The 56834-nt window shown below is 67.7% G+C and carries 51 protein-coding genes and 3 tRNA genes (2 of these 54 only partly in view); 20 read left to right on the top strand and 34 right to left on the bottom strand.

Translation table 11 applies throughout. The features are described 5' to 3' along the window. From AC1MED_RS01075 to AC1MED_RS01060, 4 genes are all read right to left on the bottom strand, one after another. Positions 1-1342, bottom strand: partial view of an acetyl/propionyl/methylcrotonyl-CoA carboxylase subunit alpha gene (locus tag AC1MED_RS01075; protein WP_479784981.1) — the 5' portion only. The gene continues 443 nt to the left of window position 1, outside the view; 1342 of the gene's 1785 nt are visible here — the first part of the coding sequence; its start codon is at positions 1340-1342; the stop codon falls past the left edge of the window. Continuing rightward, positions 1342-3021: a 5-oxoprolinase subunit B/C family protein gene (locus AC1MED_RS01070; RefSeq protein ID WP_479786732.1), complete on the bottom strand. Its 1680-nt coding sequence runs from the start codon at positions 3019-3021 to the stop codon at positions 1342-1344. Before AC1MED_RS01070 ends, AC1MED_RS01075 begins: the two co-directional genes overlap by 1 nt. 30 nt (positions 3022-3051) lie before the next feature. Then, the gene (locus tag AC1MED_RS01065; protein ID WP_479784979.1) at positions 3052-4401 is read right to left on the bottom strand and encodes an MFS transporter; all 1350 of its coding nucleotides are present in this window, start codon (positions 4399-4401) and stop codon (positions 3052-3054) included. 99 nt (positions 4402-4500) lie between these two features. Next, positions 4501-5259, bottom strand: coding sequence for a LamB/YcsF family protein (locus AC1MED_RS01060; protein WP_346958921.1), 759 nt, complete (start codon positions 5257-5259; stop codon positions 4501-4503). Positions 5260-5382: 123 nt separating this feature from the next. On the opposite strand from AC1MED_RS01060, the gene AC1MED_RS01055 reads away from it, so the two are divergent. Further along, on the top strand, positions 5383-6069 hold the full coding sequence (locus AC1MED_RS01055; protein WP_479784977.1) for a GntR family transcriptional regulator: 687 nt from the start codon (positions 5383-5385) through the stop codon (positions 6067-6069). A 43-nt stretch (positions 6070-6112) separates the two neighbouring features. On the opposite strand, the gene galK is transcribed toward AC1MED_RS01055, so the two are convergent. The 7 genes from galK to AC1MED_RS01020 form a co-directional block, all read right to left on the bottom strand. Next, on the bottom strand, positions 6113-7300 hold the full coding sequence (gene galK, locus AC1MED_RS01050) for a galactokinase (protein ID WP_479784975.1): 1188 nt from the start codon (positions 7298-7300) through the stop codon (positions 6113-6115). After that, the gene (galT, locus tag AC1MED_RS01045; protein WP_479784973.1) at positions 7297-8439 is read right to left on the bottom strand and encodes a galactose-1-phosphate uridylyltransferase; all 1143 of its coding nucleotides are present in this window, start codon (positions 8437-8439) and stop codon (positions 7297-7299) included. Before galT ends, galK begins: the two co-directional genes overlap by 4 nt. Positions 8440-8538: 99 nt before the next feature. After that, entirely contained in the window at positions 8539-9441 is a 903-nt protein-coding gene (locus AC1MED_RS01040) for an aldose 1-epimerase family protein (protein WP_479784971.1), read from the bottom strand. After that, positions 9438-10958 (bottom strand): L-arabinose isomerase, encoded by a 1521-nt coding sequence (gene araA / locus AC1MED_RS01035; protein WP_479777770.1) that lies wholly within the window; start codon positions 10956-10958, stop codon positions 9438-9440. Before araA ends, AC1MED_RS01040 begins: the two co-directional genes overlap by 4 nt. A gap of 36 nt (positions 10959-10994) precedes the next feature. Then, the gene (locus AC1MED_RS01030; protein WP_479784970.1) at positions 10995-11726 is read right to left on the bottom strand and encodes an L-ribulose-5-phosphate 4-epimerase; all 732 of its coding nucleotides are present in this window, start codon (positions 11724-11726) and stop codon (positions 10995-10997) included. After that, positions 11723-13438: a ribulokinase gene (araB, locus tag AC1MED_RS01025; protein ID WP_479784968.1), complete on the bottom strand. Its 1716-nt coding sequence runs from the start codon at positions 13436-13438 to the stop codon at positions 11723-11725. The genes AC1MED_RS01030 and araB overlap by 4 nt, the downstream gene beginning before the upstream one ends. A 133-nt stretch (positions 13439-13571) precedes the next feature. Continuing rightward, positions 13572-14594 carry a LacI family DNA-binding transcriptional regulator gene (locus AC1MED_RS01020; RefSeq protein ID WP_346958705.1) on the bottom strand — a complete coding sequence of 341 codons (1023 nt, stop codon included), beginning with the start codon at positions 14592-14594 and terminating at the stop codon, positions 13572-13574. Between the two features lie 267 nt (positions 14595-14861). Here AC1MED_RS01020 and chvE point away from each other — a divergent pair, with 267 nt between their 5' ends. The 4 genes from chvE (at position 14862) to AC1MED_RS01000 (ending at position 19465) form a co-directional block, all read left to right on the top strand. Next, on the top strand, positions 14862-15992 hold the full coding sequence (gene chvE, locus AC1MED_RS01015) for a multiple monosaccharide ABC transporter substrate-binding protein (protein ID WP_346958706.1): 1131 nt from the start codon (positions 14862-14864) through the stop codon (positions 15990-15992). Positions 15993-16094: 102 nt separating this feature from the next. Then, positions 16095-17624, top strand: a complete 1530-nt coding sequence (mmsA, locus tag AC1MED_RS01010) for a multiple monosaccharide ABC transporter ATP-binding protein (protein ID WP_479784965.1) — start codon at positions 16095-16097, stop codon at positions 17622-17624. 5 nt (positions 17625-17629) lie between these two features. Continuing rightward, positions 17630-18937: a multiple monosaccharide ABC transporter permease gene (mmsB, locus tag AC1MED_RS01005; RefSeq protein WP_479784964.1), complete on the top strand. Its 1308-nt coding sequence runs from the start codon at positions 17630-17632 to the stop codon at positions 18935-18937. 192 nt (positions 18938-19129) lie between these two features. Next, complete coding sequence (locus AC1MED_RS01000; protein WP_479784963.1) at positions 19130-19465, top strand: hypothetical protein; 336 nt, start codon at positions 19130-19132, stop codon at positions 19463-19465. 65 nt (positions 19466-19530) lie between these two features. Here AC1MED_RS01000 and AC1MED_RS00995 read toward each other — a convergent pair whose 3' ends face one another. Then, positions 19531-20268 carry a LysR family substrate-binding domain-containing protein gene (locus AC1MED_RS00995; protein ID WP_479784961.1) on the bottom strand — a complete coding sequence of 246 codons (738 nt, stop codon included), beginning with the start codon at positions 20266-20268 and terminating at the stop codon, positions 19531-19533. A gap of 123 nt (positions 20269-20391) precedes the next feature. Here AC1MED_RS00995 and AC1MED_RS00990 point away from each other — a divergent pair, with 123 nt between their 5' ends. After that, entirely contained in the window at positions 20392-20796 is a 405-nt protein-coding gene (locus AC1MED_RS00990; protein ID WP_138767873.1) for a DUF5997 family protein, read from the top strand. A gap of 25 nt (positions 20797-20821) precedes the next feature. Here AC1MED_RS00990 and AC1MED_RS00985 read toward each other — a convergent pair whose 3' ends face one another. After that, a complete protein-coding gene (locus tag AC1MED_RS00985) occupies positions 20822-21199 on the bottom strand; it encodes a VOC family protein (RefSeq protein ID WP_479784959.1) in 378 nt (125 codons plus the stop codon). Between the two features lie 132 nt (positions 21200-21331). On the opposite strand from AC1MED_RS00985, the gene AC1MED_RS00980 reads away from it, so the two are divergent. Beyond that, positions 21332-21949: a hypothetical protein gene (locus AC1MED_RS00980; protein ID WP_479784957.1), complete on the top strand. Its 618-nt coding sequence runs from the start codon at positions 21332-21334 to the stop codon at positions 21947-21949. Continuing rightward, a complete protein-coding gene (locus tag AC1MED_RS00975; RefSeq protein ID WP_479784956.1) occupies positions 21946-22584 on the top strand; it encodes an NADPH-dependent F420 reductase in 639 nt (212 codons plus the stop codon). The genes AC1MED_RS00980 and AC1MED_RS00975 overlap by 4 nt, the downstream gene beginning before the upstream one ends. A 35-nt stretch (positions 22585-22619) precedes the next feature. Here the strand turns inward: AC1MED_RS00975 and AC1MED_RS00970 are convergent, their stop codons facing one another. The 4 genes from AC1MED_RS00970 to AC1MED_RS00955 all read right to left on the bottom strand — a co-directional run bounded on the left by AC1MED_RS00970 (position 22620) and on the right by AC1MED_RS00955 (position 27160). Continuing rightward, on the bottom strand, positions 22620-23102 hold the full coding sequence (locus tag AC1MED_RS00970) for a pyridoxamine 5'-phosphate oxidase family protein (RefSeq protein ID WP_346958720.1): 483 nt from the start codon (positions 23100-23102) through the stop codon (positions 22620-22622). A gap of 129 nt (positions 23103-23231) precedes the next feature. Beyond that, positions 23232-24758: an APC family permease gene (locus AC1MED_RS00965; protein ID WP_479784954.1), complete on the bottom strand. Its 1527-nt coding sequence runs from the start codon at positions 24756-24758 to the stop codon at positions 23232-23234. Further along, positions 24755-25669 (bottom strand): universal stress protein, encoded by a 915-nt coding sequence (locus tag AC1MED_RS00960; RefSeq protein WP_479784952.1) that lies wholly within the window; start codon positions 25667-25669, stop codon positions 24755-24757. The genes AC1MED_RS00965 and AC1MED_RS00960 overlap by 4 nt, the downstream gene beginning before the upstream one ends. Before the next feature lie 75 nt (positions 25670-25744). Continuing rightward, entirely contained in the window at positions 25745-27160 is a 1416-nt protein-coding gene (locus AC1MED_RS00955; RefSeq protein ID WP_479784950.1) for a flavin monoamine oxidase family protein, read from the bottom strand. A 157-nt stretch (positions 27161-27317) separates the two neighbouring features. Between AC1MED_RS00955 and AC1MED_RS00950 the strand changes: the two genes are divergently transcribed. Continuing rightward, positions 27318-28007, top strand: a complete 690-nt coding sequence (locus AC1MED_RS00950) for a TetR/AcrR family transcriptional regulator (protein WP_479777738.1) — start codon at positions 27318-27320, stop codon at positions 28005-28007. A 115-nt stretch (positions 28008-28122) separates the two neighbouring features. Here the strand turns inward: AC1MED_RS00950 and AC1MED_RS00945 are convergent. Beyond that, positions 28123-28205: transfer RNA gene (locus tag AC1MED_RS00945), tRNA-Leu, on the bottom strand. A 386-nt stretch (positions 28206-28591) separates the two neighbouring features. Here AC1MED_RS00945 and AC1MED_RS00940 point away from each other — a divergent pair. From AC1MED_RS00940 to pknB, 7 genes are read left to right on the top strand one after another with little or no spacing between them, the layout of a single operon-like run. Next, positions 28592-29335 carry a DUF3662 and FHA domain-containing protein gene (locus AC1MED_RS00940; RefSeq protein WP_346958725.1) on the top strand — a complete coding sequence of 248 codons (744 nt, stop codon included), beginning with the start codon at positions 28592-28594 and terminating at the stop codon, positions 29333-29335. Then, entirely contained in the window at positions 29332-29814 is a 483-nt protein-coding gene (locus tag AC1MED_RS00935; protein WP_479784948.1) for an FHA domain-containing protein FhaB/FipA, read from the top strand. Before AC1MED_RS00940 ends, AC1MED_RS00935 begins: the two co-directional genes overlap by 4 nt. Before the next feature lie 2 nt (positions 29815-29816). Further along, positions 29817-31517, top strand: a complete 1701-nt coding sequence (locus tag AC1MED_RS00930; protein WP_479784947.1) for a PP2C family protein-serine/threonine phosphatase — start codon at positions 29817-29819, stop codon at positions 31515-31517. Further along, a complete protein-coding gene (locus tag AC1MED_RS00925) occupies positions 31514-32971 on the top strand; it encodes an FtsW/RodA/SpoVE family cell cycle protein (RefSeq protein ID WP_479784946.1) in 1458 nt (485 codons plus the stop codon). Before AC1MED_RS00930 ends, AC1MED_RS00925 begins: the two co-directional genes overlap by 4 nt. Continuing rightward, on the top strand, positions 32968-34425 hold the full coding sequence (locus tag AC1MED_RS00920) for a peptidoglycan D,D-transpeptidase FtsI family protein (protein ID WP_346958728.1): 1458 nt from the start codon (positions 32968-32970) through the stop codon (positions 34423-34425). Before AC1MED_RS00925 ends, AC1MED_RS00920 begins: the two co-directional genes overlap by 4 nt. Next, positions 34422-36248: a protein kinase domain-containing protein gene (locus AC1MED_RS00915; RefSeq protein ID WP_346958729.1), complete on the top strand. Its 1827-nt coding sequence runs from the start codon at positions 34422-34424 to the stop codon at positions 36246-36248. Before AC1MED_RS00920 ends, AC1MED_RS00915 begins: the two co-directional genes overlap by 4 nt. Before the next feature lie 6 nt (positions 36249-36254). Further along, entirely contained in the window at positions 36255-38246 is a 1992-nt protein-coding gene (pknB, locus tag AC1MED_RS00910; protein WP_479784944.1) for a Stk1 family PASTA domain-containing Ser/Thr kinase, read from the top strand. Between the two features lie 24 nt (positions 38247-38270). Here pknB and AC1MED_RS00905 read toward each other — a convergent pair whose 3' ends face one another. From AC1MED_RS00905 to AC1MED_RS00895, 3 genes are read right to left on the bottom strand one after another with little or no spacing between them, the layout of a single operon-like run. Continuing rightward, positions 38271-38912: an anthranilate synthase component II gene (locus tag AC1MED_RS00905; protein WP_346958731.1), complete on the bottom strand. Its 642-nt coding sequence runs from the start codon at positions 38910-38912 to the stop codon at positions 38271-38273. Further along, the gene (locus tag AC1MED_RS00900; protein WP_479786755.1) at positions 38909-39091 is read right to left on the bottom strand and encodes a hypothetical protein; all 183 of its coding nucleotides are present in this window, start codon (positions 39089-39091) and stop codon (positions 38909-38911) included. The genes AC1MED_RS00905 and AC1MED_RS00900 overlap by 4 nt, the downstream gene beginning before the upstream one ends. Beyond that, positions 39084-39893: a class E sortase gene (locus AC1MED_RS00895; protein ID WP_479786731.1), complete on the bottom strand. Its 810-nt coding sequence runs from the start codon at positions 39891-39893 to the stop codon at positions 39084-39086. Before AC1MED_RS00895 ends, AC1MED_RS00900 begins: the two co-directional genes overlap by 8 nt. A gap of 180 nt (positions 39894-40073) precedes the next feature. On the opposite strand from AC1MED_RS00895, the gene AC1MED_RS00890 reads away from it, so the two are divergent. Both AC1MED_RS00890 and AC1MED_RS00885 read left to right on the top strand, forming a co-directional pair. Beyond that, the gene (locus tag AC1MED_RS00890) at positions 40074-40328 is read left to right on the top strand and encodes a cell division protein CrgA (RefSeq protein ID WP_346958732.1); all 255 of its coding nucleotides are present in this window, start codon (positions 40074-40076) and stop codon (positions 40326-40328) included. 123 nt (positions 40329-40451) lie between these two features. Beyond that, positions 40452-41060 (top strand): DNA-3-methyladenine glycosylase I, encoded by a 609-nt coding sequence (locus tag AC1MED_RS00885; RefSeq protein WP_479784943.1) that lies wholly within the window; start codon positions 40452-40454, stop codon positions 41058-41060. A gap of 1279 nt (positions 41061-42339) precedes the next feature. Here the strand turns inward: AC1MED_RS00885 and AC1MED_RS00880 are convergent. Together AC1MED_RS00880 and AC1MED_RS00875 are read right to left on the bottom strand one after the other, a co-directional pair. Beyond that, positions 42340-43233, bottom strand: coding sequence for a rhomboid family intramembrane serine protease (locus AC1MED_RS00880; protein WP_479784941.1), 894 nt, complete (start codon positions 43231-43233; stop codon positions 42340-42342). A 9-nt stretch (positions 43234-43242) separates the two neighbouring features. Further along, complete coding sequence (locus AC1MED_RS00875) at positions 43243-43788, bottom strand: peptidylprolyl isomerase (RefSeq protein WP_346958735.1); 546 nt, start codon at positions 43786-43788, stop codon at positions 43243-43245. A 154-nt stretch (positions 43789-43942) separates the two neighbouring features. Here AC1MED_RS00875 and AC1MED_RS00870 point away from each other — a divergent pair, with 154 nt between their 5' ends. Then, positions 43943-44881, top strand: a complete 939-nt coding sequence (locus AC1MED_RS00870) for a hypothetical protein (RefSeq protein ID WP_346958736.1) — start codon at positions 43943-43945, stop codon at positions 44879-44881. A gap of 155 nt (positions 44882-45036) precedes the next feature. Then, positions 45037-45912: a glycosyltransferase family 2 protein gene (locus tag AC1MED_RS00865; protein ID WP_479784940.1), complete on the top strand. Its 876-nt coding sequence runs from the start codon at positions 45037-45039 to the stop codon at positions 45910-45912. A 44-nt stretch (positions 45913-45956) separates the two neighbouring features. Here AC1MED_RS00865 and AC1MED_RS00860 read toward each other — a convergent pair whose 3' ends face one another. The 11 genes from AC1MED_RS00860 to dnaN form a co-directional block, all read right to left on the bottom strand. Beyond that, positions 45957-46871: a DMT family transporter gene (locus AC1MED_RS00860; RefSeq protein ID WP_479784938.1), complete on the bottom strand. Its 915-nt coding sequence runs from the start codon at positions 46869-46871 to the stop codon at positions 45957-45959. Between the two features lie 114 nt (positions 46872-46985). Then, a tRNA-Ala gene (locus AC1MED_RS00855) sits at positions 46986-47061 on the bottom strand. A gap of 71 nt (positions 47062-47132) precedes the next feature. Next, on the bottom strand, positions 47133-47249 hold the full coding sequence (locus AC1MED_RS00850) for a DLW-39 family protein (RefSeq protein WP_346958923.1): 117 nt from the start codon (positions 47247-47249) through the stop codon (positions 47133-47135). A gap of 59 nt (positions 47250-47308) precedes the next feature. After that, positions 47309-47382: transfer RNA gene (locus AC1MED_RS00845), tRNA-Ile, on the bottom strand. Positions 47383-47480: 98 nt separating this feature from the next. Beyond that, positions 47481-48107, bottom strand: a complete 627-nt coding sequence (locus AC1MED_RS00840) for a DUF3566 domain-containing protein (protein WP_346958739.1) — start codon at positions 48105-48107, stop codon at positions 47481-47483. Next, a complete protein-coding gene (gene gyrA / locus AC1MED_RS00835) occupies positions 48104-50800 on the bottom strand; it encodes a DNA gyrase subunit A (protein WP_479784935.1) in 2697 nt (898 codons plus the stop codon). Before gyrA ends, AC1MED_RS00840 begins: the two co-directional genes overlap by 4 nt. Positions 50801-50858: 58 nt before the next feature. Continuing rightward, positions 50859-52946: a DNA topoisomerase (ATP-hydrolyzing) subunit B gene (gene gyrB, locus AC1MED_RS00830; protein WP_479784933.1), complete on the bottom strand. Its 2088-nt coding sequence runs from the start codon at positions 52944-52946 to the stop codon at positions 50859-50861. Between the two features lie 411 nt (positions 52947-53357). Further along, on the bottom strand, positions 53358-53918 hold the full coding sequence (locus AC1MED_RS00825) for a DciA family protein (protein WP_479784931.1): 561 nt from the start codon (positions 53916-53918) through the stop codon (positions 53358-53360). Beyond that, complete coding sequence (gene recF, locus AC1MED_RS00820) at positions 53915-55129, bottom strand: DNA replication/repair protein RecF (protein ID WP_479784929.1); 1215 nt, start codon at positions 55127-55129, stop codon at positions 53915-53917. The genes AC1MED_RS00825 and recF overlap by 4 nt, the downstream gene beginning before the upstream one ends. A 22-nt stretch (positions 55130-55151) precedes the next feature. After that, positions 55152-56036, bottom strand: a complete 885-nt coding sequence (gene gnd, locus AC1MED_RS00815) for a phosphogluconate dehydrogenase (NAD(+)-dependent, decarboxylating) (RefSeq protein WP_346958744.1) — start codon at positions 56034-56036, stop codon at positions 55152-55154. 136 nt (positions 56037-56172) lie between these two features. Then, positions 56173-56834, bottom strand: the 3' portion of a protein-coding gene (gene dnaN, locus AC1MED_RS00810; protein WP_175323034.1) for a DNA polymerase III subunit beta. It continues 463 nt past the right edge of the window; only the last 662 of its 1125 coding nucleotides appear in the window; its start codon lies off the right edge, out of view; the stop codon is at positions 56173-56175.

Raw genomic sequence — 56834 nt, 5'->3', positions numbered from 1 at the left:
CCGCGAAGTCGGTCTCAATCCAGCGGGTGTGGATTCCCAGGCCGGCCTCGGACGTGAAGTCCGGGGACTCCAGCACGGCCCGGTGGAACGGCAGCACGGTGGCCACCCCGGTGATGCTGAGCTCCGCGAGGGCACGGCGGGCGCGGCGCAAGGCCTGCTGCCGGTCCGCGCCGGTGACGATGAGCTTTGCTAGCAGCGAGTCGAACTGCGGAGGGACGAACGAGCCGGAGCGGACGCCGGAGTCGAGCCGGATCCCCGGGCCGGTGGGGCCGGAGAACTCGGCAACGGTGCCCGGCGAGGGGAGGAAGCCGCGGCCCACGTCCTCGGCGTTGAGCCGGAATTCGAAGGAGTGGCCGCGGGGCGCCGGGTCCCCGGTGAAGCGCAGCGGCTCCCCGGCCGCGATGCGGAACTGCTCCTGGACCAGGTCGATTCCGGTGGTTTCCTCGGTGATGGGGTGCTCCACCTGCAGGCGGGTGTTGACCTCCAGGAACGCGACCGTGCCGTCCGCGGCGACGAGGAATTCCACCGTGCCGGCGCCGGAGTAGCGGGCTTCCCGGCAGACGGCCTTGGACGCCTGATAGATCTGGCCGGTCTGCTCCTTCGTGAGGAAAGGTGCGGGGGCTTCCTCGACGAGTTTCTGGTGCCTGCGCTGCAGCGAGCAGTCGCGGGTTCCGACGACGACGACATTTCCGTGGGTATCCGCCAGGACCTGGGCCTCGACGTGGCGCGGCCGGTCGAGGTAGCGCTCCACGAAGCACTCCCCGCGGCCGAAGGCGGCGACGGCCTCGCGGACGGCGGAGTCGAAGGCCTCCTCGATTTCGTCGAGCGCACGGACCACCTTCATGCCGCGGCCGCCGCCGCCGAATGCCGCCTTGATTGCGATCGGCAGGCCGTGCTGCTCGGCGAAGGCGCGGGCTTCGGCCGCGGAACCGACTGGGCCGTCGCTGCCGGCCACGAGGGGCGCCCCGGCTCGGACGGCGGTTTCGCGGGCGGTGATCTTGTTGCCAAGAAGCCGGATGGCGTCGGGCGCGGGCCCGATCCAGGTCAGTCCGGCGTCGAGGACCGCCTGGGCGAAGTCGGCGTTCTCGGACAGGAAGCCGTAGCCGGGGTGGATGGCGTCGGCGCCGGATTCGGCGGCGGCGGCCAGCAGTTTGGGGATGTTCAGGTAGGTGTCGGCGGGCGAATTGCCGCCCAGGGCGAAGGCCTCGTCCGCCGCGGAGACGTGCAGGGCGTCGGCGTCGATGTCCGCGTAGACGGCGACGGACGCCAGTTGGGCGTCGTCGCAGGCCCGGGCGATCCGGACGGCGATTTCGCCGCGGTTGGCGATCAGGACCTTGCGCATCAGTTACTCACTTCTTCGTCGGGGGCTTGTTCGGCGGGGGTGTGGTCGGTGGTGGCGGCTCCGGTGCTGCCGGACTCAGCCCAGCGGAGGCGGATCCGGCCCCCGATCGGCACCTGCGCTGCAAGGTCCAGCTGCGTGTCGACGACGACGGCGATCACCGGGTAGCCGCCGGTGATCGGGTGATCGGCCAGGAACAGCACCGGCAAACCTTCGGGCGGGACCTGGAGGGCGCCGGCGACGGTGCCTTCGCTGGCCAACTCCCCATCCCGGCTACGTTGCAGCGGCGTTCCGTCGAGCCGCATGCCCACCCGGTTCGACTGCGGCTTGACCTGCCATTCCTGGGCGGTGAGCGACTCCAGCGCCTCGGCGTCGAACCAGTCAGCGCGCGGCCCGGGGACGACCTCGAGCACGGTCACCCCGGTGCCGGGGAACTCGGGCTGCAGTTCCGGGTGGCCGACGACTCCGGACTCGGAGTCGCCGCCGGAGGCCAGGAGCTGCCGCTCTGTCAGCGGCGCCGGGCCGATCCCGGACATCGTGTCGGTGGACCTGCTGCCGAGGACCAGGGCGGCATCCACTCCACCGCGGACCGCGAGGTAGCTGCGGAAACCGCTCTCCGGGGCGCCGATGCTCAGCGTCTCGCCGTCAAGCAGGGCGAAGGGCGTGGCTATCGGCACGGTACGGCGGTCGGGCTCCGCGTCACGACTGCCGGGGGTGGTGATGGCCAGTTCCGACGGCGCCCCGGCGACAGCCAGGACCTGGTCCCCGACGGCCTGGACGGTCAGTCCGCCGGCCACGGTCTCAATGACGGCGGCCGACGGCGCGTTGCCGACGAGGCGGTTGGCGCGGCGCAGCGAGGCGCGGTCCAGGGCTCCGGCGACGGAAACACCCAGTCCGGAGTGGCCGTGGCGTCCGAGGTCCTGGATCAGGCTCTGCAGGCCGGGCGAGACGATCCGGAGTCCGGAAGTCACCTCCGGCGCGGGGGTTTCAGTCCGCGGTTCCGGGGCAAGCGCCACGGTCTCGCGGACCGCGCGGAACTGGATCCGGTGGCCGGGTGCGGCCAGGGCGGGCTGCTCGCGGTCCATGTCCCACATCCGGGCGGCGGTGTGGCCGATCAGCTGCCAGCCGCCGGGTGAGCGGCGCGGGTAGACGGCCGAGTAGGTTCCGGCCAGCGCCACAGCACCTGCGGGCACCGCGGTGCGCGGTGAACTGCGGCGGGGCACGTTGAGGGCCTCGTTCTCCCCGACGAGGTAGCCGAATCCCGGGGCGAAGCCCGCGAAGGCCACGGTCCACTGCTGGCGGCAATGGGCGGCGATCACGCCCTCGATCCCGAGGCCGGTCAGCTCCGCCACTTCGGCGAGGTCCGCGCCGTTGTACACGGTGTCGATGACCACCAGGCCGCCGTCGCGTTGCACCGGGGCGGTGAGGTCGAGCTGCAGCAGCTGCGCGGCGATCCGGCGGGCGGCGACGGGCGAGTCGGCGGTGACCATGACGGTTTCGGCGGCGGCGAGCACGTCCAGCTGCCCGGGCAACGGGTGCTCGAGGAGCAGTGCCTGCAGCGCCAGCACGCCTTCGGTGCCGGTGAGTTCTGCGAGCACCGCGCGGGTGCCCACCGCCCGCACCGCGTTCACTTTGTGGACGGCCGCCTGCCGCGTTGCCACCGTTTCCATTGCTGCCTCCATCATTGCCGCCGTCTCCAGGGTCCGCGCCGCTTAGCCGCGGACTTCCTGCAGCAGCCGCTCTTCCTCGGCTGTCTGCGGGTTCCGGCCGATCGCCAGGCCCACCACCGTCACCACGGCGGAGACCGCGAGGTAGCCGGCGATCAGGAACCAGTTGCCGGTGGCGGCGTAGAGCGCGGTGAAGATCAGCGGGGCGACGGCGCCGCCGATCACGCCCGCCAAGGTGTAGGCCAGCGAGCTGCCGGCGTAGCGCAGCCGGGCCGGGAACTGCTCGGTGATGTAGGCGGCCTGCGGGCCGTACATGAACGCGTGGAAGGCGAGGCCGATCACGACGCCGAGGGTGAGCATCAGCACGGACTTGCCCTGGATCATCAGGAAGAACAGCGGGATGTAGACGGCCGTGCCGACGGCGGCGATCCCGTAGACGAGGCGGCGGTTGAAGCGGTCCGTGAGCGCGCCGGCGGCCGGGATCAGGGCGAGCTGGAAGGCCGAGCCGATCAGGATGGCGCCGAGGACGTTGCCGGTGGTCATGCCCAGCTGCTTGGTGGCGTAGAGGGCGACGAAGACCGTGAAGAGGGAGTAGAGCACGTCGGGGCAGATGCGCGACAGGGCGGCTGCCAGCAGCGCGCGGGGTTCCTTGGTGAAGACCTCCTTGATGGGGGCCTTAGGGGCCTCGCCGTGGGCCTGGATGGCTTTGAAGACGGGGGTTTCCTCAAGCTTGAGGCGGATCAGGAGGCCGAAGACCACCAGCAGGGCGGAGGCGAGGAAGGCCACGCGCCAGCCCCAGGACAGGAACGCCTCGTTACTGAGGGTTGCCGCGAGGAGGGCCAGCACACCGTTGGCCATCAGGTTGCCGGCGGGCGGGCCGATCTGGGCGGCCGAGGACCAGAAACCGCGCTTGCGGGCGTCGCCGAATTCGCTGGAGAGCAGGACGGCCCCGCCCCATTCGCCGCCGACGCCGATGCCCTGCGCCAGGCGCAGCAGCACCAGGATCGCCGGGGCCGCGACGCCGATGGCGGAGTAGTCGGGCAGCACACCGATCAGGACGGTGGCGACGCCGATGAGCATCAGTGTGACCACCAGGACGTGCTTGCGGCCGATCTTGTCGCCGAGCCGGCCGAAGATGACGCCGCCGATCGGGCGGGCCAGGTAGCCGACGGCGAAGGTGGAGAAGGACAGCAGCAGGCCGACCAGCTCATCCCCCACCGGGAAGAAGATCTTGGGGAAGATCAGCGCCGACGCCACGGAGTAGATCGCGAAGTCGTAGTACTCCAGCGAGGTGCCGGTGAGGCTTGCGATGTAGGCCTTGAGGGCGCCCGGGGGCAGGTTCTTTTTGCCGGCCCTCTTGCTGGCGGCCGGAGCGGCCTGGTGCGGTGCGGTCATGATGTTCCTCCAGATGCGGGTGCTGCCTGTGCTGGGTGGGTGTGCTGAAGTCGCACCGGGCTTAAAACGCAGCGCCGGTGAGGCTGTTTGGGGGTGTTGCTAGATGAATGAGGCGGTTCCGATGCCGGCAGCGCTAAGCGCCTCGCGAACCGCGGCCGCCATGGCTACGGCTCCCGGGGAGTCGCCGTGGACGCAGATGCTTTCGGCCCGGATTTTCAGGATGGAGCCGTCGATGGTGCGGACGGCGGAGTCGGTGGCCATCCGGAGGACATGTTCGGTGACCTCGGTGTGGTCATGCAGCACGGCTCCGGGGAGGGTGCGGGAGACCAGGGTGCCGTCGCGGTTGTAGGCGCGGTCCGCGAAGGCTTCGGTGACCGCCCGGAGCCCGGCCGCCTCGGCCAGGCGGAGCACTTCCGAGCCCGGCAGGCCCAGGATGGGCAGGTTCGGATCCACGGACTTCACCGCGTCGACGACGGCCCGAGCCTGCGCGGTGTGCGCGACGATCGCGTTGTACAGGCCGCCGTGCGGCTTGACGTAGGTGACCCGGCCGCCCTCCGCGGCGGCCAGGGCCTGCAGCGCACCGATCTGGTAAACGACGTCGTCCGCCAGTTCGTTGGGGTCGATGTCGAGGAAGCGGCGGCCGAAGCCCGCCAGGTCGCGGTAGCCGACGTGGGCGCCGATCATGACGCCGGCGGCGACCGCCTCGCGGCAGGTCCGGCGGATGACGCTGGGGTCCCCGGCGTGGAATCCGCAGGCCACATTGGCGCTCGACACGGAGCGGAACATCGCGGTGTCATCACCAAGGCTCCAGCGTCCGTAGGACTCGCCGACGTCGCTGTTCAGGTCGATGGTGTTCAGTCCGGTGTGTGCCATTTGTGATCCTCGTCTCAGTGCTTGGCCCCCTCCTAGAATGCACCATTGCGTCGGATTGTTCAACAATCCGACGATTCTTTCCGGAGGCAATCGTGTAGATTCGGCACTATGACGACTTCCGACGCCGGCCCCCGCGCCTTGGCGGCCGCGGCGCGGCTGCGCATCGCCGTCCCCTCGGTGGCGGACCGGGTGGCGGCCGAACTCCGCCAGCAGCTGGCCGACGGGGTGCTGCTGCCGGGCACCCGGCTGACCGAGTCGACGATTGCCGAGGACCTGGGCGTCTCACGCAACACCGTGCGCGAGGCCTTCGCCGAACTGGCCGCGGAGCGCCTGGTGGTCCGGCAGCCCAACCGCGGAGTCTTCGTGGCCAGCCTGGCCCCCGGCGACATCCACGACGTCTATACCGTGCGGCGCGCCATCGAGGTTGCGGCGCTGCGCGGCGGGGGCAGCCCGGAGCAGGTGGCCGAGGTCCGCGCCGCGGTTGAGGAAGGAAAGGCCGCGGCGGCGGCCGACGATGAGGAGGCGCTGGGCACGGCGAACCAGCACTTCCACCGCGCGATTGTGGCGCTGGCCGGAAGCCGGCGGCTGGATACGATCATGTCGCAGGTCCTCGCCGAGATGCGGCTGTTTTTCCACAAGGCCACCGTGGACGCGCACTTCTACCGCAGTTATCTGGACGACAATGAGCAGATCTGCGCCGCGCTGGAAGCCGGCCGCCCGGACCGCGCGGCGGACCTCCTGCTGGCCTACCTCGACCGCTCGGAACAGAGGCAGAGCGCCGTCCACGGCGAGTGAAGGCCTTGCATTTCCAGAGCCTGCGTTTCCAGAGCCTGCGTTTTCAGAGCCGGCGTGCTCCGGCGGCGGCCCGCACCGCAAAGATGTCCGGGGCCCGGAATCCGTGCCCGGCAAAGGCCTGCTGCACGGCCTCTTCCACGCGGCCGATATCGGGCCCGGGAACCAGCGCAATCGCGGAGCCGCCAAAGCCGCCGCCGGTCATCCGGGCCCCGATGGCTCCGGCGGCGCGGGCGGTGTCCACCGCGAGGTCCAGTTCCGGGCAGGAAATCTCGAAATCGTCGCGCATGGAGCGGTGGCTCGCATCCAGCAGCGCGCCGATCGCGGCGGCGCCCCGGCTCTCCAGCAGCCCGGCGGTCCGCGCCACCCGCTCGTTTTCATGGACGATGTGGCGGACCCTCCGGAAGGTTTCCCCGTCGAGAATACTTTCGGCCCGGGGAAGATCGGCGGCGCCGAGGTCCCGCAGGGCGGCCACGCCCATCAGTTCCGCGCCCCGGGCGCAGGAAGCCCGGCGCGCCGCGTAGCCGCCGCTGGCGTGGGCGTGGGAGACCTTGGTGTCGATCACCAGGCACACCAACCCTGCCTCCTCCAGCCACAGCGGGACCCGGGCGAAACTGCCGTCGCGGCAGTCCAGGTACACCGCGCAGTCCTCGGCGCCCAGCATGGAGGCGTACTGGTCCATGATCCCGGTGGGGGCGCCGACGACGTTATTCTCCGCGCGGCGGCCGATGTCCGCCAGATCGGTGGCGGCCAGATCCGCCCCGGCCAGGGCAGCGAGGGCGGATGCGACGGCGCATTCCAGCGCCGCCGAGGAAGACAGTCCCGCGCCGACCGGGACGTCGGAGGAAACGAACAGTTCGAACCCCGGCACGGATACCCCGGCGCGTTCGAGTTCCCAGGCAACGCCGGCGGGGTAGGCGGCCCAGGCCCCCGCGGGCCCCGGCTCGAACGTCTCGGGGTTGAAGGTGTCGAGGTCGAACTCGACCGGCGCCGCGGCGCCGAAGGCGGAGGCCAGCAGCACGCGGCGGTCGCTGCGGGCGGCGACGGCGACCGTCGTCGTCCGGTCGATGGCGAACGGCAGGACCAGGCCCTCGTTGTAGTCGGTGTGCTCGCCGATCAGGTTGACCCGCCCCGGAGCCTGCCACAGCCCGTCCGGGGCGTGCCCGAAGTGCGCGGTGAAGGCGTCGGCAACCGCTGCCGCGCCGGCGGTGCCGGCCGTGTCCGTCGGTGTCATGGCGTTCCTGTCCTGCCTGCCGCGGTGGCCCGCAGCGCGGCGGCGACCTGTTCCGGTGTGGTGTCGTTGATGAAGGCGCCCATCGCGGCCTCGGAGCCGGCGAGGAATTTTAGCTTGTCCGCGGCCCGCCGCGGCGAGGTGATCTGCAGCTGGAGGTAGCCGGAGCGGCGCAGGGCCGGGTCTACCGGCGCCTGGTGCCAGGCGCTGATATACGGCGTCGGGGTGCCGTACAAACCGTCGAGGCGGCCCAGGAGATCCGGGTATATGACGGCGAGTTCGTCGCGTTCGGCGCCGTTCAGCGCCGCGAGGTCGGGCACCTGGCGGTGCGGGACGAGGTGGATTTCGAGGGGCCAGCGCGCCGCGAACGGGACATAGGCGCTGAAGTGCTCGCCTTCGACCAGCATCCGCGAGCCGTCCGCCCGCTCCGCGGCCAGGATGTGTCCGGTGAGGGTCTGTCCCGTGGCCGCGAGGAAGGCCTCCGCGGCCCTGGCCATTACCGCGGCCCGCGGTGTGATGTAGGGGTAGGCGTAGATCTGCCCGTGCGGGTGGTGCAGCGTTACGCCGATGTCCTGGCCGCGGTTCTCGAAGCAGAACACCTGCTGGACCCCGGGCAGCGCGCTGAGGGCCTCGGTGCGGTGCGCCCAGGCGTCGATCACGGTGCGGACCCGCCGGGTGCCCAGCTTGGCGAAGGCGCCGGTGTGGTCGGGGGTGAACGCCACCACTTCGCAGCGGCCGCCGGCAGTGCCGCGGGTGCCCCAGCCGGGCGCGGCCGGCGCGGCGGCGAGGTCCGGCCCCAGCGAGGGGAAGCGGTTTTCGAAGACGGCGACGTCGTAGTCCGGCGCCGGGATCTCCGAGGGCCGGCCCGGCGTGCTCGGGCAGAGCGGACATTCGTCCGCCGGCGGCAGGTGCGTCCGGTGCTGGCGGTGGGCCGCCACGGCCACCCACTCGCCGGTCAGCGCGTCGAAGCGGACCTCCCCCGAGGGGCCCCGCGGGGGCAGCCCGCGGGTGTCTTCCGTGCGGCGCTGCTGCGGGGTGGTGCCGTCGTCGAAGTAGAGCAGTTCCCGCCCGTCCGCGAGGCGGGTGCTGCTGACCGCCGTCCGCGATGCGGGGGCAGCGGCGCGGCTGGTGCTGCTGGTCATGGTGTGGTCCTTAACGCGGATTGGGTGAGGCGGAAATGGGAGAGGTGAAATCGGGGAGGCGGGCGGGTCATCCCGCCGGCCGCCCGGCGGCGTCCGAAGCTACACGGCGAAGATGCTCCACGAGGCCCGGTGCGACTCCCCCGGCTCGAGCCGCACCAGGTCGTCCCCGCTGTTGAAAGCATCCGGCGGGCAGCTCATCGGTTCGACGGCGAGCCCGGCCCTGCCGGGTCTGGGCGGTTCGGTGTCGCCGGTGTAGAGCTGCAGCCAGGGCAGGCTCCGGTCCCAGGACATTCCAACACCGCCGCCGCCGGGATCCCGGACGAGAAGCCGGGCGCGACCGCCGTCGTCGAAGCCCAGCCCGGTGAAGGCGTTGTCGATCATCGTCGCACCGATGGGGCGCGGGGTGTGGAAATCGTAAGCGTGCCCGCGCACCGGCTGCCGCCCGGCGGGCAGGCGCCGTTCCGGATCGGCGGCCAGGAAGGTGTCGGCCCGGAATTCCAGGGTCCATTCATCCAGCGGTGCGGGGCCGGCCACCAGGTAGGGGTGCGGGCAGACGCCGTACGGCGCGGCCCGGTCCCCCGCGTTGCTTGCCGTCACCTCGGAGTGCAGGCCGTCCCCGTCCAGCCGGTAGCCGGCGGTGAGCCGGACCGCGAAAGGGTAGCCCGGGACCGGGCCGAGGGTGCAGGAGAGCACCAGCGAGGACTCTCCGCGGGCTTCGGCAATCCAGTCCTGGCCGAGGGCCAGGCCGTGCAGGGCGCAGCCGCGCCCGGGCTCGTTGACCGGCAACCGGTGGCTTTCGCCGTCGAAACTGTAGCGGCCGTCGGCGATCCGGTTCGGCCAGGGGGCTGCGATGATGCCCCGGAAGTCCGGGATCGGTCCGCCGGCCGGGAACGGAAGCACCAGGTCGCGGTCCCCGTGCCGCAACTGGCGCAGCGCGCCGGCCCGCGCGGTGAAGACGGCGCTGTAGCCGCCGGCCTGGATCCGGTGGTCGGTCCAGGTCACAGGCCGCCGGCCAGCCGGTAGTACGCCGCGTTCCAGTTCAGTTCCTTCTTGAACTGCTTGATCGTGGTGCCCTCGTCGATCGCGAGCAGTTCGGTGCGGGCGATCTCGGCAAAATCCTCGAAGACGTCCATGCCGACGGCGGTGGTCAGCACGGTGTGGTGGGCCGCGCCGGCGGTCAGCCACGCCGTGGCGGAGGTTGCGAAGTCCGGCTTGGGCGACCAGAGGGCGCGCGCCACGGGCAGCTTGGGCAGCGGTTCGTCCAGGTCCACGACGTCGACGGCGTTTGCGACCAGGCGGAAGCGGTCGCGCATATCCGAGAGCGCCACCACGACGCCGGGCCCGGCGTCCGTGTCGAAGACCATCCGGACAGGGTCGTCCTTGCCGCCGATGCCGAGCGGGTGGATTTCGACCCGCGGCTTCGAGGCGGTCAGCGAGGGGCAGACCTCCAGCATGTGGGCGCCCAGGATCTTCTCCTGGCCGGGGGTGAGGTGGTAGGTGTAGTCCTCCATCAGGGAGGCGCCGCCGGGCAGTCCGGCGCCCATGACCTTGGCCGCGCGGACCAGCAGCGCGGTCTTCCAGTCACCCTCGGCGCCGAAGCCGTAGCCGTCCGCCATCAGCCGCTGGACGGCCATGCCGGGCAGTTGCCGCAGCGCGCCCAGGTCCTCGAAGGAGGTGGTGAACGCCGCGGACCCGTTGGTTTCCAGGAAGTGCCGCAGCCCCAGTTCAATCCGGGCGCTGTAGCGCAGCGATTCGTGCCGCGCTCCCCCGGTTTTCAGCTCGGCGGCCACTTCGTAGAGCCGCTCGTACTCGGCCACCAGCGCGTCGACGTCGGACTCCGCGGCGCCGTGCACGGCGTCGGCGAGCTCGTTGACGGACCAGGTGTTGACGGAGACGCCGAAGCGCAGTTCGGCCTCGGTCTTGTCGCCCTCGGTGACGGCGACGTTGCGCATGTTGTCCCCGAAGCGGGTGAGTTTCAGGGTCCGCACCGCCGCCCAGCCAGCCGAGGCGCGCTGCCACACCCCTACCTGGCGGGTGACCTCGGGGTTGGACACGTGGCCCACCACCGTTTTGCGCGGAATGCCCAGCCGGGACTGGATGTAACCGAACTCCCGGTCGCCGTGCGCGGCCTGGTTCAGGTTCATGAAGTCGAAGTCGATGTCCGCCCAGGGAAGCTCCACGTTGGCCTGGGTGTGCAGGTGGAGCAGCGGCTTGCGCAGCAGGTCCAGGCCCTGGATCCACATCTTCGCCGGCGAGAAGGTGTGCATCCAGGCGGTAACACCGATTACCGCGTCGTCGGAGTTCGCTTCGAGGGCGGTCCGCCGGATCGCATCCGAGTCGGTCAGCACCGGCTTCCAGACCACCCGGACCGGGACGTCGGAGGAGCCGTTGAGCTGGCGGGCGATTTCCTGCGACTGCTCCGCCACCTGCTTGAGGACGGCCTCGCCATAGAGGTGCTGGCTGCCGGTGAGGAACCAGACCTCATAGGACTCAAGGGAGGTGTTGTGGGCGTGGGTCATGGGATTCTCCTGGAAATTCTTGGGCTGGTCCCGGCCCTAGCGGCCGTAGACGTTCTGGTAGCGGTCGTGCAGGGCCTCGATCTGGGCCTGGTCGATCGGCAGCGGTTCACCGAGCTGGCGCGAAATGTGCACGGTGCGGGCCACCTCTTCACACATCACGGCGGCCTTGACCGCCGCGCGGGCATCCTTGCCGATGGTGAAGGGTCCGTGGTTCTGCATCAGCACCGCCGGCGAGGGCGAACCGGACAGGGTCTCGACGATCCCGCGGCCGATCGCGTCGTCGCCGATCAGGGCGAACGGCCCCACCGGGATGCTGCCGCCGAATTCGTCCCCCATCATGGTCAGCACGCAGGGGATCTCTTCGCCCCGGGCCGCCCACGCGGTGGCGTAGGTCGAGTGGGTGTGGACCACACCGCCCACCTCCGGCATATGCCGGTAGACGTATGCATGCGCGGCGGTGTCCGACGACGGTGTGAGGTCCGGGTTCTGCCACTGCGCGATGGAGCCGTCCTGTGCAGCGGAGCCGGTCTCGGCGGAGGTCACAGGGGTGCCGTACAGGTCCGTGACCACCATGAGTTCAGGGGTCAGCTCATCGTAGGAGACGCCGGAGGGCTTAATCACCATGAGGGCATGTCCGGGGACCCGGGCGGAGACGTTCCCGGCGGTCCAGACCACCAGTTCGTACCGGGTCAGTTCGGCGTGCAGGGAGCAGACCTCCCGGCGGAGCCGGGCGATGGTTTCCGGCAGGCCCTCCGCTCCGGCGCTCATGCCGGGACTCCGGCGGACAGCAGCGGTGCGGCGGCCCTGCGCTGGATCGCCTTGAGCCGGTGCATCACCTCGTTGGCTCCCCTGCCGAAGTAGTCGTGCAGGGTCCGGTATTCGCGGAAGAGTTCCTCGTAGGCGGCCACGTTTTCCGGGATCGGCGTGTAGACCGCCCCGGGTTCGGCGCCCATGGCAACGGCGGCGGACCGGACGTCGGGGTAGCGGCCCGCGGCGACCGCCGCGTGGATTGCCGAGCCCAGCGCCGGGCCCTGGGTGGATCCGATCGTGGAGAGCGGGAGGCCGGTGACGTCGGCGTAGATCTGCATCAGCAGCTGGTTCTTGATCAGGCCGCCGGCCACGATGAACTCGCGGACAGGTACCCCCGAGTCCCGGAAGGCGTCCACGATGGTGCGGGTGCCGAACGCCGTCGCCTCCAGCAGGGCCCGGTAGGTGTCTTCGGGGCGCGTGGCAAGTGTCTGGCCGACGATGACGCCGGACAGCTCGTGGTCCACCAGCACCGATCGGTTGCCCGAGTGCCAGTCCAGGGCGATCAGGCCGTGCGCGCCGATTGCCTGGCGCGAGGCGAGTTCGGTGAGGTATTCGTGGATGCCGAGACCCCGGCGGGCCGCGGCATCGTGGTATTCGGGCGGGACCCCGTTGCCGGTGAACCAGCCGAAGATGTCGCCCACGCCGCTCTGGCCGGCCTCGTAGCCCCAGAGTCCGTCCACGATTCCGCCGTCGACCGCGCCGCACATGCCCGGCACCTCGCTCAGGTCCGTGCCGTTCATGACGTGGCAGGTGGAGGTGCCCATGATCGCGACCAGTTGTCCGGGTTCGACGGCGCGGGCGGCCGGGGCGGTGACGTGCGCGTCCACGTTGCCGACGGCGACGGCGATTCCCTCGGGCAGGCCGGTCCAGGCGGCGGCCTCGGCCGTGAGGTAGCCGGCGGCGTCGCCGAGCCGGCCGATCGTGTGCTCCAGTTTGCTGCTGACGAAGTCCCGGAAGTCCGGGTTCAAGGCGGCGAGGTAGTCATCGGACGGGTATTTGCCGTCCTGGTAGATGCCCTTGTAGCCGGCTGTGCAGGCGTTCCGGACGTAGTTTCCGCAAAGCTGCCAGACAATCCAGTCGGCCGCCTCCACCCAGCGGTCCATGGCGGCGTAGACCTCGGGGGCTTCCTCCAGGAGCTGGAGGCCCTTGGCGAATTCCCATTCCGAGGAGATCAGCCCGCCGTAGCGCGGCAGCCATTCCTCGCCGCGCTCCCGGCCCAGGGCGTTGATCCGGTCTGCCTGCGGCTGCGCCGCGTGGTGCCGCCAGAGCTTGACGTAGGCGTGCGGGCTGTTGGCGAATTCCGGCAGTTCGTTCAGCGGTGTTCCGTCGGCCTTGACCGGCACCATGGTGCAGGCGGTGAAGTCGGTGGCGATTCCGACGACGGCGGCCGGATCGATCCCGGCGTCGGCGACGGCGGCGGGGACCGCGTGCCGCAGGACGTCGCGGTAGTCGTTGGGCACCTGCAGTGCCCAGTCCCCCGGGAGCCGGGCGGCGTCGGTGCCGGCCGTGTCGGTGGGGAGGGCGTCGGTCAGGACGGCGTGCGGGTAGTCGAAGACGGCGCTGCCGAGTTCCTTGCCGTCGCGCACCCGCACCACCACCGCCCGGCCGGAGAGGGTGCCGTAGTCCACCCCGATGACAAAGTTTTCGGTGCCGTCTGCTGTGACGTCCATGAAATCCTCCAATAACGTGCCCGCCGAACCACGGGCTGGGTTAATTGTGAGCGCTAACACTTTGGCTGTCAAGGAGTCAGCCCGTAGGCGGGTACAAGCGAAGGCCGCGGGCCTGGAAGCGGCGCGGGGCTGGCTAGGCGATGCCGGCGGTGCTCGCGCGGATGACCAGCTCGGGGGCCACCACGGTGTTGGCACTGGGTGCACCGTGCTCGATCTGGGCCAGGATCAGGTCCACGCAGCGGCGGCCCAGCTCGCGGAAATCCTGCCGGACGGTGGTCAGCGGCGGGGTGAAGTACGCGGCCTCGGGCTGGTCGTCAAAGCCAACCACCGAGACGTCCTGGGGCACCCGGACGCCTGCCTCCGTCAGGGCGCGGAGCAGGCCCAGCGCCATCTGGTCATTGCCCACCAGGACGGCCGTGGCGGTGCGGTCCGCGGCGAGTGTGCGGCCAAGCCGGTAACCGCTACCGGCACTCCAGTCGCCTTCCAGCTCGAGGTCCGCTTCGAGTCCCATCTCCGCCAGCTGCTCGCGCCAGCCCTGGGCGCGGGCGTGGGCGTCCATCCAGTCGCGCGGCCCGGAGATGTGCCCGATCCGGCGGTGTCCCTCGCTGATCAGGTGCGCCACAGCCATCCGGGCGCCGAGCTTCTGGTCCACCATGGCACCGCTGAAGCGGCCGGGGCTGCCGGCCCCCACAACGACGACCGGCACCTGCAGGTTCAGGCTCTCGAGGGTCTGGACGGTGCCGCCGTGCGGAACGATCACAATGATCCCGTCCGCGCCCTGGTCGGTGAAATGCCGGACGGCATCGGCCACGGAGTCCGCCGTCGAGTCCTTGAGGGCCGCAATGCTGACGAAATACCCGGCCTCGCGGGCCGCCTGCTGGACACCCACCAGGGTATTGGCCGGCCCGTACTGCGCGAGCTCGACGCCGAGGACCCCGATGGTCTGGGAACGGCGGGTGACCAGGCTGCGGGCGGCGGTATTGCGCCGGTAGCCGAGCTCGGCAATGGCCGCCTCGACCCGGTCCCGGGTGGCCTTGCTGACGTTGGGGTGGTTGTTCACCACCCGCGACACCGTCTGATGGGACACGCCGGCCAGGGTGGCCACGTCCTCAAGACGCGGCGGACGTCGATCACTAGCGTTCCCCGGCTGAGGCATCTTCCACTCCCTGTGCAATGTGTTGTCAACATCCTACGGCCGGGGCCCAAGGCGCCCGGGCCGCGCCTTTTCTGTGACTTGACTCACAAGCCAGGCCGGTGCTACGTTCATCAAACAGACTTGTTAGCGCTAACACAAGCGGGCGTAATCTAGGCTCGTCGGGACATGGCTAACCGGACCCAATCCATACAGGACCGTCGGAAGCGCTGGCGCTGCGACGGTCCCGTACCAGTTCGCGGACTGTGCTGTCCGCGGAAGGAGAAAAACGTGAGAATCAAGAAACTCCTGGGCGCGTTCGCCGTCGTCCTGGCCATCACCGCAGGGGCCACCGGCTGCGGCAGCCGCGGCGGCGCCGCCGCCCCGTCCTCCGGCGCGGCCGCGGATGCCGCCGGAGCCCTGGTCGGCATCTCGATGCCCACCCAGACCTCCGAGCGGTGGATCGCAGACGGCAAGAACGTCTCCGAATCCGTCACCAAGCTGGGCTACAAGGCCGATCTGCAGTTCGCCAACGACGACATCCCCACGCAGGTCTCGCAGATCGAGAACATGCTCACCAAGGGCGCCAAGGCCCTGATCATTGCCGCGATCGACGGCACCACGCTGACCGACGTCCTCGCCAAGGCGAAGGAGCAGAACGTCAAGGTCATCGCCTACGACCGGCTCATCAACGGTTCACCCAACGTGGACTACTACACCACCTTCGACAACTACACCGTGGGCGTCCAGCAGGCCACCTCGCTGCTGACCGGCCTGGGTCTTGTCGACGCGAGCGGGAAGAAGGTCGACGGCAAGGGTCCGTTCAACGTGGAACTCTTCGCCGGCAGCCCGGATGACAACAACGCCAACTTCTTCTGGAGCGGCGCCATGGACACGCTCAAGCCGTACCTCGACGCCGGCACCCTGAAGGTTCCGAGCGGCCAGACCAAGTTCGAACAGGCCGCCATCCTCCGCTGGCAGGCTCCCGTGGCGCAGAAGCGGATGGAGGACATCCTCACCGCGGCCTACAGCTCCGGCAAGAAGCTCGACGGCGTGCTCTCCCCCTATGACGGCCTGTCCATCGGCATTATCTCGGCACTGACCAGCACCGGCGGCTACGCCAAGGGCAGCCTGCCGATCGTCACCGGGCAGGACGCTGAAAAGGGCTCCGTGAAGTCCATCATCGCCGGCGAGCAGTACTCCACGATCTTCAAGGACACCCGCCAGCTCGGCGCCCAGGCCGTGAAGATGGTTGACGCCGTGCTCAAGGGCCAGGAACCGGAGACCAACGACACCAAGACCTACAACAACAAGGTCAAGGTGGTCCCGGCCTACCTGCTCAAGTCCGTCATCATCACCAAGGACAACTACAAGAAGGAACTCATCGACTCCGGCTACTACACCGACGCCGACGTCAAATAGCCTGCCCGCGCGGGGTGCGGCCGGACCGCCGGCCGCACCCCGCGCGCAGTCACCCTTTAACCGCAGAGCGGCCCAGTTTCGACCAGTCAGTGGGAATTGACGATGAAAACACCCATTCTTCAAATGCGAGGAATCACCAAGACCTTCCCGGGCGTGAAGGCCCTGCAGGACGTCACCCTGGAGGTGAACCGCGGCGAAGTCCACGCCATTTGCGGGGAAAACGGCGCCGGCAAGTCCACCCTGATGAAGGTGCTCTCCGGCGTCTACCCGCACAGCTCCTTCGACGGTGAGATCCTCTTCGAAAACGAACCGTGCAACTTCTCCGACATCTCGGACAGCGAGAAGCGCGGCATCGTCATCATCCACCAGGAACTGGCCCTCAGCCCGTACCTTTCCATCGCCGAGAACATCTACCTCGGCAACGAACAGGCCCGGAACGGCTGGGTGGACTGGCGCAAGACCAACCTGGAGGCCGCCAAGCTGCTGGCCCGGGTCGGCCTGAGCGAGAACCCGGTGACGCCGGTCCAGCACATCAGCGTCGGCAAGCAGCAGCTGGTCGAAATCGCGAAGGCGCTCTCCAAGAAGGTCAAGCTCCTCATTCTCGATGAGCCGACGGCGGCCCTCAACGACGAGGATTCCGGCCACCTGCTGGACCTCATCCTGCATCTGCGGGGCCAGGGCGTCACGAGCATCATCATCAGCCACAAACTCAACGAGATCCGCAAGGTCGCGGACGCCGTCACGATCATCCGGGACGGCAAGACCATCGAAACCCTGCGCCTCGACGAGGGCAGCGTCACCCAGGAACGCATCATCCGCGGGATGGTGGGGCGGGACCTGGAGAGCCTTTACCCGGAGCGCGAGCCGGTGATCGGCGAGGAAGTCCTCCGGATCGAGGACTGGTCCGTCCGGCACCCGCAGGATCAAAGCCGCATGGTGGTCAACAACGCCAGCCTCAACGTCCGCAAGGGCGAGGTGGTAGGGCTCGCCGGTCTCATGGGTGCCGGCCGCACGGAGCTGGCGATGAGCGTCTTCGGGCGCACGTACGGCACGACGACGTCCGGGAAAGTGTTCAAGTACGGCAAGGAGATCAACACCTCCACCGTTGCCGACGCGATCAAGCACGGCCTCGCCTACGCCACCGAGGACCGCAAGCTCTACGGCCTGAACCTTATCGAGGACATCAAGCGCAACATCTCCATGGCCGCGCTGCGCAAGCTCGCCAAGGGCGGCTGGGTGGACAAGAACAAGGAAACCCTGGTGGCCAACGGCTACCGGAAGAGCATGAACATTAAGGCGCCGTCGGTGGCGGCCATCACCGGAAAACTCTCCGGCGGCAACCAGCAAAAGGTCGTGCTGAGCAAGTGGATGTTCTCCGATCCGGATGTGCTCATCCTCGACGAGCCCACGCGCGGCATCGACGTGGGCGCCAAGTTCGAGATCTACACGATCATCGCCAAGCTGGCCGCCGAGGGTAAGGCGGTCATCGTCATCTCCTCCGAGCTGCCGGAGCTGCTGGGCATCTGCGACAGGATCTACACCCTGTCCGCGGGGCACGTCACCGGCGAGGTGCCCATCGCCGAGGCATCCCAGGAAACCCTCATGCACTACATGACCCAAGAGAAGGAATAGCGAACATGTCCGCCCTACGAGAATCCCTCGGCTTCCTTACCAGCCGCCTCCGCCAGGTTGGCATCTTCGTCGCCCTGATCCTGATCGTCCTGCTCTTCCAGGTCCTCACCGACGGCATCCTGCTGGAGCCCCAGAACGTCACCAACCTGGTCGTCCAGAACAGCTACATCCTGATCCTTGCGATCGGCATGGTGATGGTCATCATTGCCGGCCACATCGACCTGTCCGTCGGGTCCGTCGCCGGTTTCATCGGCGCAGTTGCCGGCGTCATGATCGTGCACTGGGGCTGGCCCTGGTGGGCGGCCATCCCGGCCTGCCTCCTGGTCGGCGCCCTGGTCGGCGCCTGGCAGGGCTACTGGATCGCCTACGTCGGGATCCCGGCGTTCATCGTCACCCTCGCCGGCATGCTCATCTTCCGCGGCCTGACCCTGATCACGCTCAAGAACCAGCAGATCACCCCGTTCCCCGCGGAGCTGCGTGCCCTCGGCGGCGGGTTCCTGCCGGACATTTCCGGCGGAACGTCGGTGCTGGAGTGGCTCACCGTGATCCTGGGCGTCGGAGCCACGCTGGCCCTGCTGATCCAGTCCATCAAGGAACGCCGGATCCGCGCCAAGTTTGAGCTCGAGAACGAACCCATGACCTGGTTCGCGATCAAGACCGCGTTCATCACGCTGCTCATGCTGGTCATCACCTTCCTGCTGGCCAGCTACCGCGGCACCCCGATTGTGCTGATCGTGCTTGCGGTCCTCGTGATCGTCTACAGCGCCCTGATGAACAACAGCGTCTTTGGCCGCCACACTTACGCCATCGGCGGGAACCTGCACGCGGCCGAGCTGTCCGGCATCAAGACCAAAGCCGTCACCTTCCGGCTCTTCGTGAACATGGGTGTGCTCGCTGCCCTGGCCGGACTCGTCTTCACCGCCCGGCTCAACTCCGCCCAGCCGGCCGGCGGCACCGGGTTCGAACTGGACTCCATCGCGGCGGCGTTTATCGGCGGCGCCGCGGTGACCGGCGGCATCGGTACCGTGGCAGGTGCGATGATCGGCGGCCTGATCATGGGCGTGCTCAACAACGGCATGTCCATCCTGGGCCTGGGCACCGACTACCAGCAGCTCATCAAGGGCCTGGTGCTGCTGCTCGCCGTCGGCTTCGACATCTTCAACAAGAACCGCGGCGGCGGGGGCAGCCTGCTGGGGAAACGCTTCAAGCGCAACACCACCCCGCCGGCCACCGGGACCGCCGCCCCCGCGGCGGAACGCCCCGCCGGCGCCGCCCAGGACTCCGGCCGGACCGCCACCGTCCCGACTCCCTGAGTCGGTGACCTGAGCAGATGACCTGAGTCGGCGACCTGAACCGGCGCCGCGCTGCGGCTCCGATCTGCGAAACGCACAGTTCCTGCCGCCCCGGATTCCGGTGGCGGCAGGAACTTTTCGCGTCACGGGCCGATCTTCACGGACGAATCCCGGCCGCCGGGTCGCGAAGCGCCGGCTTGCTAGGCTGATTCCATGAAACGTCCCCTCGCCGCCGCTTCCCTTGCCGTCCTCGCGATTGTCCTGAGCGCCTGCGGCCAGGTGCAGCAGGCGGCCGAGAAAGCCGTCAACGACGGCGCCTCCCAGGTCGCCACCGCGGCCGGAAGCGAGATCAAGAAGCAGGCCTGTTCCCTGGTCGAGGACGGCCTGGTCAGCGTCCAGGACAAGAAAGCCCTCGGCGCCTTGGTCTCCGGCGCCCAGGGCGCCGGGGTGCCCGCCGAGATCACCACGCCGCTGAAGCAGATTGCGGATTCGGGCGACCAGGTGCCGGCCGATTCGGTTAAGGCCCTCCTGGACGCCTGCGCCAAGTAACTGGCAGTTGTCGGCGTTCTGAGCCCTCAAAACGCCACTAAGCGCCAGCCTGCCGGGTCAGGCGGTCAGCGCTTTCCCTTTTTCCGGGATCCCTTGCCGCGGCCCTTGTCCGGGTTGGGCGCGTACCGTTGCGCCACCTTCGGTTTCTTGACGGCGGGCCCGCGCCGGTCCGGCTTCGGCTCTCGCTTGGGCTTCTCCTGCTGCGCCGAGGGCTGCCGGGAGCTGGCCGCGGTACGGCCGCGGACAATGCCGATGAACTCCTCGATGACTTCGTCCGTGGTGTCGCTGGGCCAGGCCAGGGCAATCTCGGTGGTGGGTGCGCCGGTGAGTTTCCGGGCCACCGTGTCCTTGACGTTGAAGTGCCGGGCCACGGACATCGGCAGGATCGCCAGTCCGGCCCCGGCGGCAACCACCTGCAGCGCCGCTTCGGGCCCGCCCAGGGCCGCGACGTCGAGGAAGGTCTCGGCGGCGAGGTCCGCCAGTGCCACCTCCTCGAACACGGAGATTTCGTGCCCCTTGGGCGCCACCACCACGGGCTGTTCCTCGTAAAGCGGGATGACGCTGAGGCCCTCCCGCTCCACCGGCAGCCGGACGAAGCTCAGGTCCGCCGAGCCGTCGCGCAGCACCGCAAGCTGGCCGCCGTCGTCGGACATAAAGGAGTGCAGCGAAACGTCCGGCATCCGCTCTTCCCAGCGGCGGATCCATTTACCGGGGGTCACGCCGGCGACATACGCGAACTTCAACTCCCGCGCAGCGGGGACCGGTTCGTCGTGGGACTGGGCTGTTTCTTCATCTGCGGACACACGTTCACAGTACCGTCACTGCCGCCGGGGCGGCCCCGCCCCGGCGGCCGATTGGTGCTGCTTTGGTGCTGTTTTGGTGCTGTTTTGGTGCCCTGCGGGCTGGCCGCCGGATACCCTTGAAGCATGACCTCTGCAAACTCCCAGTCCATGAAGCCGGCCACCGTTGCCAAGAAGCTTGGCATCTACCTGCCCGCAACACCCCAGGAGTTCCAGGATTCAGTCATCACCCGCGCTGATTTCGCCGAGCTCCAGGCCAACCCGCCGGAGTGGCTGGCCGAACTGCGCCGCACCGGCCCGCACCCGCGCCCCGTGGTCGCGCAGAAACTCAACGTCTCCATCAGCGGCCTCGCCCGCGGCGGCGTTGAGGAAGCGCTGACGACGGCGGAAATCACCGCCCTGCTGCAGGCTCCCCCGGCCTGGCTGGTCGCCGAGCGCGCCACCCACGCCGCGGTCCGCGCCGAAGCCCAGCGCGTCAAGGACGAGGCCGCGAAGAAGGACGCCAAGAAGGCCCGCGCCAAGGCCGAGTAACAGCGGCCGTTTCGACAAGCCCGGCTTAGTCCTGGTGCAGCTGGACGTAGTTCCCGCAGCCGTCGTCGAGCACCACGCTTGTGCCGCCGGGGCCCTCCGAGGGTTCGGCCTGGAAGATCACGCCCTTGGCGGTCAGCCGCTCGTACTCGGCGCGGACGTCCGGCACGCCGAACACGATCGCCGGCAGCCCGGCGTCGTGGCAGGCGTTCATGTAGGCCGCACCGATCGGGTTGTCGCTGGGTTCCAGCAGCAGACCCGCTGACCCGCCGCCGCCCGGGTCCTTCACGATGTAGAGATTGTGCTCCGGCATCGCCATGAGAGTCTCAAAGCCCAGGATTCCGGTATAGAACTCGTGGGCTGCCGCCGGGTCCTTGACGTGGATACTGCACATTTTCAGTCGCATGGGCCCTAGGCTACGCCGGGACGGAGCCGGGTGGGAACCGGGGGAAGCGGCCATTGACGGCCCGTCCCGGATGGATTCCAATGGAATCAGCGGAACACCGCCCGCCCGGGACGGTTCCGCAGGAGGTGTGCCATGCCGTCGCTAGCAGATCCCGCCCCTCTCGGGGCCTGGCAGGTCCTGAGCCTGGCGCTCGTCGTCGCGGCAGCCGTGGCCGGCACCGCCTATCTCGCCTGGAAGCACCGGAACTCCGACGGCGGACTGCCGGACGCCGTGTTCTGGGACGGTTTTGCCGGGCTCGCCGTCGTCGGTCCTGCAGTGGTGCTGCCGGCGCTGGTCTCCCCGTGGGCCGGGCTGCTGCTCGCCGCCGTCGCCGCCGCCACGGCCGTCGCAAGTTTCCGCTGGGCGCCGAGGGTATTCCGCTGGCAGGAAACCCGGCGTGCCGCACGGGACGCCGCGGCCGCCGATTCCGCCGCGGCCGACCGGCACCGCGCCGCCCTCGCACGGTGGCAGCGTTATGAACTGGATCCTGCCTTCTGCATCGATTTTCCGGCCATGAGTGATCCGGCCCAGCCGGAAACCGCCGCGATGCTGAAGGCCATGAAGGACGCCGAGCGGCTACGCCGTGGATCCGGCCCGGACTGCCAGGCACCCGGCGGCTACAGCACCGCCGTCGACCGGCTGGAACACGCACTGGCGGAGGCGGAACGCGCCGCCGGGGCACTGCAGGTTTCCACTGAAGGGGCACGATGACTGACATCACGATTATCGGCAGCGGCAACATGGCCCGGGCGATCGGCCTCCGGGCGGTCGCAGCCGGACGGTCCGTGCAAGTCCTGGACCGGAGCCCGGACAACGCCGCCAAACTCGCGGCGGAACTGGGTCCGACGACGACGTCCGGCGGCCTCGGGGAGGTGCCCGAGGGCGACATTGTGGTCCTGGCCCTGTACTTCGAGCCGGCCAAGGAGGTCGCCACGCACTACGGCGACACACTCAGCGGCAAGACCGTGATCGAGATCAGCAATCCGGTCAACATGGAAACGGGCGATTCGCTGGTGGTCGAGCCGGGGACCTCGGCGGCCGAAGAGGTGGCCCGCCTCTTGCCCGGCGCCCGGGTGGTTAAGGCGTTCAACACGACGTTCGCGGGCACCCTGGCGGAAGGTTCCGCGGGCGGGATGGCGCTGGATGTCTTCATCGCCTCCGACTCGGAGGCCGCCCGGAACGAGGTGGCGGCGTTTGCCGCCGCGGCAGGGCTCCGGCCCCTCCAGGTCGGGGCGCTGCGTCACGCCCGCGAGCTGGAGGGGATGCAGCTGCTGGTGGTCGGCCTGCAGCTGAATCCGGCCTACGAGTCCTTTAACTGGGACACTGCGCTCAAGATCATCGGCTGAGACGATCGGGTGGGACGCGCAGCGCCCCGGCCGACCTAAAGCTCGACCGTGCCGCTTTCGCCGACGCTCATCCGGCTATTGGTGACCTTGGACTTCACCCACTGCAAGACGGTGGCGGCGGTTCCGCCCGGGCTGGTCCAGTATTCGGCCGAATCCGAGTCCACGTGCAGCAGGACCACGCCGGGGGTGTCCGGGCCGTCCGGGAACCACGCCTCGACCGCCTGGTTCCACCGGTCGCGGATCTGCTGGCGGTCGGTGACCACCCGTGCCGTGCCGGCAACCGACACCCACTCGGTGCCCTTGCCGAAGGACACGTTGACCTCGGGGCTGGCCGTGACGTGGGCCACCTGGGAGGTGTCCGACGAGGTGAAGAACCACATGTCGCCGTCGTCCTGGACGTCCTGGACCGCCAGCGGCCGGCTGACGAGCGCGCCCTTCTCATTGATCGTGGTGAACATCCCGATCCGCGAATCGTTAATGATGTCCGTCACCTTGCTGATGTCCTGTGCATCCGACATGCGCCCACCTCTTCCTTGATCAACGGAGGAAGGTCCTCCTCCCGCCAGCCTATTGATAAGTGTGCTTACTTTTCAAGCACGCGCTCCGGCTGGCGGGCGGAGGACCTTCGCAAAGTCCGGCCGCCGGGCTCAGATGCCGCGGGACAGCACCTGGCCCTTGAAGAACTCGGGACGAAGTTTGGCCATGACCAGCATCAGCACCACACCCAGCAGGATGACGCCCATGCCGAGGATGAAGACCAAACCCAGGCCGCCGATGGAGGATCCGGAACCGTACTCCGGGTCCATCGAGTCGTAGGCGGTCTTGAAGAACATCACCAGCAGGATGACGCCGCCGAGCAGCGGTGCGAGGAACTTGAAGAAGAACGAATGCGCTCCGCTGAACGCCTGGGCACGGAAGAACCAGACGCAGGCCAGGGCGGTGATGCCGTAGTAGAAGCAGATCATCATGCCCAGTGCCGTGATGGTGTCCCACAGCGCGTTTTCGGACAGGGTCCGGGTCACCACGTAGAAGGCGGCCGCGGCCACGGCCGAGGCGATGGTGGCGTAGCTCGGGGACTTGTAGCTGGGGCTGATCTTGCCGAACTTGTGCGGCAGCGCCTTGTAGTGGCCCATCGACAGGAGCGTACGCGCCGGGGAAACGAAGGTGGACTGCAACGATGCGGCCGAGCTGCTCAGGATGGCCAGCGACATCAGGATCGCGAAGGGCCCCATGACGGGTCCGGCGAGGACGGCGAAGATGCTGCCCTGGTTGTCCGGGTTGCCCGCGCCAAGGCCCTCGGTGCCGATGCCGGCGAAGGCCAGGGTGGCCAGCGCAACGGTCATGTAGATGATCACAATGACCAGGACGGTGACGGTGGCCGCGCGGCCCGGGGTTTTCTCCGGGTTCTTGGTCTCCTCGTTCATGGTCAGCGTGACGTCCCAGCCCCAGTAGATGAAGATGGACAGCGAGACGCCGGCCGCGAAGGCGGAGAAGGATTCAACGGCGAAGGGATTGAACCAGTCCGGCGCGATGGCGGTGGCATCGAAGGCGGTGCCGTTGGCCACGTGGCTGAACGCCGCGACGGCGAACCAGCCCAGGACCAGCAGCTGGAACGCCACCAGGACATACTGCACGGTCTTGGTGGTTTCCATGCCGCGGTATGAGATCCAGCACGCCAGCGCAATGAAGACCAGCGTGGTGGCAATGTTCAGCGGCAGGTTGGTGGTCAGGTCCGCCAGCTCCGGGTTTCCGAAAATCTGCGCCAGCATGAGGTAGAAGAAGTCCACCGCGACGGCCGCCAGGTTGGACAGCACAATGATGGTGGCCGCGATCAGTCCCCAGCCGCCCATCCAGCCGAGCCAGGGGCCGAAGGCCCGCGAGGCCCAGGTGAAAGAGGTGCCGGCGTCGGGCATGGCGTTGTTCAGCTCGCGGTAGCCGAAGGCCACCAGCAGCATCGGAATGAAGCCCACCAGGAAGATCGCCGGAAGGTGGACGCCCACCTCGGAGACCGTCGGGCCCAGGGCGGCGGTGAGGGTGTAGGCGGGGGCGATGCAGGAGACGCCGATGACGACGGCGCCGATCAGCCCCACCGATCCGGCCTTCAGTCCCTTTTCACTCAGTCCGTGGTCCCGCTGCTGTGGTGCGGCCTTGGCGGTCGCGTGTTCGGTGCTCATGCTTGTGCCTCTCGGGAAATGTCACTCGACGTGGAAGGGGACGGGTGCTTGAGCTCGTAGTCGCTGGGGACCACGATCATCGGCACCGGCAGGGCCCGCAGGATGCGGTTCGCAGTACTGCCCAGGAAGATGGAGCGGTTCCGGGCGAGGCGGCTGGAACCGATCAGCAGGACTTCGCCGTCTTCCCAGTCGAGCCGGTCCACGGCCTCTTCGACGCTGCGGCCCTGGGCCACCACGACGTCGGCCTTCCCGGCCAGCGGCGTGCCCTGCGAATCGGACGGAAGGGCGGCCGCGAGGTGCTTGTTGGCGTAGTCGCGGGCTGCTTCGGCGGCGTCCGCCGAGTCCCCGTCGTCCAGGGTCAGCAGCGACACAACGCGCAGCGGCACCAGCCGGTTTGCTGCCATCGAGACGGCGAAATCCAGCAGCTCTTCGGCGCCAGGGCGGTCTCCGAGCCCGCAGCTGACCCGGGTCAGCGCCTCCCGGCGGTGGTAGCCGTGCGGAGCCAGCGCCACCGGGACGGTGGCGGCGTGCAGCAGTGCGCTGGCCACGGACCCGACGGTGAACCGCTTGAACAGCCCGTTGCTCGTGGCGCCGATGATCAGCATGTCCGCCTGGAACTCCTCGCAGGCCTCGATGAGGGTCTGCGCGTCGGATGCACCGCTGCGGATGTTGGCCTGCGCCGGCACGTCGGCCGGGATCAGGGCCAGGGCTTCATCGAGCCACTCGGCCGCCTGCTGGTGCAGGTAGCTGTCATAGCCCGCGGCGGGCGCGTGGGCCGCATTGAACACTCCGGCGTCCGGGATGGCCACCACCAGGTCCAGGGCCGCTCCGCGGCCGCGGGCCAGGGAGACGGCCAGGTTGACGGCGTCACGGCCTCTGGCATTGGCTGAATACCCCACTACGTAACGCATCTGGCCGACCTCTCTGGTTGTTGTGCTGTTGCTGTGTGGACAGGGGTTGTTGGACGGAACATGGGTTGCCGGCCGCTAGCGGGCAGCCGGTGTGCGGTCGGCAGCGGCCACGATCCGGGCCGCCGTCGCCCGTCCCATCCGTACCGCGCCGTCCACGTGCTGGTAGCCCTCGGCTGCGAGGTCGGAGGAGGCCCAGTAGATCGGTCCCACCGGGGCGTGCTGGTCCTTGCCGTAGCGGTGCAGACCGCCCAGGTCGTAGCTGGCGGCGTAAGCGCCGCGGGTCCATTCCTCGGAGCCCCAGTCGGACTCGTAGTAGACCTCCGGGTCCAGGGCCTTCTCGCCCAGGAACCCGGCAATCGATTCGAGGATGGCGCGGCGGCGCTCCCCGGCGCTGAGCTCGAACATGGCGTCCGCTTTTTCGTCCGAGACGAAGCCCACCAGGGTGCCGCGGGGGTCCTCATGGTTGGTGTTGTCATAGACCTCCTGCACCAGCGCGTCCGCGCCGAAGCAGGTTCCGGAAAGCCCATCCTGGCGCCAGAACGGGGTGCTGTACACGGCGTGCACCTTGATGACCAGGCCGAGGGACTGGTGCTGGTGCATCTGGTGCTGGCGGCGCGGCAACGGCGGGTTGTAGGAGACCCGGGAGTAAAGGTTCGGCGGCACGGCCATAATCACGAAGCGGGCGTTCACCGTAGCGCGGTCCGACACCACGGTCACTCCGGCGGGGTTGCCGGCGGCGCTCTCCGCTGGGTTTTCGGCGGCCCCGGCTTCCCAGTGGATGGTGCGCACCGGGCTGGAGAGCACGACGTCGTCGCCCAGTTCCGCTGCCTGCAGCAGCGAGACCTGCTGCATGCCGCCGACGACGCGCTTGTCCAGGATGAAGTCCTCATCGGTGAGGTGGGTGAAGGAACCGGCCGAGGCGGCCATCAGCACGGCCTGCAAAGCGGAGAACGCGTGCGCGGGCTTGGTCAGCATGCCGCCGGCGATGAACAGGCCAATGTTGTTGCAGGCCTCCTCGTCGGCGGAGTTCGCGCGCAGCCAGTGGTGAAAGGAGATCGTGTCGAGTTCGCGGGCCTTGGGATGGGCCCACGGCTCCGTGGGGCCGATTTCCGCGGCGAGGGAATCCAGCAGCGCGGTGAGCTTATCCATTTCGGCGGCGGTGGTGTCGCTGACCGGGAAGGAATCGCCGGAGTACAGGGTGCGCTTGCCGTCGGCGCCGATGTAAACCGCCTGGCCCTCGCGGTAGCGGTCGTAGGTTTTCAGGCCCAGCTCCTCCAGGAGCTCCAGCAGTGCCGTCTGATCCGGCGAGACCCACTGGCCGCCGATCTCCAGCATGGCGCCGTCGACGGTGTCCGTCCAGGTCCGGCCGCCCACGCGGTCGCGTGCTTCCAATACGGCGACACTCAGGCCCGCTTTCCGCAGCTCCCTTGCTGCGGTCAGGCCGGCGGGGCCGGCTCCGACGATGACGACGTCGCGGTCAAGTTCCAGCATGATGTCCTCTCCGTGACCGCGTAAGTGATGCGGACCACTAAATGAATGCCATTCATTTAGGATGACTATAGCGGCACGGATAGAAAGAGGGAAGACCCCGTCGCAAAATGGCATCCGGTGGAATAATCCTTGGGACAGCCCAGAAGAAAGGCCCGGAATGCCGGCAGCTACCAGCGCCACCGCGGATCCGCACCGTCCCGACGCCAAACCGCGCCGCCGGGTCGGCCGGCCCGCCTCGGCCGTCCTCGACCTGGACGGCATCACCGCCGCGGCTCTGCAACTGGTCCGCAAGAGTGGCTACGACGGCTTCACCATGGCGGCCCTGGCCCGTTCCTTGAACGTGGCGCCGTCCGCCCTCTATAACCACGTGTCCTCCAAACGGGAGGTGCTGGTCCTGATCCAGGACCACCTGACCTCGTTCGTGGACGTGTCGGCCTTTGAGACCGAGCCCTGGGACCAGGCCGTCCGGGACTGGGCCTGGAGTTACCGCGATGTCTTCTCGCGTCATACCCCGCTGATTCCGGTCATTGCGGTGCTGCCGGTGGCGGATGCGCCGAAGACCCTCGCCATGTACGAGGCCGTCAGCGCGGGATTCCGCCGGGCAGGCTTCCCGCAGGAGCGCATCATTTCCGCGATCGTGGCCCTGGAGTCCTTTATCTTCGGCTCCGCCTATGACGTCACGGCCCCTGCGGACATCTTCGATTCCGGCAGCCTCGCGGCCTCGACGCCGAACTTCTCCGCCGCCGTCGCCAGCCTCGGCGGGCAGGGCTACACAAACCAGGCCGATGCGGCCTTCAGCCTGGGGCTCGAGGCGCTGGTGGCGGGCTTCGGGGCGCTGCGCGAGTAGTAGCGCCCCGCCGCCGGTGGCAAGGCGCCCGCGCGGAGTCGCCCGCGCGGCGGACCAAAGAACCCGATGAAAGAAAAAGAACCCCGGTCCGAAGACCGGGGTTCTTTCGTTTGCGTGCGCGAGGGGGGATTTGAACCCCCACGCCCTTTCGGACACTGGCACCTGAAGCCAGCGCGTCTGCCGTTCCGCCACTCGCGCGCAACTTCTTTCACCCGGTTGAGGGCCCGGAAACCGGACCGTCTACCTCGTAAAAGCAGCGAGATCAAGCATAACGGACAACTGCGGGAAAACACCAATCGGGGTTCCGGAGGCGCCAAACCACCGCGTCAGGGCCCCCGGCGTGCGGCCCTTCCGCGGGGCCGCGGCAGCAGCGCTCCGGCGTCGCCGTCCGGACATCCGCCCATGTCAGAGCCCCTCCGCCGCAAAATCCCTGGCCCCGGCGGCGGGGCTCATTAAGGCCATTCCCAGCCTTGCCCAGTAGTATCTGATGTAGGAGTGCCCGACTACGGCGGGCCCCTGCGAATGTTGGAAACCGAGTTCCGGAACAAACGCTGCCCGGCAGCTGTCAGGAAAGGAGAAGGACCATGGGCTTGCTGGACAAAGTCGAGCGCGGCATCGAAAAGGCCGTCCGCGGAGTCTTCTCCACCGGTTCCCGCGCGCAGGTTGAGCCGGTTGAGATCGCCAGCCACCTCCGCCGGGAAGTGGACAACAAAGCGCTCACCATCGCCGCGGGACGCACCCTCGCCCCCAACGTTTTCGATGTCCTGCTCAGCGGCGATGATTTCCAGCGCGCCCAGGAGTGGGGCACACCGCTCGCGGAAGAACTGTGCGACGTCGTCATCAATCACGTCCGCAGCCAGGGTTACACGCTCCAGGGCCCGGTGCGGATCAGTTTCCGCCGGGACGAAGAGCGCCGTGCCGGCGACTTCGAGATCACGTCGCGGACCGAAAAGGCCGGCGGCTCCCCCACCCAGCCAGGCAGCCAGGCTTCGATGCCCGCAGCCCCCACCCGCCAGCCCGGCCGCTTCCAGCCGGTCCTGGACATTGACGGCCAGCGTTATTCGCTGAACGCGTCCTCGGTGGTACTGGGCCGGTCCTCCGAAGCGGACATCCTGATCGACGACACCGGGGTTTCACGCCGGCACCTGGAAATCCGCACCGGCGACGGTGTGGCTCAGGCAATCGACCTGGGCTCCACCAACGGCAGCTACGTGAACGGCCATAAAGTGGTGGGCAGTTCGGAACTTGCCGACGGCGCCACGATCACGATGGGACGGACCAAAATCATCTTCCGCCTGATGCCCGCCAACCCGGGCGGCCGCCCGTGAGTGAACTGACCATCACCGCACTGCGCTTTGGTTTCCTGATCCTCCTCTGGGTCCTCATCTTCAGCATCGTCTCCGCCATGCGCCGGGACCTGATGATCGGCCGCAAAGCCGCCGCCGGCGCCCCCACGGCACGCCAGGTGCGCCGCAACCCTGCGCTGGCCGAACCTGCTCCCACCCCGGTGAAGCAGCAGGCCCGCCAACTCGTCGTCACCGAGGGGCCGCTGAAAGGCACTACCCTTCCGCTGGCCGCGAGCCCGATCCTCCTCGGCCGCGCCCAGGAAGCCACCCTGGTCCTGGAGGACGATTATGCCTCCGGCCGGCACGCCCGGCTGTTTCCGCAGGGCAGCCGCTGGTTCATCGAGGACCTCGGTTCCACCAACGGCACGTATCTGGCAGATCAACAGCTCACCCGGGCACTTCCGGTGGAGCTGGGTGTCCCCGTGAGAATCGGCAAGACGGTCATTGAATTGAGGCCGTAGCCATGGCTGCCCCCGAATCCCCCGCAGACACGGCAGCAACTGCCCCGAAGCGGCCGCTCATCATGCGCTATGCCGCGCGCTCCGACGTCGGGCGTGTGCGTGCGAAAAATGACGACTCCGCCTACGTGGGCCGCCACCTCGCCGTCGTCGCGGACGGCATGGGCGGCCATGCCGGCGGTGACGTGGCGTCCGCCGCGACCGTGCTGGACATGATCCACCTGGACCGCGATGACTACGCCGGCGATGCGGACACCGTCCTGGCGGACGAGATCCAGACCGCCAACTCGCTGCTCTCCGAGCTGGTCCACATGAATCCGAAACTGGCCGGGATGGGAACCACCGTCACGGCCCTGCTGCTGGCCGAGGGCAAGCTGCATTTTGCCCACATCGGTGACTCCCGCGCCTACCGGCTGCGCCGCGGCACCTTCGAACAGGTCAGCGTGGACCACACCTTCGTCCAGCGGCTGATCGACGAGGGCAGGCTGCGCCCCGAGGAAGCCGAAACCCATCCGCACAAAAACGTGCTGATGCGTGTCCTCGGCGACGTCGACGCCAGCCCCGAACTGGACCTGGACATCCTCGACGTCGAACCCGGCGAACGCTGGCTGCTCTGCTCAGACGGGCTGAACTACGTGGCCGGCCACGTCGTGGAACGCACCGTCCGGGAGACCAAAGACCTGCGCGAATGCACCGAACGGCTCGTTGACCTCACCCTGGAGGCCGGTTCACCGGACAACGTGACGGTCGTGATGCTGGACATCGCCGAACAGACGCCCGACGACGTGAACACCGCCGCCGTCACGGTCGTCGCTTCCCCGGCCCCCGTCACCGCGACGTCTACGCCCGGGGCCACGCCGGCCGCACCTCCCTCCGGCAGCACCTTTGCGGGCGCGGCAGCCGAGGGTACGCCGTCGGACGCGGCACCTTCGGACGGTACGCGGGACGGCAAGTCCGGCGGGGCGACCGGCAAGGGCCCGGAGGGCGCGGGCGCCGCGGCGGAACCCCCGCCGTCGACCGACCCGCATCTGGGCGAGCATCTGTCTGCCGAAGTCCTGCGCGAGGAACTGTCCACGCGGCCCCATGAGCTCGTCGGAGCCGCAGCGGCCGCGGCGGCATCCGGTTCCATCCCGTCCATTGCCGGCCGGACCGTGGCCCGCCGGGCCGCAACCGTCCTGACACACAAGGCCGAGCAGGACAAGGACGAGTCGGAAGACGACAAGCCCCCGGTCAGGCACCGTCGCTGGCTAACGATCTCCATCGCTGCGGCGATCGTGGCCGTGCTGGGCATCGGTCTCTGGCTCGGCTACGCGTGGACCCAGACCCGGTACTACGTTGGTGAGCACGATCAGCGGGTCGCGATTTTCAACGGGGTCTCCCAGCGCCTGGGCCCCATTCCGCTTTCCACCCTCGAAACGGTGACCGATATCCGGATGTCTGACCTGCCAGAGTTCTCGCAGCAGCGTGTACGCCAGACTGTTCCCGCGCGGGACCTGTACGACGCGCAACGGATCGTCAAGAACCTGGAGCGCACCGGCACAACGGCGCCGGCTGACGAGTGCCTCACGCCCTCCCCGACACCCAGTGCCAGCGCCTCGGCGACCGCACGGGCCACTGCCGCGCCCTCCGGTTCGGCACGTTCCAAGTCGGCCTCGCCCACCCCCACCCCGACGCCGTCTCCGAGCTACTGTGAGGTGGCGAAGTGACGCCGATCGATCCCACACCCAGGCCGCGCCGCAACGCCGAGCTGGTGCTGCTGATCCTCGCCCTCACGGTGGGGATCGGCGCGAACGCCCTTGTCGGCGTCGACCGGCAAAAGGCCTTCGACACCGACTTCTGGTTCCAGTCCGGGCTGCTCACAGCCGCAGCGCTGGCGTTCCACCTTGTGCTCCGCATCCGCGCTAAATATGCCGATCCGGTAATACTTCCGCTCGTCGTGGCCCTCAACGGTCTCGGCCTGGCCATGATCCACCGACTGGACCGCGTCAACGAGGACACCGGCAACAACCAGTTGCGCTGGACCCTTGTGGCGATGGCCGTGGCCATCGTTGTGATCTGGTTCCTGAAAGACCACCGGATCCTGCGCCGCTTCACCTATATTTCGCTCGCGGTCAGTGCCGTCTTGCTGATCCTTCCGCTGGTTCCGGGTATCTCCGCCGGCGAAGTCCTGGGCGCCAGCGTCTGGATCAAACTCGGCTCCATGACCTTCCAGCCCGGCGAAATCGCAAAGATCACCCTCGCCATCTTCTTCGCCGGCTACCTTTCCTCCAACCGGGACCTCATCCTGCTCGCCGGGCGCAAAATCGGCCCGGTGCAGTTCCCCCGGTTCAAGGACATGGGCCCCATGATCACGGCCTGGCTGGTCAGCATCGGCGTGCTGATCTTCCAGCGCGACCTCGGCACCTCGATCCTGTTCTTCGGCCTGTTCCTGGTGATGATCTACGTGGCCACCAGCCGGATCAGCTGGGTGATCATCGGCGTGGTGCTGATGGTGGGCGGCGGCTTTGTCGCGTCCAAAGTTTTCTCGCATGTGGCACTGCGGATCGATGGCTGGCTCAACGCCTTCACTCCCGAGGTCTACGACCGTGAGTTCGGCGGCAGCCGGCAAATCGTCGAGGGGCTGTTCGGCATGGCCAACGGCGGCCTCGTCGGTACCGGCCTGGGCCAGGGGCGTCCCAACCTCGTCCCCTTCGCCAACAGCGACATGATCGTCGCCTCCTTTGGCGAGGAACTCGGGCTGATCGGCGTCTTTGCGATCGTGCTGATGTACCTTTTGCTGTTCACCCGCGGCTTCCGTGCCGCGCTCGGCACCCGGGACGCGTTCGGCAAGCTGCTCGCCACCGGGCTGTCCTTTGCCATTGCGCTGCAGTGCTTCGTGGTGATCGGCGGCGTGACCCGCCTGATTCCGCTGACCGGCCTGACGACGCCGTTCCTCGCCGCCGGCGGCTCGTCGCTGCTGGCGAACTGGATCATCGTGGGCCTGCTGCTGATGATCTCCCACACCGCCCGCGGACCGGTGGACACGACGCCCCTGCCGCCGGGCCAGGACCCTGACGCGGCGAAAGACGTCCCGGCCATGCCGCCGAAGCCGGCCACGGTGCCGGCCCGCGGCACCGGCGCCACCAGTCCAGACGCTCCCACCGAGGCGGTGAAACTGTGAACCAGGCCATTCGCAACTCCTGGATCGCCGCGATCGCGATGTTCGCGCTGATCTTCGGCGCGCTCAGCTACGTCCAGGTGGTCGGCGCCGACGAACTCAAGGCCAACGCCTGGAACAAGCGCACCTTGCTGCAGAACTACTGCAACGACCGCGGCGCCATCATCGTCGGGGGCAAGCCCGTGGCGCAGTCAGTCGCCGGCACGGACAGCTGCCAGTTCCAGCGCACCTACACCCAGCCGGAACTGTACGCCGGCATCACCGGATACTTTTCCAAAAACTACGGCCTGACCGGCATGGAACTGGCGATGAACGAACAGCTCGCCGGCAGCTCGGACCAGCTGTTCCTGGACCGGGTGGGCCAGTTGTTCCTCGGCAACCAGCCCAAGGGCGCCTCGGTCGAGCTCACGCTCGACCCGAAAATCCAGAAGCTCGCCTACGACCTGATTCCGGACGGCCAGCGCGGATCGATCGTGGTGACCAACCCCAGAACCGGCGCCGTCCTGGCGATGGTGTCCAAGCCCTCGTATGACCCCAACCTGATCGCCACCCAGGATGCCGACGCCGAAGCCGCCAACATCACCAAGCTGAACAAGATCCCCGGCATCAACCTGAACCAGTCCGTGAGCGGCCCCACCGGCGCGCTGCTGGCACCGGGTTCCGTCTTCAAGATCATCGACACGGCGGCGGCCCTGGGTTCCGGGAAGTACAACAAGGACAGCGTGCTGCCGAACCCGGCCGAGATGCCGTTTCCGGGCATCCAGTACAAGCTGCCGAACTACGCCGGCGGCAATTGCTACACCCGGAACACGGCCTCGTTCGCCTTCGCCCTGCAGCAGTCCTGCAACACTCCGTTTGCCAGTATCGCCCTGGACCTGGGGCAGAAGGCAATCGAAGAGGAAGCCGCCAAGTTCGGCTTCGGGCAGGACTTCGGTGACCAGCTCAAGCTCGATTATGCAAAGAGCAAATTCCCGACCGAACCGCTGGACGACGCCGGCCTGGCGCAGTCGGCCATCGGCCAGCGCGACGTCCGTGCCACGCCGCTGCAGATCAACATGATGACCGCCGCGATCGCCAACGGCGGCGTCCAGATGAAGCCCAACCTGGTCAAGGCCGTGCGGTCCCCGGATCTGCGGATCATCAACGAACCCAAGCCGGAGACACTCCGGACCTCCACCAGCCCGGAGACTGCCCGCCAGATCTCCGAATGGATGACCAGCGTGGTCAGCGACGGCATCGCCCGCGGTGCCGCGGTTCCCGGCGTCGAGGTGGCCGGCAAGACCGGCACGGCCGAGCTCGGCAACGGCCTGAACAATTCTTGGTTTACCGGGTTCGCCCCGGCCAACGACCCGCAAGTGGCCGTCACCATCGTCATGCAAGGCGTGGACATCACCACCGGCGCAAATCTAACCAGTCCGAACGCGAAGAAGATTTTTGAGGCGGTGTTGAATAAGTGAGGCCTACATCGGGAATCACCCTCGGCGGAAGATTCCAGCTGACCACACGCATTGCGATCGGCGGTATGGGGGAAGTGTGGAAGGCCAAGGACCTGATCCTTGGCCGGATCGTGGCCATCAAGGTCCTCAAGGAGGAATACACCGGCGACCCCGGCTTCCTGCAGCGCTTTCGGGCCGAGGCGCGGCATACCGCCCTGCTGAACCACGTAGGCATCGCCAACGTCTTTGACTACGGCGAGGAGGAGGGCTCCGCCTACCTCGTTATGGAGCTCGTTCCCGGCCAGCCGCTCAGCAGCATCATCGAGCACGAGCAGGTCCTCTCGCCGGACCGCACTTTGTCGATGATTTCGCAGACCGCACGGGCGCTGTCCGTCGCGCACGCCCAGGGCCTGGTGCATCGCGACATCAAGCCGGGCAACCTGCTCATCACGCCGGACGGCCGGGTCAAGGTCACCGACTTCGGCATCGCGCGGCTGGCGGACCAGGTTCCGCTGACGCAGACGGGCCAGGTGATGGGCACCGCCCAGTACCTCGCTCCGGAGCAGGCCACCGGCCAGACCGCGACCGGCGCCTCTGACATCTATTCGCTCGGCGTCATCGGCTATGAGTGCCTCACCGGGCACCGTCCGTTCTCCGGCGAATCCCAGATTGCCATTGCGCTGGCCCAGGTCAATGACGCCCCGCCGCCGCTGCCCGAAACCCTGCCCAAGCCGGTGCGTGCCCTCCTGATGTCGATGCTGGCCAAGGATCCGAAGAACCGCCCGGCCGACGCGATCAAGCTGGCTGAGGCTGCCGACGCCATCCGCAACGGCGACATCGCGGCCGCCCACGCGGCTGTCCCGGGCATGTTGCTCTTTGAGGCCGCCACCGGCCCCATTACCGCCCCGGTGGATGTTGCCACCGCCGCAACCGGCGTGATCGGCGCCAGCGCCGCGGACGACAAGTCGACGTCGGCGTTGCCGGTCATTGGCGCCGCGGGTGCCGGTGCCGCGGCCGGCATGGCTGCGGGGGCAGCCGCAGCCAGCGGCCACGGCGCCCGCAATGCCCTGTCGCGCGCGGATGCGCTGGCTGCGCAGCGGACCTGGGTCCCGGAGGAAGAGGACTACGACGGCTACGAGCCCGAGGAAGAGCCGAAACGCCGGGGCCGCAGCCCCTGGACCTGGCCGCTGATCGCCCTGATCCTGCTGGTGTTGTTTGCCCTGGTGGGGGTCGTCCTCTCACAGGCCGGGATCCTGTTCCCCTCGTCCCCGGCGGCCACCAGTTCCAGCGCCAAAGCGAGCACCACGAGCGCTGCACCCACGTCCAAGAGCCCAAGCCCCAGCCCGACGAGCAGTTCGGCTACACCCACCCAGTCGACGCCTCCCGCCATCAACCTGGTGCCGGACGCCTACAAGGGGCGGCCCTACAACGATGTCCGCGCTGAACTCATTGGCATGAATCTCCAGGTCAAGGGGAATCCCGTCAACGACCCCGCCGCACCTAACACTGTCCTCGACATCGATCCTTCCGGCCCCGTTCAGCCCGGTGACACCATAACCGTGAGCTATTCCAAGGGCCCGGAAATGGTTTCCGTCCCGCCGCTGGAGCAGGGGGCCAGCGAAGCCCAAGTCCAGCAGGCCATCCAGGCCGCCGGCCTGCGCTGGCAGAAAGGTGCTCCGGTTGAGGGTGACGGAACCCAGCAGGAGGGCACCTTCGTGAGCTCGGAACCGGGATCGGGGGAGAAAGTCGCCAGCGGTTCCGTGGTGATCTACCACCTTGCCACCGCGCCCGCTCCGAGCACTCCCGAGCCCTCGCCTTCACCAAGCGTCAGCACCACCAAGTAGGCATCCTTGTCCACTTCGCCCCGCACTCCATCACACCGCGAGGACAGCAGCCCGGTTCCGGCGCAGCGAGTCCTCAGCGGGCGCTACGAGCTGGGTGAGCTGATCGGCCGCGGCGGCATGGCTGATGTGTTCCGCGGCCTCGATACCCGGCTGGGGCGGACCGTGGCGATCAAGCTGCTCCGTCCGGACCTGGCCCGGGACCCGCAATTCCAGGCCCGGTTCAAGCGCGAGGCCCAGGCCGTTGCGGCCCTGAACCACCCCTCGATCGTTGCGGTCTTCGACACCGGGGACCATGCCGTCCCCGGCGGCCACGACGACACCGTGCGGGTGCCGTACATCGTGATGGAGTTCGTCTCCGGCAAGACAATCCGCGACCTGATCAGGGCCAAGGAAGTCACGATTGACCAGGCCATCGACTTCTCGCTCGGAGTGCTCGCCGCGCTCGACTACAGCCACAAGGCCGGGATCGTGCACCGCGACATCAAGCCGGCGAACGTAATGTTTTGCCCGGATTCGAACAGCGTGAAAGTGATGGACTTCGGGATTGCCCGCGCCATGGCCGACTCTTCGGCCACCATGACGCAGACGCAGGCCGTGGTGGGAACCGCGCAGTACCTCTCCCCGGAACAGGCCCGCGGCGAAACTGTCGACGCGCGGAGCGACCTGTACTCGGCGGGATGCCTTTTGTACGAAATGCTGACCGGGCGCCCGCCGTTCGTCGGGGACAGCCCGGTGTCCGTCGCCTACCAGCACGTCCGGGAGATCCCGGAGCCGGCCAGCAGCCTCAACCCCGACGTATCCACGGCGCTGGACAGTGTGCTGGCCAAGGCGCTGCAAAAGAACCGGGCCGACAGGTTCCAGGACGCCGCGGCTTTCCGTCGCGCGCTCAGGGCTGCGCGCAGCGGCGTCCCCGTAGCCGCCCTGCCGCCCAGCGAGGCGCCGACGGACCCGAACAACACGGTGGCTGGGTCGGAGCATCTGCCGCCCACGGCCGCTTTTGCCATGACCGGGGCGAAATTCCTCGATGACGCCCCTTCCGGCCGTTTCGCGCCGCAACAGACCGCTGCCGACGTCGAGGTGCCAGCCGTTCAGCCCGCGTCCGGCTCCGGTCCCTGGCGCCCGGACACCGACAGCCTGCCACTGAGCCTGCCGGCGGAACGCGAGCCCACCCCCCGGCAGAAATCCCGACGGCGAATGTGGACGGCAACGTTGTTGATCTTCACCCTGCTGGTGCTGGCGGGGGGCGGCCTGTGGCTCTACAACATGGTCAACCAGCGGCCCGCCCCGGTGGCCAAGGTGGACGTTCCCGTCGTGGCGTCGATGACCGAATCCGAGGCGCTGCAGAGGCTTTACAACGCCGGGCTGAAGCCTCAGTTGAAACGCATCCAGCACGAGAGCATCCCCAAGGGCATCGCGGTGGACACCGCGCCGCCCGCCGGGAGCCCCTTGGAGGTCAATTCGGAGATCACCCTGAACATCTCCGAGGGCCCCAGTGTGATCACCATCCCCTCGGATCTGGCCGGCCGGACCGAGGCGGACGCCAGGGACGAGCTGCGCCGCACCGGCCTCACCGGCGCGCCGAAGACCACCCTGAGCAACAGCCCCAACGTGCCGGCGGGGATTGTCATCACGACCAACCCGGCGCCGGCGCAGGCCGTGGCGGTGGACAGCACGGTGGAAATCATTGTCTCCACCGGAAAGGTGGCCGTGCCGCAGCTCGTCGGCCTGCCGAAGGCGGAGGCGCAGGCCGCGCTGAAGAAGGTGGGGCTGCTGGCCATCATCAAGGAAGTCGAAAACTCCCAGGTCCAGCCCGGCAAGGTGACGGCCCAAAGCGACGCCGCGGACGCCGCCGTCGAGCAGGGAAAGGCGATCACGGTGACCGTGGCCAAGGCCCCGCCGCCCCCGCCGACGCAGACCCCCACACCTTCACCGACGCAGTCGCCCACCGGGACCGACGTGACGGAAGGCGTCGGCAAGCTGCTGGACCCGGCGGGCTGACCGCCGGCTAACCGCAGGCCGGAGTCAGTGCTGGATGAGCGGGCTCAACGCCGCGGCGCGTTCCGCCGCCCCCGCCATGCCCAGGGACTCGAGCCAGTTGCCCAGCATCAGGTACCCGCCCTCGGTCAGCACGGACTCGGGGTGGAACTGGACGCCGCACAGCGGTGCCGTGCGGTGCTGCAATCCCATCACGACGCCGGTCGCCGTCTCCGCGGTGATCTCCAGGTCCTCCGGGATGCTTTCCCGGACGGCGGCGAGAGAGTGGTAGCGGGTCGCGGTGAACGGCGAGGGAAGACCGGGGAAGACGCTTGTCCCGTGGTGTTCGACGAGCGAGGTTTTGCCGTGCATCAGCTCCGGGGCGTGGGTGACGCGTCCGCCGTAGGCTTCGGCCAGCGCCTGGTGTCCCAGGCAGACCCCCAGCATCGGCTTGTTGTGGCTGCCGCACCACTTGATCAGCTCGATGCAGACCCCTGCATCTGCCGGGGCGCCGGGGCCGGGTGAGATGAGGACGCCGTCGCGCGCTTCGGCCATCTCGATCGCCTCGGCCAGCGTCACATCGTCGTTGCGGACCACGGTGGTCTCCGCCCCGAGCTCCTGGAGGTAGCCGACCAGGGTGTAGACAAAGCTGTCGTAGTTGTCTACGACCAGGATCTTGGTTGTGCTCATGGGTGCCTTGCCATACCAATCGTCGAATCAGTGAACGGGCTAAATTGCGCCATCCAGGGAAAGAGGAACTGAACCATCAATACCAGCACGCCGCCCAGCAATACCAGCGACGTGACAATCCTGAGCCACAACGGGCCGGGCAGCCGGCGGAAAATCCATCCGTACATCTGCTTATCCATCCCCGAGGGTGCGCGCCGCCTGGGCTGCGATCTCGGCCGGGGGGCCGGCCGAAGCCGGCTGCCAGTGCTCCAGCAGCGAGTACGCAATGATGCGCTCCTGTGAGCCGAACCGCGGGTTGCAGCTGGTCATGGTGAGGTAGCTTTCCGTGGGGGTGGCCGCCGGCTGCGCCGGGACGGGCAACAGGACCTCTGTCGCCGAGGGCAGGACGATGTCGCTGTTGCGGTAGCGGTACACGTAATAGCCCTCGCGGGTTTGCACGTAGATCCTGTCCCCGGGGACCAGGGTGTCGATGTTGTCCAGCACGGCGCCGTGGGTCTGCCGGTGACCGGCCACGGCAAAATTACCGGCCGCGCCGGGCATTGCGGTGCCGGGGTAGTGTCCCAGGCCCAGGGAATCCAGCACGGCAGGTGTGGTTCCCTGGACGACCGGTCGGGTGTAGCCGGCGCCGAAGCGGGGGATGTAGACGACGCCGATCGTCGCGCCGGCGTCCGGCTCGGCGGCGACGGCGGCCGGGCCGTAATCGGGCTTCATGGGGCCGGAACGTGCGGGGCCGGCAGCCGGGACGGATGCGGAGGGCCCGGCCGGGCCGGCAAGGCTTCGCGCGAAATCCCTCACGACGTCGCGTTGCCGGGCGTCGGCGTCGAGGTTGGTCCACCAAAGTTGCCAGGCCACAAACAACAGCAGGACCGCCCCGGCGGTCAGCAGCAGCTCGCCGAAGATCTGGAGGGTGCGGGACAGGGCGCCCCGCGGGGCTCTGCCGCCGGTGGCAGGTGCGGCAAGGGGTTCTGCCTTCTCCTGCAGCACCGTGGGCTCTCCTTATGGGGCGTTCGCAACGGGCGCGGGTGTGGCCTGAACTACAGCTAGAATTGGCTGCGATTAGGATTTCATACTTGACCAAGAGCGCGTTGACCGCCGGCTTTTCCTTTCTTGCAGGATATCAAGCCGGGGTACCGCTCCTCATCCAGCCGCCAAGGAGGACCCGTGCCCGAGTCGAAGCCGCGAAAGAGGACTGCCCGCGTTGCGGAGCAGACTGCTGCGACGCAGGCCTACAAGCCCAACCCCGTCTGGTTCAAGCCGGTGATGTTTGGCCTGATGATCATCGGCCTGCTGTGGATCATCACCTTCTACATCAGCGAAGGCACCCTCCCGGTGCGTGACTGGGCGTCGTGGAACATCGTCGCCGGGTTCGGCATCGCCATCGTGGGCTTCCTGATGACCACGCGTTGGCGTTCCTGATCCCCTCATTTCCTTCGCGGCAGGCCGGCACACTCAATGTGCCGGCCTGCCGCGTTAAGCCCATGCCGCACCGGCCGGCGGGCGATCTGGCCGGGAGGCAACCCTCCAGCAAAGGACCCTGCGATGACACCGGACGTTTCCAGTGGCTGCATCATCGGCGACGACGGATTGGCCCGGCCGCTCTGGGCGGCCGCAGACCCGCTCCTGCGCGACTATTACGACACCGAGTGGGGCCTCCCGGTCCGGGATGAACAGGGCCTCTATGAACGAATCTCCCTGGAAGCCTTCCAGGCCGGCCTGTCCTGGGCGACGATCCTGCGCAAGCGGCCGGCTTTTCGGACCGCCTTCGCCGACTTCCACCCCGAGACCGTGGCCGCCTTCACCGACGACGACGTAGAGCGGTTGCTGCAGGACGCCGGCATTGTGCGCAACCGGCTCAAGATCCGGGCCGCCATCACCAATGCCCGCGCCACCCTTGATCTCAGGGACGACGGCGGCCTGGTGGACTTCGTCTGGAGCTTCCAGCCGGACACCACCCCTGAACCCGCGGCCCTGTCCGAGATCCCCACAACTTCACCCGAGTCCGTTGACCTGTCCAAGGCGCTGCGCAGGCGGGGCTTTGTCTTTGTGGGGCCCACCACCATGTACGCCCTGATGGAAGCCATCGGGATGGTGGACACCCATCTGGTGGACTCCCACCGGCGTGGTACCTCAGGCGTGTGGCTTCGTTAGGCCGCGGCCCAGGGCCTCGGCTGGGTCCACAGCTGTGCACAACAAACCATAAGTTATCCACAGGTTGGGGAGAACCGGGCGCGCCGCCGCCGGCAGCAGGCGAGCTTCGGCGGGCGTCCTAGCCCGGATAATCAGCAAGGCTACTCCCGAGTGCCGGTGAGTTACAGGTCTGTAAGTTATTAACATTGTGGATTGCCTGTGGATAACCGAGGTTCTCGCCACCGCCGGTGAACTTGCCGGGTGACGACCCCCGGGATCCCCAGCGCCACTCCCCGGACCCGCAATCCCAAGGCCGCCCTCGCTCTATCCACTTAATAACAGTCGACTACCCACAACTTATCCACAGGTGGGGATAAACACGGGCCCGAGGCGACTCCGGAAGCTCCGGAGGCCCAGCAACGCGGACTTTCCGGCCCAAAGCTCAGAGCGTCAAGTTATTAACAATGTGAACAACCCTGTGAATAACCGGCCATAAATCAGATAAGACATGGCCGCAGGGCAGCCACCGTCGCCGCGGCTCGACCTGGATGGTCCCGCTGAGGCGTCCCTGAAGGGGCTTGTCGCGCCCCGGCGGGTCGCCAAGGCACCGGCGCCGTCCGGCCCGCGAGAGCTGCACGCGGCCGGCTGGAGCCGGCACCGCCCGGGCAGGGCCGGGCGGGGTTCCTCCTGGGGCGAAAGTTGTCCACTTAACCACAAGGCGGTGCCGGAATGTTATCCACAGGTGTGGAGGAAGGGATCATGAGCTCGCAAAGATTTCCCAGCTGTGGCGGCCAGAGCAGGCATCTGGACCTGAACTACAGGTATGTAAGTTACCAACAGTGTGGATAACCCCTGTGGAAAAGTTGCCGACAGAGACTCGTGAAAGTGACCAAGGGCGAGAACGAGCAGCGAGGCTCCAGGGCCGCGGGTTGGTAGCGGGTGCGGCAGATCCGGAAAAGCGCGCCGGTTGCGGACCAGCGCACCCCGGACCCGGGCCGCGTCAGTCCGGAAACGTAGCTAAAACCCGGAAACGCGGCGAGAAGCGGCAGCACGGCGGTGAGCGTGGTCGACGTCGGGAACCGTGGCAGGCAGCTGGCGTCCGGGCGGGCACGAGGCCGGGAGAGCGTTCACGGCGGCGACAGTGGCCGGCCGGTGCCGGGGGCTGGCAGCGGGTGCGGCAGATCCGGAAAAGCGCGGCGGTTCCGGACCAGCGCACCCCGGATCCGGGCCGCGTCCGTCCGGAAACGTAGCTAAAACCCGGGACCGCGGCGGAAAGCGGCGTGCAGGACCGCAGCGGGAACTAGGCCGGGAGGGCGGTGGCGGCGGCGTGCAGGGCGGTGGCCGCGACGAGCAGGCACAGGACCGCGGCCAGCCCGGCGGCCTGAAGAAGCCCTTGCCTCCGGCCCCGTGGCACGTAGGCGATCACCGCGGCACACAGCGCTCCGGTGACAAGGCCGCCCAGGTGGGCCTGCCAGGCGATCTGTGGAACCACAAAGCCGATGACGCCGTTGATGGCAATCAGGACCCAGAGCTGCCGCGTGTCCCCGCCGCGGTGGCGCTGGACCACCAGCATGGCGCCGAAGAGGCCAAAGATGGCACCCGAGGCGCCCACGACGCCGGTGAGGGACTGGCCCGGGACGTAGGCCGGGGTCAGCAGCAGGTAGCCGACGGAGCCGCCGATCGCGGAGAGAAGATAAAGCGCCAGGAAGCGGATGCGCCCCAGGAGGGGTTCCAGCGCCTGGCCGAACATCCACAGCATGTACATGTTCAGCACGATGTGCAGGATGAAGCCCTGGGAGTGAAGGAAGGCCGAGGTCAGCATCCGCCAGGGTTCGAAGGCACCGAAGGCAGGGTTGGCGTAGGCCGTGGCAAAGGCGAAGTCCTGGTAGATCCCGTCGTTGGGAACGAGCCATTGCAGCACATACACAAGGACACAGGCTGCGATCAGCCCGAAGGTGGCCAGCGGCCTCCCCAGCGCGGCGGCACCGCCGTAGACCGAACGGGCCGCCGGCGTCGTACGTTTGGTTTCGTTGACGCAGTCAACGCATTGGAACCCGACGGCGGCCGCCCGCTGGCAGTCGGGGCACGCAGGGCGCCCGCACCGCTGGCACCGCACGTAGGCGGGCCGGTCCGGGTGCCGGGGGCACACCGGGATCTGCGCGGACGGCTCTGCCGCCGGAATTCCGTAGCTCATGGCGTGGGTCTAGAGCTGTTCTACGTCGATGCTGTTGATGACGACGTCCTCAACCGGACGGTCACCCATGCCGGTGCGGACGCCTTCGATGGCGTCGACAACCTTCCTGGACTCGTCATCTGCGACTTCGCCGAAGATGCTGTGCTTGCCCTGGAGCCAGCCGGTCGGGATGGTGGTGATGAAGAACTGGGATCCGTTGGTGCCGCGGCCCATCTGGATGCCCGCATTGGCCATGGCCAGCTTGTAGGGCTCGTTGAAGGTCAGCTCCGGGTGGATCTCGTCGTCGAACTTGTAGCCCGGTCCGCCGGTGCCACGACCCAGCGGGTCGCCGGCCTGGATCATGAAGTCCTTGATGATGCGGTGGAAGATGGTGCCGTTGTACAGCGGCGTGCCGGTCTTGTCCTCCCCGGTCTCCGGGTGGGTCCAGGCCTGCTCACCGGTGGCCAGGCCGACGAAGTTCTTGACGGTCTTGGGCGCGTGGTTACCGAAGAGGTTGACGACGATGTCGCCCAGGCTCGTGTGAATGGTTGCTTTTGCGGTTGCGATGGCAGTCATGGCCCTATTCTTCCACGGCAGTGGTCCACGCACAGGGCCGCACAGTCAGTTCCGCGTTGGGTGAAATCCGGGCGAAATCGGGCCCAAGAATAGCCGGTGGAGTCCCGGCCACGTAGGCTAACTGCAGAACCGTCACATTAATCGGGAGGTAGTTGTGAAGAAATCGGATCGTATTGCCCGTGACCTGGAGCAGTCAGTCAGCACCGCAGTAGAAAACGCCAAGGACTGGGCAGCCCCGCGGGTTGAGGCGGCAGTCGACTGGGCCGTCCCGCGTCTGCAGCAGGGCCTGGACACCGCTTCTCCCAAGATCCAGGAGGGCCTCAAATCAGCGGCCCACAACCTGGCCGACGGTGTCGCCACGGTAACCCCCCGCCTTCAGGACGGGCTGGCACAGCTGGCACCGAAGATCCATGACGCCGTCGAGAGCGCCACTCCCCGGCTGCATGAGGCTTTGGACCGGGCCACCCCGGTCATCGCCAACGCACGGGACCGTGTGGTGGTTGAATACCTGCCCAAGCTGTCGGACCAGATCGGCCACGCCTCCGACGCCGTGCACCGCACCCTCGAAGGCACCCCGGCCCACGTCGACGCCGTTGCACAGCGGCTGGTTGACTCCGGTGTTGTCCACAGCATCCAGGAACAGGCGCAGTCCGCGGGCCAGCAGCTCAAGGCTGCGGCTGCCGAAGCAAGCCGCGTCGTCACCGGCGAGGTAGCGAAGCCGCAGAAGCCCAAGCACCGCGGATTCCTGATCTTCGGCGTCATCGCCGCGGCCGTCGCCGCCGGCGTCGCCGCGTGGAAGGCTTCCAAGCCGATTGAGGACCCGTGGAAGACGCCTTCCCCGGTCACGCCCTCGACCCCGGCCCCGGTACCGGCCACCACGGTCAGCGACGTCAAGGAAACCGTGAAGGAGAACGTCAGCGACGCCGCGGACACCGCTGCCGCAGCCACGGTGGCCGCAGCCGACAAGGCAGCCGATGCCTCGGCAGACGCAGCCGACGCAGCCAAGTCGGAGGACTCCAAGGTCGCCACCGACGCCAAGACCGCGGTGCGGAACATCGCCGCGAGCATGAACGGCGAGGACAAGGCCAAGTAGCTCACGGCCAGCCGGCGGACGAGCCGGCGGCCGAGCGCCACAACTCGAGAAGGGATCCCGCCACCGGCGGGGTCCCTTCTTTTGCTTTGCCATTGCCCGTACCTGAGGGCCCGTCAACAGGCCGCCGGAACGGCGCAGGTGCTAAATTTGGGGGGATGTCACCCGAAGATCTCTCCGTGGATGCCCCACACGATGCTGCGCCGCCGCCGGCCGTCTCCATCGTTATTCCGGCGTACAACGAGGAAAGCGTAATTCGGCAGTGCCTTATCGCCGCCGTCTACCAGTCGGTCCCCGCCCACGAGATCATCGTGGTCGACAACATGTCCAAGGACCGCACCGCGGAAATCGTCCAGCAGATGCAGCTGGAATACCCGGAAAGTCCGATCATCCTGCTCAGCCAGGACCGGGACCAGGGCCTCATACCCACCCGGAACTTCGGCCTGGACCACGCCACCGGCGATGTCCTGGGCCGGATCGATGCTGACTCGGTGCTGGAACCGGACTGGGTGGAGCAGGTGCAGGCGGCCTTCGCGGATCAGTCCGTGCACGCCGCTACCGGCCCGGTGGTGTACTACGACATGCCGATGCGCCGCTTCGGCCTCAAGGCCGACGACAAAATGCGCCAGCTGATGCTCAAGCTCGCGAAGCACCAGTACCACTTCCTCTTTGGCTCCAACATGGCCCTGCGACGTTCCGCGTGGGAGGCCATCCGGCTGGAGACCTGCCGGGATGAGAAGGACGAGATGCACGAGGACATCGACCTGTCCCTGCATCTGGCCGACCATGAGCTTCGCATCCAGTACTGGCCGCAAATGGTGTCCGGGATGTCGGCGCGCCGGCTGGAGGATTCGCCCCGGGACTACCGGTACTACGTCACGCGCTTCGACCGCACGTACAAGGCGCACAACGTCAAGAAAATGGCTCTGAAGGCCCCCATGGTGGTCTTCTTTTCGGTGTACTTTCCGGCGAAGCTGCTGCGCGCCATCCACACTGTCAACACGGCCCAGCCGGCCCGCCGCGGCGGCCAGTAAGGCCAATCGGGCCCGGGGCTCACCCCCGCCCCCCGCCGTCGTTGTCAGTCCGTTCCCAGCTCCGCCAGGCGGGCGGCGCTGCGCCGCACAGCGCGGGAGCGCCGCTGGCCCATCACGACGACGACGAGTCCCACCAGGATCATCCCCAGCCCGGCATAGGTTCCCGCCGGCAGGGTCTCGCCCAGGAATGCCGCCGCCAGCAAAGCTGCTCCGGGGATTTCCAGCAGGATGATCATCGACACCAGCAGTGGACTCATCGTGGCGAGCAGGTGGTTGAACGCTGTGTGCCCCACCAGTTGCGCGCACACGGTAATAGCTAGGATGCCCAGCCAGCCAGTCGCGTCGAAGCCGGCCAGCGGCTGCCGCGTGGCCAGCGCCAAGACGGCCACGACGGCGGCGCACATGCCGTAGCAGAGCGTGGTGTACACGCCGGTCCCCATGGTCTGGCGGGCCTTGCCGCCGGCCAGCGTGTAAATGCCGGCCAGCACGCCCCCGGCAACCGCCAGCAGGTCGCCAACCAGCGCCTGCGGGGAGCTACCCATGTCAAAGCCGGTAATGGCCACGACGCCGATAAATGCCAGTCCCAGCCCCGCCAGGACCTGCCAGCGGTGCCGGACCCCGCGGAAGAGCTGGAAGACGGCGATCCAGCCGGACTGCAGGCAGACCAGCGCCGTCGCGGCAGCCACCGAGGTCAACTGCAGCGACGTGATAAAGCAGGCGAAGTGCAGTGCCAGCGCGACTGCCGCGGCCAGGGACCAGCGGAATTCGCTAGCGGTGACACGGCCGAACTGGCGGGGCTGGCGCACCAGGACGGGCCCGGCCATCACGGCCGCTCCGATCGCGTTGCGCCAGAACGCGATGGCGAGGGCGCTGACCGAGGTGGCGCCCAGGGTGGCGGCGATCAAGGGGCCGGAGGAGGCGACGCCCAGCACGCCGAGGGCGGCGAGGAAGAAGTTCACGCTCCCACAGTAGTGTGCCGGCGCGGGCGTCCCGGTTCCGCCCCGGTCCTTTGCGGATCCCGGTCCAACGCAAAAGGTCCCGGCCAGCGTTTCCGCTGACCGGGACCTTTCTTATGGTGGAGGCACGGGGACTCGAACCCCGAACCCCCTGCTTGCAAAGCAGGTGCGCTACCAATTGCGCCATGCCCCCATAAGAAGCAACCCGTCAATCATACCCCGCTGGCGGAGGGCCGTTTCCAGCTTTCCTGCCGGGGTTCCGGGCTAATCAACCGTGTCGGTCGACTCGCTCCAGACTGCCTTCCGGGCTTCGGATTCCTGCACTTTCCTGTAGACCAGGACGCTTGCGATCGTGGCTGCAACAACCAGCAACTTCTTCACATGCACCCCGTTCCGGTCCAGTTTCACGTGGACCTTTACAAGAACCTGTACAGGTTCCGTGGGCGTACCAGGACTTGAACCTGGGACCTCTTCGTTATCAGCGAAGCGCTCTAACCGCCTGAGCTATACGCCCCGATGCCTCATCGGACCGAGATATGACTTTACAGCACATCCCGGCCCGATCTCAAATCGAGGCAATTCCCCGGTGAATATCCGGGAAAACTACGGGTTTTAGTCGTCCGTGAGCGTCACGCCGATGCCGCCCACGAGGGTGGCCGCAATGTTGTAGAGCACCGCGGAGAGCATCGAGAGTGCGGTCAGCAGCACCACGTTGATCACGGCGATGATGACCGCGAAGGAGGCGACCTGGCCGAGGGAGGCGACCTTCTTCAGCTCGAAGCCGCCGCTTTCGGAGCCGGCCAGGGTGCCGAGCAGGCCATCCACCTGGTCGAAGATGCCGGTCAGGTCCAGGACGGTCCACAACACGATCGCAGCAACGACGGTCACGATGCCGAGCGCCACCGAAAGGAGGAACGCCATCTTGAGCACCGACCAGGGATCCACCTTGCTGATCAGCAGGCGCGCTCGGCGGACCTTCGCCTTCGGTGCCGGCTTGACCAGGCCGGGCGCACCCTGTGCCGGGCGCTGGCCGGGAGCTTCCGGGCGCTGGCCGGGGACGGCGGGGCGCTGGCCCGCACCGGCCGGACGCGGGCCCGTGCCGGACGGGCGCTGACCGGAGCCGACGGCCCCCGGGCGCTGCTGCGGCCGCGACGGTGCGTTCACCCGCGGGGCAGCGGCCGGCTGCCGCATCCCGCCGGGACCGCTGCTCGACTTGGGATATGAGTCGGAATTACTCACGCGTTACCTCCGGTGTTGTCTTCGTCCAGCTCGGCACTGCCTGATGACTCATCTGACTCCGGGGCCGGTACTGATTCTGTCTCTGCGGACCCCTCGTGTGATCCGTTTTCTCCAGCCAACGTTACGTCATCCTGCTCGCTGGCCGGACTTTCAGCACCTTCTTCGAGGGCAGTTTCGTCGGTTTCCAGGCCGCGTTCGCTGTTCCGGGCCACCGCGATGATGCGGTCGTTCTTGTCCGGCTTGGCGAAAATCACGCCCATGGTGTCACGGCCCTTGGCAGGCACCCCGGTCACCGAGGAACGCACCACCTTGCCGCCTTCCATGACCACCAGGACTTCGTCCTCCTCGTTGACGATCAAGGCACCGACGAGGTGGCCGCGTTCCTCCTGGTACTTGCCGACCTTGATGCCAAGGCCGCCTCGGCCCTGGAGGCGGTACTCCTCCACCGCCGTCCGCTTAGCGAAGCCGCCTTCGGTGACGATGAAGACGAACGAGCCGTCCTGCACCACGTCGGCCGCCAGCAGTTCGTCGTCTTCCCGGAACTTCATGCCGGTCACACCGGACGTGGCACGGCCCATGGGACGCAGGGCCTCATCCGTGGCGGTGAAGCGAATGGACTGGCCCTTCCGGGACACCAGCATCAGGTCGTCCGTCTCGGATACCAGCTGCGCGGAGACGAGCTCGTCGCCGTCGCGCAGGTTGATGGCGATAACGCCGGCGGAGCGGTTGGTGTCGTAGTCCTCGAGCCGCGTCTTTTTGACCAGGCCGCGCTTGGTGGCGAGCACCAGGTACGGGGCGTGCTGGTAGTCGCGCAGATCCAGCACCTGGGCGATGTGTTCGTCCGGCTGGAAGGCCAGCAGGTTGGCCACGTGCTGGCCCTTGGCGTCGCGGGCCGCTTCGACCAGCTCATAGGCCTTGGCGCGGTAGACCCGGCCCAGGTTGGTGAAGAACAGCAGCCAGTGGTGGGTCGTGGTCACAAAGAAGTGTTCCACGACGTCGTCGCCGCGCAGCTGGGCGCCCTTGATGCCCTTGCCGCCGCGCTGCTGGGACCGGTAGTTGTCGCTGCGGGTGCGCTTGACGTAGCCGCCGCGGGTGATGGTGACGACCATTTCCTCTTCGGGGATCAGGTCCTCCATCGACATGTCGCCGTCGAAGCCCATCAGGACCTTGGTCTTGCGGTCGTCGCCGTGTTTGGCCACGATCTCGGCGAGTTCGGTGCTGATGATCTCGCGCTGGCGCTCCTCGGAGGCGAGGATCGCGTTGTACTCGGCGATCAGGGCCTCGAGTTCGGAATGGCGGTCCTGGATCTTCTGGCGCTCCAGGGCGGCGAGCCGGCGCAGCTGCATGTCCAGGATGGCCCGGGCCTGCAGTTCATCGATGTCCAGCAGCTCCATCAGCCCGTCGCGGGCCGCCTCGGTGGTGGTGGACGCACGGATCAGGGCGATGACCTCGTCGAGGGCGTCCAGCGCCTTGAGGAGGGCGCGCAGGATGTGCGCTTCCTCCTCGGCCTTGCGCAGGCGGTACCGGGTGCGGCGGGCGATGACGTCCATCTGGTGCGTGACCCAGTGCCGGATAAAGGCGTCAAGGCTGAGCGTGCGTGGCACACCGTCGACGATCGCCAGCATGTTGGCCGCGAAGTTGTCCTGCAGCTGGGTGTGCTTGTAGAGGTTGTTCAGCACCACCTTGGCGACGGCGTCGCGCTTGAGCACGATTACGAGGCGCTGGCCGGTGCGGCCCGAGGTTTCATCGCGGAGGTCGGCGATGCCGGAAATCTTGCCGTCCTTGACCAGCTCGGCGATCTTGATCGCCAGGTTGTCCGGGTTGGCCTGGTACGGGAGCTCGGTAACCACCAGGCAGGTGCGTCCCTGGAGTTCCTCGACGTTCACGACGGCGCGCATGGTGATCGAGCCGCGGCCGGTGCGGTACGCGTCCTCGATGCCCTTGTGGCCCAGGATGGTGGCGCCGGTCGGGAAGTCGGGGCCCTTGATCCGCTGGATCAGCTCTTCGAGCAGCTCTTCGCGGCTGGCGGTCGGGTTGGCCAGGTACCACTGCACCCCGTCGGCCACTTCCCGGAGGTTGTGCGGCGGAATGTTGGTTGCCATGCCGACGGCGATGCCGGAGGAACCGTTCACTAGGAGGTTCGGGAAACGCGCCGGCAGGATGGTGGGTTCCTGGTTCTTGCCGTCATAGTTGTCCTGGAAATCGACGGTTTCCTCGTCGATGTCCCGGACCATCTCCATGGCCAATGGGGCCATCTTGGTCTCGGTGTACCGGGGTGCCGCGGCGCCGTCGTTACCGGGGGAACCGAAGTTGCCCTGCCCCAGGGCCAACGGGTAGCGCATGGTCCAGTCCTGGATCAGGCGGACCAGGGCATCGTAGATCGCGGTGTCGCCGTGCGGGTGGTACTGGCCCATGACCTCGCCCACAACGCGGGCGCATTTGTTGAACGAACGGTCCGGGCGGTAGCCGCCGTCGAACATCGCGTAGAGCACGCGGCGGTGGACTGGCTTGAGTCCGTCGCGGACGTCCGGCAGTGCGCGGCCCACGATCACGGCCATGGCGTAGTCCAAGTAGGAGCGCTGCATCTCGGTCTGCAGGTCAACCTGTTCGACCCGGTCGGTCAGCACATCGGTGTCAAGAACGGTGCCTTCGAGTACGGATTCGGCGGGGACCTCGGGTGTTTCGTCACTCATAGTCTATATTTTCCGTTTCAGGTATATATCGGCTCAGGAATATGTAGCGGTACGTCCGCTAGATATCGAGGAACCGAACGTCCTTGGCGTTCTGCTGAATGAAGTTTCGGCGGGACTCGACGTCCTCGCCCATCAGGACGGAGAAGGTCTGGTCGGCCGCCAGGGCGTCGTCCATGGTGACCTGCAGGAGGGTGCGGTGCTCCGGATCCATGGTGGTGTCCCAGAGTTCCGTGTAGTCCATCTCGCCGAGGCCCTTGTAGCGCTGGATCCCGTTGTCCTTGGGGATCCGGCGGCCGGCCGCCTGGCCGGAGACCAGCTTCGCGTCGCGTTCCCGGTCGCTGTACACGTAGTCGTGCGGGGCGTTGGACCACTTGATCCGGTACAGCGGCGGCTGGGCGAGGTAGACGTAGCCGTTTTCAATCAGCGGGCGCATGTAGCGGAACAACAGCGTCATCAGCAGTGTCGTGATGTGCTGGCCGTCGACGTCGGCATCGGCCATCAAGACGATCTTGTGGTATCGAAGCTTGGCCAGGTCGAAGTCCTCGCCGATGCCGGTGCCGAAGGCCGTGATCATGGACTGGACTTCGGCGTTGCCGAGGGCCTTGTCCAGCCGGGCACGCTCGACGTTCAGGATCTTGCCGCGCAGCGGCAGGATGGCCTGGGTCTCGGGGTTGCGCCCGCGCTTGGCCGAACCGCCGGCCGAGTCACCTTCCACGATGTAGACCTCGCACTTCTGCGGATCCTTGGAGGAGCAGTCGGACAATTTACCGGGCATGCCGAAGGATTCCAGCGGGCTCTTGCGGCGGGCATTGTCGCGGGCCTTGCGCGCTGCCATGCGGGCCTGGGCCGCGGAGATGGCCTTGCGGATCACGTCGCGGGCGGGACCGGGGTTGCGTTCCAGCCAGTCGCCCAGCCCGTCGGTGACGACGCGCTGCACAAAGCCCTTCACCTCGGAGTTGCCGAGCTTGGTCTTGGTCTGGCCCTCGAACTGCGGCTCGGAGAGCTTGACCGAGATGACCGCGGTCAGGCCTTCCCGGATGTCGTCGCCGGTGAGGTTGTCGTCCTTTTCCTTGATGATGCTCTTCTCCCGCGCGTAGCGGTTGATCAGCGAGGTCATCGCGGCGCGGAAACCCTCTTCGTGGGTTCCGCCTTCGTGGGTGTTGATGGTGTTGGCGTAGGTGTGGACACTCTCGGAGTATGCGTTGGTCCACTGCATCGCCATTTCCAGGGCGATGTGCCGTTCGGTGTCCTCGGTTTCGAAGGCGATGACGTCCTCATGGACGACGTCGACCTTCTTGCCGGAGTTCAGGTGCTTCACGTAGTCCAGCAGGCCGTCGTCGTACTGGTACACCACGGTGTGGAATTCCGCAGGGACTTCGCCCTCGGTTTCGACGACGTCGAGGTCCAGGTCCCCGTCCTCGGCCGGCTCCTCGGCAGCGCGGCGCTCGTCGGTCAGGGTGATGCGCAGGCCCTTGTTCAGGAACGCCATCTGCTGGAACCGGGCACGCAGGGTTTCGAAATCGAAATCCGTGGTCTCGAAGATGCTGGCGTCCGGGTAGAACGTCTGGGTGGTTCCGGTGTCGGAGGTTTCCTCGCCCTTGACCAGGCTGCCCTGCGGCTTGCCGCCGTCGGCGAAGGACATCCGCCAGGCGTGGCCCTGACGGCGGACCTCGGTGTCCACGCGGCTGGAGAGCGCGTTAACCACCGAAATACCGACGCCGTGCAGGCCGCCGGACACCGCGTAGCCGCCGCCGCCGAACTTTCCGCCGGCGTGCAGGATGGTCATAACAACTTCCACCGTCGGCTTGTGCTCGGTGGGGTGCATGTCCACGGGGATGCCGCGGCCGTTGTCGACGACTTTGACACCGCCGTCGGCCTGCAGGACGATTTCGATGTGCGTACAGTAGCCGGCCAGCGCTTCGTCGACCGAGTTGTCCACGACCTCGTAGACCAGGTGGTGCAGGCCGCGGGGTCCGGTGGAGCCGATGTACATGCCGGGGCGTTTCCGGACAGCTTCCAGGCCCTCGAGCACCGTGATGTCGCTAGCGCCGTATTCACGGGGCTTCACCGTCTCCGCGGGGGTGTCCGCCGAAGCGCCTTCCGCCGCTGGGTCCGCTGCCGGAAAATCTGTATTGTCGTTAGCCACAGGCGCTTTCGACTCCTCTATGTTCGTTGAAGGCCGGCCGTCGCCGCCTCCGCAGAGGAACGGTTACCGCCAACAGGCACGTCACTGGTGGCCCCGGCTGCATCGTTTGCGCGAGCCTATTTCCGCACAAAAAAATGCGTCGGAAACGAACTCAGTCGACGTTTCACCGGCGCCCAGTTATCTACCACGATTCTACCGTGTTATAGGGTGATATCCCGCATTCCGGAGGCCTAAACGCAAGGCAAAATGCCGCTGGGAGGCCGTTGATTCCGCCTGCACGGCCCCCGGGGTGCTCCGGCTGGGTTCCTATACGCCTCCGGGGCGTTGGAGCGCCCTACACGGCGCTTGAGGATTTTTCAATAGTTTTGGAAGAAGTGCTTCATACCCCGCGGGCCAGCCCGACCCGGGTGGCTATCCGTAGGTGTCGCGCGGGCCCCGGCCGTTGACCGTCCGTGACCCCTTGCGCCAGCTTGGCGCAGCGGGACCGAGGACCTGGATGCTCGTGACCACGCCGTCACCCAGTTCCAGCCGGAATTTCTCCAGCAGGCTCAGACTGAGCAGGCGCAGCTGGGTGGCCCAGGCCGTCGAGTCGCAGCGGACGTGCAGGGTGGTGTCGGTGAAGCTCTCCGGTGTGCAGTGCGCGGAAATCTCCGGGCCCACCAGGGCGGGCCACTGTGCCATCACGGATCCGACCGCCACCGGCGAACTCCAACCCCGGTCGGCCACCAGCCGCCCCACCACTTTGCCAAGCCCCAGCGGGTCCCGTCCGGTGCCGTGGAACTGGGTGAAGCCGCGGGTACCAGCGCCGCGGGCGGGTTTCTGGCCGACGCTGCCCGGGCGCGGCGGCGCCTTGCGGCGGATTTCGCCGCGTGCCGCCGCGGCATCGCGCATCCGGTTCAGGGCAGCCTGGGCAGCGTCGATATCATCCGGGTCACGGCCCGGCTGCAGACCGCCGTCGGTGTCCTTATTCATCGATCGACCGGCTCATCGATTCCTCCCGGAATGACCTTCACCCGCCGTCCGGCGAGTTCCGCAGGGATGTCATCTTCGACGGCGGCGGTCACCAGGACCTGTTCCGCGCCGGATACTATTGCCGCCAGTTTACGCCGACGCTGGACGTCGAGCTCGGCAAAAACGTCGTCCAGGATCAGGATCGGGGCGGAGCCGCCGGTACGGGCATCATCCAGCATTACGTAATACGAGGCGAGCCGCAGGGACAGGCACATGGACCAGGTTTCGCCATGGGAGGCGTACCCCTTCGCGGGGGCCTGGCCCAGGACCAGCTCCAGTTCGTCGCGGTGCGGGCCCACCAGGGAAATTCCGCGTTCCAGCTCCCTGCGGCGGGATGCCGCAAAAGCCTGCACATAACGATCGGTGAGGTCCTCGACGCTCAACTGCCGCAGGTCCTCGGTCCCGGCAGCCGGCTCGCCGGCTGCGGTACCGCCTGCGGCGGCGGGCGCCTCGCCGTCGTCGTCAAACATTCCCTGCAGCGTGGAGCGATAGACCGCCCCGGCCGCCTTGGAGCCGTCGGTGAGCTGGGCGTAGGCGTTTCTGAGGTGGGGCTGCAGCCGCTCCACAAGTTCCAGCCGGGCATGCAGCAGTTCCGCGCCGGCCCGGGCCATGTGCTGGTCCCAGACATCGAGGGTCGCCTCATGGCCGGCAGTGAATTTGCCCGTCCGGCCGGATTTCAGCAACGCATTGCGCTGCTTGAGTACCCTGTCGTAGTCACTGCGGGTGGCCGCATGCCTCGGCATCAGGCTGACCAGCAGCTCATCCAGGAAGCGCCGGCGGTTGGACGGATCGCCCTTGACCAGGGCGAGGTCTTCGGGGGCGAAGAGCACCGTCTGGCAGATCCCCAGGATGTCCCTCGCACGGACCGGGTTGCTGCGGTTGATGCGGGCACGGTTGGCCCGGCCGCCGTTGATTTCGAGTTCCAGCACGGTGGGCTGGCCGGCGCGGACCAGTTTGGCCCGGATCATAGCCCGCTCGGTGCCGAACCGCAGCAGCGGTGCGTCGCTGCTGACCCGGTGTGAGCTGAGCGTGGCGAGATAGCCGATCGCTTCCATCAGGTTGGTCTTGCCGATGCCGTTGGAGCCCACCAGCACCGTGACGCCGGGTTCCAGACTGAGGTCCACCTGGGCGTAACTGCGGAAATCTGTCAGCGAAAGTTGTTCTAGGTACACGCCGGTTTCAGGATTCCAGGGGCTACTTGGCCGGCCGGGTGGCGTGTCCGCCGAACTGGTTGCGCAAAGCCGAAACCATCTTCATGGCCGGCGAGCTGTCCTCACGGGAGGAGAAGCGCGCAAACAGCGCCGCGGTGATGGCCGGGGCCGGGACCGCGTTGGCGATCGCTTCCTCCACGGTCCAGCGTCCCTCGCCGGAGTCCTCGACGTAGTCGTCAATGGACGCCAGCCCCGGATCCTCGTCCAGGGCCTTGACCATGAGATCCAGCAGCCAGGAGCGGACAACGGTGCCCTTCTGCCAGGCCCGGAACGTTCCCGGCAGGTCGGTCACAATGTCCTTCGCGGCGAGAAGTTCATAGCCTTCCGCGTAGGCCTGCATCAGACCGTATTCGATCCCGTTGTGCACCATCTTGGCGTAGTGTCCGGCGCCCACACCGCCGACGTGCACGAAGCTGTCCGCGCGGTCACCTTCCGGTCGGAGCGCGTCGAAGACCGGGAGGGCGCGTTCGATGTCGGCGGAATCGCCGCCGGCCATCAGTCCGTAGCCGTTCTGAAGGCCCCAGACGCCTCCGGAGACACCGCAGTCGAGGAAACGAATGCCCTTTTCGGCCAGCGCAGCCGCGTGCTTTTGGTCCTCGGTGAAGCGGGAGTTGCCACCGTCCACCACCAGGTCGCCGGCGTCGAGCTTGTTGCCAAGGTCGGTGATGACGGCGTCGGTGATCTCGCCGGCCGGGACCATGACCCAGATCAGGCGGGGCGCCGGCAGAGCGGCGATCAGTTCGTCGACGCTCGCGACGTCGGTGATGTCCGGGTTGCGGTCGAATCCGGTGACCTGGATTCCGCCGTTGCGCAGCCTTTCGCGCATGTTGAAACCCATTTTTCCAAGGCCGATTAGTCCGATGTGCACTTAGGTGAACTCTCTTTTCTGCGCTGGGTGTCGGTCGTCGTTTTGGAGCCCAGAAAGACAACAGCCTGGGCCCACGCCGCCAGGGTTCCCTGGCCGTGGAGCCGATGGGGTCTTGCGAGGCGAGGGGGCGGTGGGACTAGTTGGGGAGGCGGACGGGCATGACCAAGTAACGGTAGTCGTCCTGGTCTTCGCCGTCGGCGTCCTGCTGGGCGGTGATCATCGCCGGCTTGGGCGCCGTGGTGAAGGAGAACCGCACGAACTTTGTCTCGATGACGCTCAGGCCCTCGATCAGGTAGTGCGGGTTGAAGGCCACGGTGATGTCCTCGCCGGTCAGCTGGGCTTCGAGCTCCTCCGAAGCCTGGGCGTCCTCACCGGTTCCGGCGTCGAGGTGCAGCTGGCCCTGGGTGAAGGCGAGGCGCACCGGGGTGTTGCGCTCGGCCACAAGCGAGACGCGGCGGACGGCTTCGACCAGTTCCTGGGTCTGCACGGTGGCGTGGATCGGCGTGGAATCCGGGAACAGCGAGCGGATCTTCGGGTAGTCCCCATCGACCAGGAGCGACGTCGTGGTGCGGCCGCCGCTTTCGAAACCGATCAGTCGGCTGTCGTCATCGGCGAGGGCGAGGTTGATGTCGCCGCTGCCGCCGAGGGTCTTGGCGACCTCGTTGAGGGTTTTGGCTTTCACCAGCGCGCTTGTGGAGATGCCGGGGGTTGCCGGCTTCCACGGTACCTCGCGCATGGCGAGGCGGTAGCGGTCGGTGGCCAGCAGGGTGATGAGATCGTCCTCGATCTCCATCCGGA

The sequence above is a fragment of the Arthrobacter sp. BI5 genome (assembly GCF_056680065.1).
Note: the sequence above shows the minus strand (reverse complement) of the source record. Positions and strands in the feature narration are given on the sequence as shown.

Bases quoted from the DNA above. Each gene is read 5' to 3' on its own strand.
- AC1MED_RS00865 (WP_479784940.1), top strand. From the start codon at position 45,037: ATGTCACCCGAAGATCTCTCCGTGGATGCCCCACACGATGCTGCGCCG.
- AC1MED_RS00990 (WP_138767873.1), top strand. From the start codon at position 20,392: ATGACCTCTGCAAACTCCCAGTCCATGAAGCCGGCCACCGTTGCCAAG.
- AC1MED_RS00980 (WP_479784957.1), top strand. From the start codon at position 21,332: ATGCCGTCGCTAGCAGATCCCGCCCCTCTCGGGGCCTGGCAGGTCCTG.
- AC1MED_RS00940 (WP_346958725.1), top strand. From the start codon at position 28,592: ATGGGCTTGCTGGACAAAGTCGAGCGCGGCATCGAAAAGGCCGTCCGC.
- araA (WP_479777770.1), bottom strand. From the start codon at position 10,958: ATGACCCACGCCCACAACACCTCCCTTGAGTCCTATGAGGTCTGGTTC.
- AC1MED_RS01020 (WP_346958705.1), bottom strand. From the start codon at position 14,594: ATGCCTCAGCCGGGGAACGCTAGTGATCGACGTCCGCCGCGTCTTGAG.
- AC1MED_RS00985 (WP_479784959.1), bottom strand. From the start codon at position 21,199: ATGCGACTGAAAATGTGCAGTATCCACGTCAAGGACCCGGCGGCAGCC.
- gyrA (WP_479784935.1), bottom strand. From the start codon at position 50,800: ATGAGTGACGAAACACCCGAGGTCCCCGCCGAATCCGTACTCGAAGGC.
- araB (WP_479784968.1), bottom strand. From the start codon at position 13,438: ATGGACGTCACAGCAGACGGCACCGAAAACTTTGTCATCGGGGTGGAC.
- AC1MED_RS00930 (WP_479784947.1), top strand. From the start codon at position 29,817: ATGGCTGCCCCCGAATCCCCCGCAGACACGGCAGCAACTGCCCCGAAG.
- AC1MED_RS01000 (WP_479784963.1), top strand. From the start codon at position 19,130: ATGAAACGTCCCCTCGCCGCCGCTTCCCTTGCCGTCCTCGCGATTGTC.
- AC1MED_RS00950 (WP_479777738.1), top strand. From the start codon at position 27,318: ATGCCGGCAGCTACCAGCGCCACCGCGGATCCGCACCGTCCCGACGCC.
- AC1MED_RS00965 (WP_479784954.1), bottom strand. From the start codon at position 24,758: ATGAGCACCGAACACGCGACCGCCAAGGCCGCACCACAGCAGCGGGAC.
- galK (WP_479784975.1), bottom strand. From the start codon at position 7,300: ATGACACCGACGGACACGGCCGGCACCGCCGGCGCGGCAGCGGTTGCC.
- AC1MED_RS01065 (WP_479784979.1), bottom strand. From the start codon at position 4,401: ATGACCGCACCGCACCAGGCCGCTCCGGCCGCCAGCAAGAGGGCCGGC.
- AC1MED_RS00825 (WP_479784931.1), bottom strand. From the start codon at position 53,918: ATGAATAAGGACACCGACGGCGGTCTGCAGCCGGGCCGTGACCCGGAT.
- AC1MED_RS00875 (WP_346958735.1), bottom strand. From the start codon at position 43,788: ATGACTGCCATCGCAACCGCAAAAGCAACCATTCACACGAGCCTGGGC.
- AC1MED_RS00960 (WP_479784952.1), bottom strand. From the start codon at position 25,669: ATGCGTTACGTAGTGGGGTATTCAGCCAATGCCAGAGGCCGTGACGCC.
- AC1MED_RS00975 (WP_479784956.1), top strand. From the start codon at position 21,946: ATGACTGACATCACGATTATCGGCAGCGGCAACATGGCCCGGGCGATC.
- AC1MED_RS00955 (WP_479784950.1), bottom strand. From the start codon at position 27,160: ATGCTGGAACTTGACCGCGACGTCGTCATCGTCGGAGCCGGCCCCGCC.
- AC1MED_RS00885 (WP_479784943.1), top strand. From the start codon at position 40,452: ATGACACCGGACGTTTCCAGTGGCTGCATCATCGGCGACGACGGATTG.
- mmsA (WP_479784965.1), top strand. From the start codon at position 16,095: ATGAAAACACCCATTCTTCAAATGCGAGGAATCACCAAGACCTTCCCG.
- mmsB (WP_479784964.1), top strand. From the start codon at position 17,630: ATGTCCGCCCTACGAGAATCCCTCGGCTTCCTTACCAGCCGCCTCCGC.
- AC1MED_RS01070 (WP_479786732.1), bottom strand. From the start codon at position 3,021: ATGGAGGCAGCAATGGAAACGGTGGCAACGCGGCAGGCGGCCGTCCAC.
- AC1MED_RS00905 (WP_346958731.1), bottom strand. From the start codon at position 38,912: ATGAGCACAACCAAGATCCTGGTCGTAGACAACTACGACAGCTTTGTC.
- AC1MED_RS01055 (WP_479784977.1), top strand. From the start codon at position 5,383: ATGACGACTTCCGACGCCGGCCCCCGCGCCTTGGCGGCCGCGGCGCGG.
- AC1MED_RS00880 (WP_479784941.1), bottom strand. From the start codon at position 43,233: ATGAGCTACGGAATTCCGGCGGCAGAGCCGTCCGCGCAGATCCCGGTG.
- galT (WP_479784973.1), bottom strand. From the start codon at position 8,439: ATGACCAGCAGCACCAGCCGCGCCGCTGCCCCCGCATCGCGGACGGCG.
- AC1MED_RS00900 (WP_479786755.1), bottom strand. From the start codon at position 39,091: ATGGATAAGCAGATGTACGGATGGATTTTCCGCCGGCTGCCCGGCCCG.
- AC1MED_RS00970 (WP_346958720.1), bottom strand. From the start codon at position 23,102: ATGTCGGATGCACAGGACATCAGCAAGGTGACGGACATCATTAACGAT.
- AC1MED_RS01030 (WP_479784970.1), bottom strand. From the start codon at position 11,726: ATGAGCGCCGGAGCGGAGGGCCTGCCGGAAACCATCGCCCGGCTCCGC.